Source organism: Pseudogemmobacter humi (assembly GCF_900609055.1).
GTDB lineage: Bacteria > Pseudomonadota > Alphaproteobacteria > Rhodobacterales > Rhodobacteraceae > Pseudogemmobacter > Pseudogemmobacter humi.
Genome location: NZ_UXAW01000120.1, coordinates 1 through 55,172, shown reverse-complemented (window position 1 = coordinate 55,172; position 55,172 = coordinate 1). Strand labels below are relative to the sequence as shown.

General features: G+C 68.2%; 46 protein-coding genes and 2 pseudogenes. 31 read left to right on the top strand and 17 right to left on the bottom strand.

Going from position 1 to position 55,172, the window contains the following annotated elements; genetic code table 11:
• Window positions 1–99: 99 nt before the first annotated feature.
• Window positions 100–696: pseudogene (locus XINFAN_RS22345) on the top strand (Tn3 family transposase); the annotation flags it as partial.
• 66 nt (window positions 697–762) lie between these two features.
• Here XINFAN_RS22345 and XINFAN_RS20135 read toward each other — a convergent pair.
• Window positions 763–1,170, bottom strand: a complete 408-nt coding sequence (locus tag XINFAN_RS20135) for a type II toxin-antitoxin system VapC family toxin (protein WP_124088651.1) — start codon at window positions 1,168–1,170, stop codon at window positions 763–765.
• On the bottom strand, window positions 1,170–1,412 hold the full coding sequence (locus XINFAN_RS20130; RefSeq protein ID WP_124088650.1) for a type II toxin-antitoxin system Phd/YefM family antitoxin: 243 nt from the start codon (window positions 1,410–1,412) through the stop codon (window positions 1,170–1,172). Before XINFAN_RS20130 ends, XINFAN_RS20135 begins: the two co-directional genes overlap by 1 nt.
• 216 nt (window positions 1,413–1,628) lie before the next feature.
• Between XINFAN_RS20130 and repA the strand changes: the two genes are divergently transcribed.
• The 5 genes from repA to XINFAN_RS20105 all read left to right on the top strand — a co-directional run bounded on the left by repA (window position 1,629) and on the right by XINFAN_RS20105 (window position 6,575).
• Window positions 1,629–2,813 carry a plasmid partitioning protein RepA gene (gene repA, locus XINFAN_RS20125; protein ID WP_124088649.1) on the top strand — a complete coding sequence of 395 codons (1,185 nt, stop codon included), beginning with the start codon at window positions 1,629–1,631 and terminating at the stop codon, window positions 2,811–2,813.
• Entirely contained in the window at window positions 2,813–3,733 is a 921-nt protein-coding gene (gene repB / locus XINFAN_RS20120; protein ID WP_124088648.1) for a plasmid partitioning protein RepB, read from the top strand. Before repA ends, repB begins: the two co-directional genes overlap by 1 nt.
• A 172-nt stretch (window positions 3,734–3,905) precedes the next feature.
• Window positions 3,906–5,087: a plasmid replication protein RepC gene (gene repC, locus XINFAN_RS20115; RefSeq protein ID WP_124088647.1), complete on the top strand. Its 1,182-nt coding sequence runs from the start codon at window positions 3,906–3,908 to the stop codon at window positions 5,085–5,087.
• Between the two features lie 55 nt (window positions 5,088–5,142).
• Window positions 5,143–5,793, top strand: coding sequence for a TetR/AcrR family transcriptional regulator (locus XINFAN_RS20110; RefSeq protein WP_124088646.1), 651 nt, complete (start codon window positions 5,143–5,145; stop codon window positions 5,791–5,793).
• Window positions 5,790–6,575: a pyrroline-5-carboxylate reductase family protein gene (locus tag XINFAN_RS20105; RefSeq protein ID WP_124088645.1), complete on the top strand. Its 786-nt coding sequence runs from the start codon at window positions 5,790–5,792 to the stop codon at window positions 6,573–6,575. Before XINFAN_RS20110 ends, XINFAN_RS20105 begins: the two co-directional genes overlap by 4 nt.
• 61 nt (window positions 6,576–6,636) lie before the next feature.
• Here XINFAN_RS20105 and hpbA read toward each other — a convergent pair whose 3' ends face one another.
• From hpbA to XINFAN_RS20075, 6 genes are all read right to left on the bottom strand, one after another.
• The gene (gene hpbA / locus XINFAN_RS20100) at window positions 6,637–8,673 is read right to left on the bottom strand and encodes an N-methyl-L-proline N-demethylase HpbA (protein ID WP_124088644.1); all 2,037 of its coding nucleotides are present in this window, start codon (window positions 8,671–8,673) and stop codon (window positions 6,637–6,639) included.
• Window positions 8,674–9,020: 347 nt separating this feature from the next.
• Window positions 9,021–10,835: a response regulator gene (locus tag XINFAN_RS20095; protein ID WP_124088643.1), complete on the bottom strand. Its 1,815-nt coding sequence runs from the start codon at window positions 10,833–10,835 to the stop codon at window positions 9,021–9,023.
• Window positions 10,835–11,695, bottom strand: a complete 861-nt coding sequence (locus XINFAN_RS20090; RefSeq protein WP_124088642.1) for a CheR family methyltransferase — start codon at window positions 11,693–11,695, stop codon at window positions 10,835–10,837. The genes XINFAN_RS20095 and XINFAN_RS20090 overlap by 1 nt, the downstream gene beginning before the upstream one ends.
• On the bottom strand, window positions 11,692–14,715 hold the full coding sequence (locus XINFAN_RS20085; RefSeq protein WP_124088641.1) for a response regulator: 3,024 nt from the start codon (window positions 14,713–14,715) through the stop codon (window positions 11,692–11,694). Before XINFAN_RS20085 ends, XINFAN_RS20090 begins: the two co-directional genes overlap by 4 nt.
• A 200-nt stretch (window positions 14,716–14,915) precedes the next feature.
• Window positions 14,916–16,493 carry an FAD/NAD(P)-binding protein gene (locus tag XINFAN_RS20080; protein ID WP_124088640.1) on the bottom strand — a complete coding sequence of 526 codons (1,578 nt, stop codon included), beginning with the start codon at window positions 16,491–16,493 and terminating at the stop codon, window positions 14,916–14,918.
• Window positions 16,483–17,235 carry a Crp/Fnr family transcriptional regulator gene (locus tag XINFAN_RS20075; protein ID WP_124088639.1) on the bottom strand — a complete coding sequence of 251 codons (753 nt, stop codon included), beginning with the start codon at window positions 17,233–17,235 and terminating at the stop codon, window positions 16,483–16,485. Before XINFAN_RS20075 ends, XINFAN_RS20080 begins: the two co-directional genes overlap by 11 nt.
• A gap of 217 nt (window positions 17,236–17,452) precedes the next feature.
• Between XINFAN_RS20075 and XINFAN_RS20070 the strand changes: the two genes are divergently transcribed.
• Window positions 17,453–18,340: a GAF domain-containing protein gene (locus tag XINFAN_RS20070; protein WP_124088638.1), complete on the top strand. Its 888-nt coding sequence runs from the start codon at window positions 17,453–17,455 to the stop codon at window positions 18,338–18,340.
• A gap of 260 nt (window positions 18,341–18,600) precedes the next feature.
• Here XINFAN_RS20070 and XINFAN_RS20065 read toward each other — a convergent pair whose 3' ends face one another.
• The 3 genes from XINFAN_RS20065 to XINFAN_RS20055 are packed head-to-tail and all read right to left on the bottom strand — an operon-like array spanning window position 18,601 to window position 20,871.
• Window positions 18,601–20,076: a sensor histidine kinase gene (locus XINFAN_RS20065; RefSeq protein WP_124088637.1), complete on the bottom strand. Its 1,476-nt coding sequence runs from the start codon at window positions 20,074–20,076 to the stop codon at window positions 18,601–18,603.
• A gap of 4 nt (window positions 20,077–20,080) precedes the next feature.
• Complete coding sequence (locus XINFAN_RS20060; protein ID WP_124088636.1) at window positions 20,081–20,665, bottom strand: sigma-70 family RNA polymerase sigma factor; 585 nt, start codon at window positions 20,663–20,665, stop codon at window positions 20,081–20,083.
• Window positions 20,662–20,871 carry a hypothetical protein gene (locus XINFAN_RS20055; protein ID WP_124088635.1) on the bottom strand — a complete coding sequence of 70 codons (210 nt, stop codon included), beginning with the start codon at window positions 20,869–20,871 and terminating at the stop codon, window positions 20,662–20,664. Before XINFAN_RS20055 ends, XINFAN_RS20060 begins: the two co-directional genes overlap by 4 nt.
• Window positions 20,872–21,126: 255 nt before the next feature.
• Here XINFAN_RS20055 and XINFAN_RS20050 point away from each other — a divergent pair, with 255 nt between their 5' ends.
• The 4 genes from XINFAN_RS20050 (at window position 21,127) to XINFAN_RS20035 (ending at window position 27,078) form a co-directional block, all read left to right on the top strand.
• Window positions 21,127–21,915, top strand: a complete 789-nt coding sequence (locus XINFAN_RS20050) for a response regulator (protein WP_233352422.1) — start codon at window positions 21,127–21,129, stop codon at window positions 21,913–21,915.
• 275 nt (window positions 21,916–22,190) lie between these two features.
• Window positions 22,191–22,364, top strand: coding sequence for a DUF1328 domain-containing protein (locus tag XINFAN_RS20045; RefSeq protein WP_124088633.1), 174 nt, complete (start codon window positions 22,191–22,193; stop codon window positions 22,362–22,364).
• Window positions 22,365–22,550: 186 nt separating this feature from the next.
• The gene (locus XINFAN_RS20040; protein ID WP_124088632.1) at window positions 22,551–25,187 is read left to right on the top strand and encodes an ATP-binding protein; all 2,637 of its coding nucleotides are present in this window, start codon (window positions 22,551–22,553) and stop codon (window positions 25,185–25,187) included.
• Between the two features lie 211 nt (window positions 25,188–25,398).
• The gene (locus tag XINFAN_RS20035) at window positions 25,399–27,078 is read left to right on the top strand and encodes a Na/Pi cotransporter family protein (RefSeq protein ID WP_233352420.1); all 1,680 of its coding nucleotides are present in this window, start codon (window positions 25,399–25,401) and stop codon (window positions 27,076–27,078) included.
• Here the strand turns inward: XINFAN_RS20035 and XINFAN_RS20030 are convergent.
• Window positions 27,069–28,022: a sugar-binding transcriptional regulator gene (locus XINFAN_RS20030; RefSeq protein WP_199286480.1), complete on the bottom strand. Its 954-nt coding sequence runs from the start codon at window positions 28,020–28,022 to the stop codon at window positions 27,069–27,071. The genes XINFAN_RS20035 and XINFAN_RS20030 overlap by 10 nt on opposite strands.
• A 176-nt stretch (window positions 28,023–28,198) precedes the next feature.
• On the opposite strand from XINFAN_RS20030, the gene XINFAN_RS20025 reads away from it, so the two are divergent.
• From XINFAN_RS20025 to XINFAN_RS19975, 11 genes are all read left to right on the top strand, one after another.
• Entirely contained in the window at window positions 28,199–29,182 is a 984-nt protein-coding gene (locus tag XINFAN_RS20025) for an ABC transporter substrate-binding protein (protein WP_124088630.1), read from the top strand.
• A gap of 36 nt (window positions 29,183–29,218) precedes the next feature.
• The gene (locus tag XINFAN_RS20020) at window positions 29,219–30,883 is read left to right on the top strand and encodes an ABC transporter permease (RefSeq protein ID WP_124088629.1); all 1,665 of its coding nucleotides are present in this window, start codon (window positions 29,219–29,221) and stop codon (window positions 30,881–30,883) included.
• Window positions 30,871–31,938 carry an ABC transporter ATP-binding protein gene (locus XINFAN_RS20015; RefSeq protein ID WP_124088628.1) on the top strand — a complete coding sequence of 356 codons (1,068 nt, stop codon included), beginning with the start codon at window positions 30,871–30,873 and terminating at the stop codon, window positions 31,936–31,938. Before XINFAN_RS20020 ends, XINFAN_RS20015 begins: the two co-directional genes overlap by 13 nt.
• Window positions 31,935–33,086 (top strand): MBL fold metallo-hydrolase, encoded by a 1,152-nt coding sequence (locus tag XINFAN_RS20010; RefSeq protein ID WP_199286479.1) that lies wholly within the window; start codon window positions 31,935–31,937, stop codon window positions 33,084–33,086. The genes XINFAN_RS20015 and XINFAN_RS20010 overlap by 4 nt, the downstream gene beginning before the upstream one ends.
• Window positions 33,087–33,096: 10 nt before the next feature.
• Complete coding sequence (locus tag XINFAN_RS20005; protein WP_124088627.1) at window positions 33,097–33,843, top strand: 5'/3'-nucleotidase SurE; 747 nt, start codon at window positions 33,097–33,099, stop codon at window positions 33,841–33,843.
• Between the two features lie 170 nt (window positions 33,844–34,013).
• Window positions 34,014–35,333, top strand: coding sequence for an NAD(P)H-dependent oxidoreductase (locus XINFAN_RS20000; RefSeq protein WP_124088626.1), 1,320 nt, complete (start codon window positions 34,014–34,016; stop codon window positions 35,331–35,333).
• 1 nt (window position 35,334) lies between these two features.
• Window positions 35,335–36,333: a thiamine pyrophosphate-dependent dehydrogenase E1 component subunit alpha gene (locus XINFAN_RS19995; protein WP_124088625.1), complete on the top strand. Its 999-nt coding sequence runs from the start codon at window positions 35,335–35,337 to the stop codon at window positions 36,331–36,333.
• 1 nt (window position 36,334) lies between these two features.
• Entirely contained in the window at window positions 36,335–37,327 is a 993-nt protein-coding gene (locus tag XINFAN_RS19990) for an alpha-ketoacid dehydrogenase subunit beta (RefSeq protein WP_124088624.1), read from the top strand.
• 2 nt (window positions 37,328–37,329) lie between these two features.
• Entirely contained in the window at window positions 37,330–38,637 is a 1,308-nt protein-coding gene (locus tag XINFAN_RS19985) for an acetoin dehydrogenase dihydrolipoyllysine-residue acetyltransferase subunit (RefSeq protein WP_124088623.1), read from the top strand.
• 17 nt (window positions 38,638–38,654) lie between these two features.
• Window positions 38,655–39,620, top strand: coding sequence for a sugar-binding transcriptional regulator (locus XINFAN_RS19980; RefSeq protein WP_124088622.1), 966 nt, complete (start codon window positions 38,655–38,657; stop codon window positions 39,618–39,620).
• Between the two features lie 96 nt (window positions 39,621–39,716).
• A complete protein-coding gene (locus XINFAN_RS19975; protein ID WP_124088621.1) occupies window positions 39,717–40,376 on the top strand; it encodes a hypothetical protein in 660 nt (219 codons plus the stop codon).
• Here the strand turns inward: XINFAN_RS19975 and XINFAN_RS19970 are convergent.
• Window positions 40,373–41,935, bottom strand: coding sequence for a glycerol-3-phosphate dehydrogenase/oxidase (locus tag XINFAN_RS19970; RefSeq protein ID WP_124088620.1), 1,563 nt, complete (start codon window positions 41,933–41,935; stop codon window positions 40,373–40,375). The two genes, XINFAN_RS19975 and XINFAN_RS19970, sit on opposite strands and share 4 nt — an antisense overlap.
• Window positions 41,928–42,959, bottom strand: a complete 1,032-nt coding sequence (locus tag XINFAN_RS19965; protein ID WP_124088619.1) for a zinc-dependent dehydrogenase — start codon at window positions 42,957–42,959, stop codon at window positions 41,928–41,930. The genes XINFAN_RS19970 and XINFAN_RS19965 overlap by 8 nt, the downstream gene beginning before the upstream one ends.
• Window positions 42,960–43,180: 221 nt before the next feature.
• Here XINFAN_RS19965 and XINFAN_RS19960 point away from each other — a divergent pair, with 221 nt between their 5' ends.
• From XINFAN_RS19960 to XINFAN_RS19940, 5 genes are all read left to right on the top strand, one after another.
• Complete coding sequence (locus XINFAN_RS19960) at window positions 43,181–44,128, top strand: carbohydrate kinase family protein (protein ID WP_124088618.1); 948 nt, start codon at window positions 43,181–43,183, stop codon at window positions 44,126–44,128.
• An 89-nt stretch (window positions 44,129–44,217) separates the two neighbouring features.
• The gene (locus XINFAN_RS19955) at window positions 44,218–45,174 is read left to right on the top strand and encodes a substrate-binding domain-containing protein (protein ID WP_233352418.1); all 957 of its coding nucleotides are present in this window, start codon (window positions 44,218–44,220) and stop codon (window positions 45,172–45,174) included.
• A gap of 64 nt (window positions 45,175–45,238) precedes the next feature.
• Complete coding sequence (locus XINFAN_RS19950; protein ID WP_124088617.1) at window positions 45,239–46,741, top strand: sugar ABC transporter ATP-binding protein; 1,503 nt, start codon at window positions 45,239–45,241, stop codon at window positions 46,739–46,741.
• Window positions 46,742–46,771: 30 nt separating this feature from the next.
• Window positions 46,772–47,737: an ABC transporter permease gene (locus XINFAN_RS19945; RefSeq protein ID WP_124088616.1), complete on the top strand. Its 966-nt coding sequence runs from the start codon at window positions 46,772–46,774 to the stop codon at window positions 47,735–47,737.
• Window positions 47,738–47,825: 88 nt separating this feature from the next.
• Window positions 47,826–48,755 (top strand): sugar-binding transcriptional regulator, encoded by a 930-nt coding sequence (locus XINFAN_RS19940; protein WP_233352416.1) that lies wholly within the window; start codon window positions 47,826–47,828, stop codon window positions 48,753–48,755.
• Between the two features lie 8 nt (window positions 48,756–48,763).
• Here XINFAN_RS19940 and XINFAN_RS19935 read toward each other — a convergent pair whose 3' ends face one another.
• Window positions 48,764–49,480, bottom strand: a complete 717-nt coding sequence (locus tag XINFAN_RS19935; protein WP_124088614.1) for a DUF421 domain-containing protein — start codon at window positions 49,478–49,480, stop codon at window positions 48,764–48,766.
• A 77-nt stretch (window positions 49,481–49,557) separates the two neighbouring features.
• A complete protein-coding gene (locus XINFAN_RS19930; protein WP_124088613.1) occupies window positions 49,558–49,854 on the bottom strand; it encodes a PRC-barrel domain-containing protein in 297 nt (98 codons plus the stop codon).
• 184 nt (window positions 49,855–50,038) lie between these two features.
• On the opposite strand from XINFAN_RS19930, the gene XINFAN_RS19925 reads away from it, so the two are divergent.
• Both XINFAN_RS19925 and XINFAN_RS19920 read left to right on the top strand, forming a co-directional pair.
• A complete protein-coding gene (locus tag XINFAN_RS19925; protein WP_124088612.1) occupies window positions 50,039–51,028 on the top strand; it encodes a DNA topoisomerase IB in 990 nt (329 codons plus the stop codon).
• Window positions 51,025–51,537: an MgtC/SapB family protein gene (locus tag XINFAN_RS19920; RefSeq protein ID WP_124088611.1), complete on the top strand. Its 513-nt coding sequence runs from the start codon at window positions 51,025–51,027 to the stop codon at window positions 51,535–51,537. The genes XINFAN_RS19925 and XINFAN_RS19920 overlap by 4 nt, the downstream gene beginning before the upstream one ends.
• Here XINFAN_RS19920 and XINFAN_RS19915 read toward each other — a convergent pair.
• Entirely contained in the window at window positions 51,446–52,024 is a 579-nt protein-coding gene (locus tag XINFAN_RS19915) for a cytochrome b (RefSeq protein ID WP_160144682.1), read from the bottom strand. The two genes, XINFAN_RS19920 and XINFAN_RS19915, sit on opposite strands and share 92 nt — an antisense overlap.
• 63 nt (window positions 52,025–52,087) lie before the next feature.
• Here XINFAN_RS19915 and coxB point away from each other — a divergent pair, with 63 nt between their 5' ends.
• The gene (coxB, locus tag XINFAN_RS19910) at window positions 52,088–53,056 is read left to right on the top strand and encodes a cytochrome c oxidase subunit II (RefSeq protein WP_233352415.1); all 969 of its coding nucleotides are present in this window, start codon (window positions 52,088–52,090) and stop codon (window positions 53,054–53,056) included.
• Window positions 53,050–55,172, top strand: a pseudogene (locus tag XINFAN_RS19905) (cytochrome c oxidase subunit I); the annotation flags it as partial. The gene coxB and the pseudogene XINFAN_RS19905, both read left to right, overlap by 7 nt.

Sequence of the window (55,172 nt, the reverse complement as noted above, 5' to 3'; positions counted from 1 at the left end):
AATCTCCGGCATGACCGCTCTCCTGTGTGGAGCCTCGCAGGCCCTCCCTGGCAAACAGATGCCGTCGGGCGGCGGTAACATCATAAATGCCCTGGTGCGGCCACCAATCCCGGCTTCTCGAAGATGACACTCGCCTGCCCCGGCGTCACACATCGCCAGCTAAGATGGCACGTCAGAGAGGAAACCTTCACGCAGGCGCCTGCCCGTTTGGTCGAAGCCCGGCACTCTGCCCCATTCGCCAGCGTCTTCGGCGCGCACATGATATCATCTTCTGACGGGCAACATATCCATCGCGGCGATGGCCACAGCGAGCGAGGCCGTCCGGCACCACAAGGCAGAGTGGTCTCGCCCAGGCATTACGCCAGATGGGCCGGATCGAGCGGACCCTGCTCACGCTGGACTGGATCAACGATGAGGAGCTGAGGAAAACGACAACGGCAGAGCTGAACAAAGGGGAAAGCCGCGACAATCTTGTGCGGGCGGTCAATCTGCACCGCCATCCTCCGCTGGAACACGATCTATACCGGCCGCGTCGTTGAGGCCTTGCACGGCGCCGGGCAGCATGTGCCCGATCACCAGCTGTCGAGCCTGTCGCCGCTCTCCTCGGAGCAGGTGAATCTCACCGGGGATTGCATCCGGGAGGACAAGTCGGCGCTCGACGATTCCGGCTTCCGACCCCTGCCGTTCTTAATCTGATCCGCCCGCGGTATATCTGTGCCCCTTTAATGTTCAGGGGCCTGAGAGTGCCAGCCGGATGCGCCCTCAGGCCCGGAACGGATTTTCCAGCCGTGCTCCGGTGGGGCGAAAGTCATCCTCGTTGCCGGTGACCACCACCGCGTCATGGGCCAGCGCCGTCGCCGCGATCATCAGATCGGCGCCGCTGTTGCCGATATCCTGCGACAGCCGCCCCCAGATCCGCGCATCGTCGGCACCGAAGGGCAGGATGCGGTCGGAAAACAGCCGCACCGTGCGGTCGACCCAGGCCCGCAGATCGGCGGCGAAGACCGGATTGATCCGCTCCTGCGCGCGGATGCCGCGTTCGATCTCGCCCAGCGTGATCACCGACAGGAACAGCTCCGCCTCGTTCCGTGCCCGCAGCCAGGCCGCCACCTGCGGCGCGCGGTCCGGACGGCGCACGGCCGAGATCACGTTGGTGTCGAGGATATACATCAGAAGCTGACGTTGCGCGGCTTCGCGCCCAGGCGGGGGAAATCGCCGCCGGGAAAGGCCAGCATGTGATCGGTGAAACTCTCGCGTTCCGAGGCGGCGCGGGCCAGCAACCGGCGGTATTCCTCAACTGACATCACCACGACCGCGGGCTTGCCGCGCCGGCTTACCTCCTGCGGGCGCCCGGCCAAAGCCGCCGCGACCACGGCCGAGAACCGATTCTTCGCATCTTGCAGGGTCCACATTCTCGCGCCCTCAACTGGCCAGATAACTGGACAGAATATGGGTCCCCTGCCCTTTCCGGTCAAGCCTGCCGCTTTTTGGCTTGTGCCAGACCCCCGGCAGGCCACCAGATGTTGAAGAAAACGCTTGCCCGAATCCGGGGGCCAGGGCAGTTATATACGCTAAAGAGAGAATAAGACGGTCCAAAGCGTAACAAGCAAGGGGCCCGGGGCAGACAGATGACCAAGGACAGAATCGACCGCCTGGTGGGGGATCATGCCGCACGCTTGTCCGAGCGGTTGCAGGCGCATCGCGAACAGCTCTTTCCCCCCAATGCGCGCCGCGTGCTGCGCAAGTTCACCAGCGGCGAGGTGGCCGATCTTCTGGGCGTGAAAGATGCCTATCTGCGCAAGCTCAGTCTCGAAGGCCGCGGCCCGCAACCCGAAACCCGCACCGGCGGGCGGCGCTTCTACACGCCCGAGGATATCCTCGCCCTGCGCCGGATGCTGGAGAAAGGCGCCAAGACCCCTGGCACCTATCTGCCGGGGCGGCGCGCGGGCGATCATCTCCAGGTCATCACCGTGATCAATTTCAAGGGCGGCTCCGGCAAGACCACCACCGCCGCGCATCTGGCGCAGAAACTGGCGCTCGACGGCTACCGGGTGCTGGGCATCGACCTTGATCCGCAGGCCTCGTTCAGCGCGCTGCACGGTTTCCAGCCCGAGTTCGACCTGCCCGATGGCGGCACGCTTTACGACGCGATCCGCTACGACAATCCGGTGCCGCTGCGCGAGGTGATCCAGCAGACCTATTTCACCAACCTGGATATCATCCCCGGCAATCTCGATCTGATGGAGTTCGAGCACGACACGCCGCGCGTTCTGGCCGCGCGGACGGGTGAGATGTTCTTCACGCGGGTCAGCGAAAGGCTGGCCGAGGTGGAAGCCGGTTACGACGTGGTGGTGATCGACTGCCCGCCGCAGCTCGGCTTCCTGACCATGAGCGCGCTTTCCGCCGCTACGGCCGTCCTGGTGACGGTTCACCCGCAGATGCTGGACGTGATGTCGATGTGCCAGTTCCTCTTGATGACCTCGAATCTGCTCGGCGTGGTGGCCGATGCCGGCGGCGATATGTCCTACGACTGGATGCGCTACCTGGTGACGCGCTACGAGCCCGGCGACGGGCCGCAGAACCAGATGGTCAGCTTCATGCGCTCGATGTTCGGCGAGCATGTGCTGAACCATACCGCGCTGAAATCCACCGCGATCTCGGATGCCGGGATCACCAAACAGACGCTCTATGAGGTCGACCGCGGGGCCTTCACCCGCCAGACCTATGAGCGCGCGCTGGAAAGCCTGAACGCGGTGAACGGCGAGATCGAGGGCCTGATCCAGCAGGCCTGGGGACGGGAGGCGAGACGCTGATGGCACGCAAGGACCTGTTGAAAGGGCTGCTTTCCGCCGGTGCAGAGCCTGATCCGGCCCGCCCCCCTGCCCCGCCGCCCAGAATGACCAAGGGCGCGATCGGCGCCGTGGGCCAGTCGATCGCCGATCTGAAAAGCCGCTCGGTGATCGAGATCGCCACCGATCTGATCGACAACGGCGGGCTTGAGGACCGGCTGGACGAAGATGCCGAGGGCCTGGCGGAACTGGCCGAGTCGATGCGCGTCTATGGCCAGCAGGTGCCGGTGCTTCTGCGCCACGCCCCCGGGGCCGAGGGGCGCTATGAGGTGGTCTATGGCCGCCGCCGGGTGGCGGCGCTGAAGCTTGCCGGCCTGCCGGTCAAGGCGATGCTGCGCGATCTGACCGACCGCGATCTGATGATCGCCCAGGGCCAGGAAAACGCGCTGCGCAAGGATCTGTCCTTCATCGAAAAGGCGAATTTCGCCCGCCAGATGCGCGACAACGGCTTTGAGCGCGCGGTGATCTGCGATGCGCTGGCCGTCGACAAGACGGTGATCAGCCGGATGCTGACCGTGGCCGATGCGATCCCCCTGCCCTTGCTGCATGCCATCGGCGCCGCGCCCTCGGTCGGCCGCGACCGGTGGCTGGAACTGGTCGAACGTCTGCCCGACCGCGACCCCGAGGCGGTGCTGGCGGCGGTCGAGGGCGACAGTTCGGATGCAAGGTTCGAGACGCTTTTCCGCAAACTCGCGCCGCGCCGGCCCCGCCCGGCGGCGCCCGAGCCGCTGGTGGGGGCGCAGGCCACACGGCTTGGCGAGGTCAGCCGCAAGGGCGACCGGCTGGTGCTGACGCTGGCGGGGAAACCGGCAGAGGGCTTCGGCGACTGGCTGGTGGCGCAGATGGCAGAGCTGCACGCGCGCTGGCTGGAGCGGAAGGATTAAGAAACGGCAACCAGGACAGGAGGCACAGGCAAGGCAAAACAAAAGCCCCCCGGAACGATGAACATTCCGAAGGGCCGTTGGTCGATCTGGTAACTCGAATCTAGCGGCTTTCGTTGACTACTGTCAACTCGTCGATTCGGCGGGATGTCGTTTTGTATCCCCGTGAAACAGGATGCAGCATATTTCCACGACGCCCTTCGGGCGGCGGCCGGTAACGGCCGGGCTTCTGGCAGCGCAAGCGCTGGCCGGAGAGGCCTGCGATTGTCCGCCCGCCGATAAATGGCAGATCCTGCGCGATCTCGGCGCCGCGCGCGCGGCTTTCGCGGTCAGCGACCGGGATCTTGCCGTGCTCTCTGCGCTGATCTCGTTCCACCGTGAGGACCAGATCGGCGGCGACAGCACCATCGTCTTCCCCTCGAACGCGGCGCTGTCGGCGCGCGCGCATGGCATGGCGGAAAGCACTCTGCGCCGGCATATCGCGGCCCTGGTCGCCGCCGGGCTGATCCTGCGCCACGACAGCCCCAACGGCAAACGCTACGCGGTGCGCGGTTTCGGCGGGGTGGACCGGGCCTTCGGCTTCGATCTTTCCCCCCTCGCCCGCCGCGCCGAAGAGATCGCGGCGGCGGCGCAGGCTGCGCTGATGGCGGCGGAACGGCTGCGGCGCCAGCGCGAGAGCATCGTCCTGCGGCTGCGCGATTGCGAGAAGCTGGTGGCCTACGGCATCGAGACCCAGCCCGGCCCCTGGGATGCGCTCTCGGATGCCGTTGTGCTGACCAAACGGGCGCTGCGGCGGCGGCTGGATCCGGCGGCTCTGGAGCATCTCGACGGGTTGGTCTCTGAGATGCTGGAACGTGTGCAGAAGGCTCTGACACCGCAGAAAACAGAGAATATGAACGGCAATGTCGCCGAAACTGAGCGGCACAAACAATATTCAACCATAAACACTCCTGATCCTGAACTTCGCCGAAAACCGGCAAAGGCGGAAGTCGTGGAGACAATCCCGGATGTCACCGCTGCCGATCCGAAGCTGCCGCTGCATCTGGTGCTGCGCGCCTGCCCCGAGATCCGTTCTTATGCGCCGCACGGCATTCAGGACTGGCGCGATCTGATTGCCGCGGCGGCGTTCGTGCGCGGCATGATGGGGATCAGCCCCGACGCCTGGGAGGAGGCCCAGCACCACATGACCCCTGCCGTCGCAGCCATCACAGTTACCTGCATCCTGCAAAGTTTCGAGCGGATCGCGAAACCCGGCGGCTATCTGCGGGCTTTGTCGCGCAAGGCGTCCGAGGGGGCCTTCTCGCCCGGGCCGATGGTCATGGCCCTCTTGCGGGCCGAGAACACCCATGCGGCCTGAGTTGACAGCCGTCAACCGGCTTGCCAGCGCCGGACAGGAAAGGTAGCCAATCCCTATGGCAGAGCGGAAAAATCCCGAGGAACCCACCGGCTGGCGCGGCTCGCCCGAAAGCTGGCTGGAGGCCGGTTACGAGGCGCTGATCGAGGGCGGGATCGACGCGGTGCGCATCCTGCCGCTGGCCAACCGGCTGAAACTGGCGCGCACCAGCTTTTACTGGCATTTCCGCAGCCGCGAGGATCTGCTCGCCGCCCTGCTCTCCCGCTGGGACCAGCGCACCACCGCGCCGCTGATCCTGGCCACCGGCGCTTATGCCGAGACCGAGGCCGAGGCGCTGCTGAACGTGATCGGTTGCTTCCTCTCGCGCGATCAGTTCGACGACCGGCTGGAATTCGCTGTGCGAAGCTGGGCCTTGCAGGATGCGGGCGTCATGGCCCGGGTGCAGGAGGCCGACCGGACCCGGCTGGCGGCCCTGGCGGCCCTGCTGGAGAAATGGGGCCACGCCACGCAGGATGCCGAGGTGCGGGCGCGGACGATCTACCTCGTGCAGATCGGCTATATCTCGATGCAGGCGCAGGAGAGTCTGGCGGAACGGATGGCGCGGATTCCGCATTACGTCGAGATCTACAGCGGGCGAGCCCGGCCCGGCCCGCGTGAGATGGCGCGGTTCCATGCCCGCCACGGATACGAGCCGGAGGGACAGTCATGAAGATCGGAATCATCGGCGCCACCGGCTGGCTTGGATCGGCGCTTGGCCGGGGGCTTCTGGACAAAGGCACCGCGCCCGGGGATCTGGTGCTGCTCAACCGCAGCGGCCCGCGTGCGGACTACCACGGGCGGCGCGTGACCTGGGCCGCGGATGCCGCCGCGCTGGCGGCGCAGGCCGATGTGATCGTGGTCTCGGTGCGGCCCGGGGACTGGCCGGCGCTGGCTCTGCACAGCCCGGGGCGGCTGGTGATTTCCTTCATGGCCGGGGTGGATTGCTCCGGGCTGGCCGCCTGCGGCGGGCGGATCGTGCGGGCGATGCCCAATGCGGCGGCGGAGATTGCTGCGTCCTATTCGCCCTGGTTCGCCGCGCCCGGGGTGACGGATCACGACCGCCAGACCGTGACGCGGATCCTGTCCGCGATCGGCACCTCGGATGAGCTGACGCAGGAGGGGCAGCTTGACCTGATGACCGCGCTTCCGGGCTCTGGCGCGGCCTATCCGGCGCTGATGGCCGAGGCGATGCTGGCGGTCGCCCGCGCCCATGGCCTGCCCGAGCCGGTCGCTCTGCGCGCGGTCGAGGCCGCGGTCTGCGGCGGCGCGAGGATGCTGGAGGGGCAGGTGGGCCGGGCGGGGGAACTGCTTGCGGCCTATCACGATTATCGTGGCACAACGGATGCCGGGCTGAACGCGGCCGAGGCGGCGGGGTTCCGTGACGCGATCCGGCTGGCGCTGGAGGCCGCGACCGATAAGGCGCGGGCGATGGCCCGGCCGCCCCTGGCGTAACGGCGCGGGGCGGCGCCTCCGCAGGCAGGGGATCAGCGCCTGCCTGCGGGGATGTGTCCTGTCAGAGGTCTTTCACCAGCCTGAGCGCGTCGTAGATCGCGGCATGGGTGTTGCGCGCGGCCACTGCATCGCCGATGCGGAACAGCCGGAACGCCCCTTCGGGATTGCGGCTCACCTTCTGCAAGCCGCCGGTCGCCAGCGCCTCGTAATCCACCTCGCCGAGGTTCGAGGACTGCGGTTTCAGCTCGAAATACAGATCGTCCAGCGGGCGGGTGCCGTGGTTGACCACCACCTGATCGACCAGCCGCTCGCGCCGCACGTCGCCGTAATCGCTGCCGAGAACCGCGCGCAGGCGGTTGCCCTCACGCGTGACCGACAACAGCCGCCAGGTCACGGTGAAGGTGGTGTCGCGCTTTTGCAGGTTGCGCATATAGGGCACCAGGTTCATCGCCATCACCTCGGGCGAGAAGCTGCGGTCCGGCGTGACGATCTCGACCGCGGCGCCGGTGGCCGAGATCAGATCGGCGGCCTGGAGCGCGGCATGATCGCCCGCATCGTCGAAGATCAGCACGCTTGCGCCGGGCTTCACATCGCCCGAGAGGATATCCCAGGCCGAGCAGACCAGATCGTTGCCGGCTGTCAACACCTCGGTATGCGGCAACCCGCCGGTGGCGACGATCACCTCGTCGGGGCGGGTCTCCCGCACGGTTTCCGCATCGGCGAAAGTGTTGAAGCGGAAGGTGACGCCGAGGCGTTCGCATTGCGCCATCCGCCAGGCGATGACCGAGATCATCTCGCGGCGGCGCTCGTCCTGGGCGGTCAGGCGGATCTGGCCGCCGGGCTGGTCGGCGGCCTCAAGCACGGTGACCTCATGGCCGCGTTCGGCGCCGACGCGGGCGGCCTCCATCCCTGCGGGACCGGCGCCGATGATGGTGATCCGGCGGCGGGCGGGGGCCTTGGGGATGTCATGCGGCATGGTCTCTTCGCGGCCCGAGGCGGCGTTGTGCAGGCAGAAGGCCATGCCGCCCTGGTAGATCCGGTCGAGACAGTAATTGGCGCCGACGCAGGGGCGGATGTCGTCCTCGCGCCCCTCGATGATTTTGCGCACCAGATGCGGGTCGGCCAGATGGGCGCGGGTCATGCCCACCATGTCGAGCTTACCGCTTGCGATGGCGTGGCGGGCGGTCGGCACGTCGGGGATGCGCGCGGCGTGGAAGGTGGGAAAGCCGGTGGCGGCGCGGATCTCACCGGCGAAATCCAGATGCGGCGCGCTCGGCATGCCCTGGATCGGGATCAGATCGGTCAGGCCGGGATCGGTGTCGATATGGCCCTTCACCACGTTGAGGAAATCGACCAGCCCCGAATCGCGCAGCTTCTTCGAGACTTCGATTCCCTCGTCGCGGCCCATGCCGCCGGGCATGTCCTGGTCGCCGGTGTAGCGCAGGCCGGTGATGAAATCGGGCCCGCAGCGTTCCCGGATCGCGCGCAGCACGTCGAAGGTGAAGCGCAGGCGGTTGTCGAGACTGCCGCCGTAAGGCGCGTCGAGGTCGTTGGTCAGCGGCGACCAGAATTGTTCCAGCAGGTGGCCATAGGCTTCCAGCTCGATCCCGTCGACGCCCGCGGTCTTCATCCGCTCGGCCGCATCGGCGAAGTCCTGGATGATGCGGGTCAGATCCCAGTCTTCCATCCGCTTGGGAAAGGCGCGGTGCGCGGCCTCGCGCTCGTGGCTGGGGGCGACGACGGGCAGCCAGTCGCCCTTGTCCCAGCGGGTGCGGCGGCCCAGATGGGTGAGCTGGATCATCACCGCCGCGCCGTGGTCGTGGCACTCATCCACCATCTGCTTCATCCAGCCGACCACCTCGTCCTTCCAGGCGAGGATGTTGTTGAACACCGGCGGGCTGTCGCGCGCGACCGAGGCCGAGCCCGCCGTCATCGTCAGCGCGACGCCCGCTTTCGCCCGCTCCACGTGATAGGCGCGGTAACGGCCCTTGGGCATCCCGTCCTCGGGATAGGCCGGTTCGTGGCTGGTGATGAGGATGCGGTTGCGCAGGGTCAGGTGCTTCAGCTGATAGGGCTGGAGAAGCGGATCGTTGGACATGAGGCTGCCTCTGGGAACAGGGTGACGCGCGCAGTTTTCGCAAAATGTGCACTCATGTCAAGTTATGGATCATCAGTGTTTCGCACCCGGCCGGGGAAACGAAAACGGGGCCTCGTGATGAGGCCCCGTGATCGGTGACAAGGGTGGAAAGGGCGTCAGAACACGCTGACGGCGTAAGACATGGCCAGCGCGGCGATGACGAGCGAGGCGGCCGAACAAAAGGCGTAGAACCTGACAATATTCATCGTGATCCTCCGTCTGCATTGAGGACCCAACCGGCGGGGCGGGGGATGGTTCCCGCCCGGCGCGAAAGCGTGCAGATTTTCCCGCCGGACGGGCGCGGTGGCTCAGGTTCCGGCCACCTGCCGCGCGCGGATCCGGCAGATCACGTCGAGCAGCGCGCCGGGATCGACCGGCTTCGTCAGCACCGGCGTATCGGCGAAGGCGCGCGGCAGATGTTCCTTGCCGTAGCCCGAGACGAAGCAGAACGGGATCTTGCGCCGCGCCAGGGTCTCGGCCACGCGGTCGACCGGCTGGCCCGCCAGATTGCCGTCGAGCAGCGCCACGTCGATCTGGCCGGCATCGGCGGCGGCGATGGCCTCGTCCACGGTCTGCGCCAGCCGGACCAGCGCGGCGCCGGCGTCCTCCAGTTCGCAGGTGACATCCATGGCGACCAGCGGCTCGTCCTCGACCAGCAGCACCCGGCAGCCGGTGATCACCCCGGCGGGGCCTGCGCCTTTGCCGGGCAGGGCGGCCGGGCCGCTGCCGGCGGGGGCGGCGCAGCTAAAGCCGTTGCGGATGCGTATGGTCCAGACCGCGCCTTCGGGGCGCCAGTCGACGCTGGCGTCGTGATCGCCGGTGCCCGCCTCGATCAGGGTCGAGCCGAAGCCGGGCGCGGCGGGGAGCGTGACCGGCGGGCCGCCGATCTCATGCCAGACAAGGGTGAGTTCGCCGTTCTCCACCGCGCTGTGAAGGCGGATCCGGCCCTCGGGGACCGAGAGCGCGCCGTATTTGGCCGCATTGGTGACGAGTTCGTGCAGCACCAGCGCCATGCGCAGGGTGTTCTCGGGCGAAAGGCCGATCTGCGGCCCCGAGCGGTGCAGGCTGTCGGGGTCGAGCGTCCCGGCGCGGATCAGATCGTCCAGCAGCTCGTCCAGCGAGGCCGAGGACCAGGTGACATCCGACAGGATCGAATGCGCCCGCGCCAGCGCCTGGAGCCGCCCCGAGAACCGCGCGCCGAAATCGTCCAGATCGCCGGAATGGCGCAGGGTCTGGCGCGCGATGGCCTGGACATTGGCGAGGGTGTTCTTGATGCGGTGGTTCAGCTCTCCCACCAGCAGCGAGCGCACCTCTTCGGCGCGGTGCCGCTCGGTCACGTCGAGGAGTTGCAGCGACAGCGAGGCCCGCCCGCTGCCGGGATCGGTCAGGACCGAGCCGTAAAGCTCGGCATGGATCTGGCCCGCGGGGGTTTCGGCGACCACTTCGGCGGTATGGCGGGCCAGGCTGTCGGCCCCGGCGATCCAGTTCGTCAGCATCGCCAGCGTCTTGTCGGTGAACAGCCCGGCATGCGCAAGCGGCTGGCCGATCATCGCGGCGGGCGGGATGCCGAGGATGCGCTCGGCCCCCATCGACCAGCCGTGCACGGTCAGATCGTCGTCGCATTCCACCAGCGCCAGCGGTGAATTGTCGGCATGCGCGCGCAGCGAGGCCAGCGCCAGATCGCGGGTGCGGGCGGCCTCGCGCAACTCATCGCGCTGGCGTTCCAAATCCTTGGCCTGGCGGCCCAGACGGAAGAACACATCGGCCTTGGATTGCAGGATCACGGGGTCGATCGGCTTGAAGATGTAATCGACGCCGCCCGCCTCATAGCCGCGGAAGCGCCGCGCCTCGCTGAGTTCGGCGGCGGTGACGAAGATGATCGGGATGCCGCGGGTGCGCTCGGTGCCGCGCATCAGTTCGGCCAGTTCGTAGCCGTTCATCCCGGGCATCTGCACGTCGACGAAGGCAAGCTGGAAATCCTGCGACAGCATCAGTTCCAGCGCCTCGGCCCCCGAGCGGGCCTTGTGGATCTCAAGCCCGTCGCGGACGAGCAGGGCTTCGAGCGCGATCAGGTTCTCGGCGACATCATCGACCAGAAGGAAACGGATCGGCCTGTCAGGCATCAATAGACCTCCGGGGTGCGGCGCCAGATGCGCTGGCTTTCGTTGAACGGAGAGAAGGCCGCGGTGCGGCTGGAAAAGCGCAACGTCTCATGCGCGCCGAGGCCGAGGAAGCCGCCGCGCGCCAGAGCATCGGCGAACAGGCCGAAAACGCGGTCCTGGAGTGCCGCGTCGAAATAGATCAGCACGTTGCGGCATGAGATCAGATGCACCTCGGAGAACACCTGATCGGTGGCGAGATCGTGTTCGGTGAACACCACCCGGCGGCGCAATTCGCGGTGGAAGGCCGCGCCGCCATAGGCCGCGGTGTAATAATCGGACAGCGAGGATCTGCCGCCCGCGCGCTGGTAGTTTTCCGAAAATCCGGGCAGGCGGGCGATGTCGTAGACGCCTGCGCCCGCGCGGGAAAGGGCGCGGCGGTTGATCTCGGTGGCGTAGAACAGGGTGCGCTCCAGCAGCCCCTCTTCGGAAAACAGGATCGCCAGCGAGTAAAGCTCTTCGCCATTGGCGCAGCCCGCCACCCAGACCTTGAGCGAGGGAAAGGTGCGCAGATGCGGGATCACCTGCTCGCGCAGCGCCCGGTAATAGTCGGGATCGCGGAACAGGTCGCTGACCTGGACGGTCATGCAGTCGATCACCTCATGCAGCACGGCGGTGTCGCGCAACAGGCGGCCCTGGAGTTCCGACAGCGTGGCGCAGCCGAGGCGCTCGCGCGCGACCCCGGCCCGGCGGTGCAGCGAGGCGCGCGAATACGAGCGGAAATCGTAATGCCAGCGCCGTTTCAGCGCCTCGAGGAACAGGTCGAGCTCGATCCCCGCCGCGAGGGCGTCAGCGGAAAGGGCAGGGGCGGGCAGCGCGTTCATTTCGGCATCCAGACCCGCGCCAGCGACAGGAGTTTGTCGACATCGAGCGGCTTCGACAGATAGTCGTTGGCCCCGGCCGCCAGGCATTGCGCGTGATCGTCGGCCATCGCCTTGGCGGTCAGCATGATGATGGGCAGCGTTTTCCAGCGCGGATCGCGGCGGATCTCGCGGGTGGCGGTGAGGCCGTCCATCTCGGGCATCATCACATCCATCAGCACGAGGTCCACCTTCGGCGCGGTTCCTTCGGCGACGCGCGCCAGCGCATCCAGCGCCTCGCGGCCGTTGCGGGCGATCTGGACCTCGGCGCCATGCGGCTCGAAAATGCCGGAAAGCGCGTAGATGTTGCGGATATCGTCCTCGACCACCAGGATCCGCCGCCCCTCAAGCTGGGCGTCGCGGTTGAGCGAGGCGGCCAGCATCTCGCGCTGGCGCGGCGGCAGGTCGGAGACCACCTGGTGCAGGAACAGGGTCACTTCGTCGATCAGCCGTTCGGGCGATTTGGCGCCCTTGATGATGATCGAGCGCGAATGGCGGCGCAGGCGCTGTTCCTCGGCCTCGGACAAAGCGCGGGCGGTGTAGACGATCACCGGCGGGAAAGAGGCGGTCTCGTCCTCGCTCAGCTTTTCCAGGAGGTCGAAACCCGAGGCGTCGGGCAGGGTCATGTCCAGCACGATGCAGTCGAAGGTGGTGGCGCGGCAGGCCTCCAGCGCCTCGGCGGCGGTGGCGGCGCCTTGCGTCTCGACCTCGTCGCTGCGCAGCAATTCGCGCAGCCCTTCCAGTTGCGCGGGATCGTCCTCGACGATCAGCACGCGGCGCAGGTGGTGCTCAAGCTGCCGGCCGAGGGCTTCCAGCGCCTGGACCAGCGCCTCGCGTTCCACGGGTTTCAGCAGGTAGCTGACCGCGCCCTGTTCCAGCGCGGCGCGGATATGATCGTTGGCCGAGACGACATGGACCGGGATGTGCCGGGTCTCGGCATCGCGTTTCAGCCGGTCGAGCACGGTCATGCCGGAATGGTCGGGCAGGCCGATGTCAAGGATGATGCCGCGGATCCGGTGATCATGCGCGGCGCGGATCGCATCGTCGGCGGTGCCCACGACGATGGCGCCGAAATCCATCTCATGCGCCAGATCGAACAGAAGGCGGGCGAAGGCGGGGTCGTCCTCGACGATCAGCAGAAGACGTTCGGTGCGGTCGGGCAGGTCGCGGTCGTCGGTAAAGCCGGGAAGCCGGCCAAGCGGCATGTCCTGCGGCATCTGTGGCGGCAGGGCCGCGCTTGCGCCCGGGGCCTGGTCGGGCAGGTGCAGGGTGAAGGTGCTGCCCTGGCCCGGGCGGCTGTCGAGCGTGATCTTCCCGCCCAGAAGCTCTGCCAGATCGCGCGAGATCGACAGCCCCAGCCCGGTGCCGCCGTAGCGACGCGAGATGGTGCCGTCGGCCTGGCGGAACGGCTCGAACACGGCTTTCTGATCGGATTCCGAGATGCCGATGCCGGTGTCCTTCACCGAAATCGCCACGCCGGTGCCGTCGGGTTTCACGCCGAGGGTGACGCCGCCCTTGTCGGTGAATTTCAGCGCATTCGACAGGAAATTGCGCAGGATCTGCCCGACGCGGGCCGGATCGGTGACGATCCGGGCGATGTCGGGCGCCAGGTCCAGGGTGAAATCCAGCCCCTTCTGCCGGGCCTGGGCCTCGAAGCTGGTTTTGAGCTGCCCGGCCAGCGCGGCGGGCGAGACGGATTCGGGATTCACCTCGACCTTGCCGGCCTCGATCTTCGAGAGATCCAGAATGTCGTTGATCAGCGCCAGCAGATCCTTGCCCGAGGCTTCGATGGTTTCCGCCCAGCGAAGCTGTTCCTCGCTCAGGGTCCGGCCGCGGTTCTCGGCCAGGAGCCGCGCCATGATCAGAAGCGCGTTCAGCGGCGTGCGCAGCTCATGCGACATATTGGCGACGAATTCCGATTTGTAGCGGCTTTCGCGGGCCAGAACCTGGGCCTGATCGGACAACTGACGGCGCGAGCGGGCGATGGCGTCGCGCTGCTCTTCCAGCCGGGCGTTCTGCTCCTCCAGCACGGCCTGCTGTTCGCGCAGCCGGGCCTCGCTGATCTGGAGGGCGCTGGTTTGCTCTTCGAGTTCCTCGTTGCTGGCGGCGAGTTCCTCGGTATGGCTGCGCAATTCCTCGGCCTGGCGGCGGGTTTCCTCGATCAGGTCATGCAGTTCGGTGCGATAGGCGGCCGAGCGCAGTTCGGCGCCCAGCATGACGGAGACCTGTTCCAGCAGATCGCGGGCGCGGTCCGAGAGCGGATGGTCGAGGCCGAATTCCAGCACGCCGTTGACCACCGGCCCGACTTTGGCCGGCACGATCACCGAATGCACCGTGCGCCCGCGGAGCAGGCCCGATCGCCAGCCGAGCGCGTGTTCGGGATCCGCGGTCAGGCCGATCACCCGGCCCTCGTTCAGCGCGCGGCGCAGGTGGCCCTGATCGCCGTCGCCGCGGGTGTCGGCATCGAGACCCCAGGCGGCGATGCGCTTCAGATGCGGCCCCTGGGCCACCCAGGCGGCGGCGGCGCGGGCGTCGAGCACATCGGCCAGCGTGGCGAGCGCGCGCTCGCCGATGGTGGCGGCGTCGGGATCGCCCTGCAAGGCCTGGGCAAGGCGCACCTCGGCGCGCTGCTCCCAGTCGAGGGCGGTCAGCCGCAGCCGGTAGCGGATCATCGCCACGCCCAGACCGGCCAGGATCAGCATGACCACGGCGGCGATCGAGCGGTTCAGGATGGCGATCTGCGGGCGCACGCCGTCGGGGCTGAGGAACACGCCGATGGCCATGGCGATGATGGCGGTCGCGGCGACCAGAACCGGCAGCCAGGGCAGCCGCGACATAAAGGCCAGCACCAGCGGCAACAGATAGGCCAGCCAGACATTGGTGCCGAGCGGCACCAGCCCGTCCACGACGAAAGTGGCGGCGATGATCGCGGCGACGGCAAGGAAAAGCGTCACTTCATAAGGGGCAGAGCGTGGTTTTGCCATGATCAGACTTCCCCGCAGCCGGCAAAGGAGCGGGTACGCACAATGTCTTCAGCGCGCGGGTTGCGGGAACCGGACGCGGCCCTGATCGTTATCTGCACGTATCCCCCGGGATGTGATCAAATTCTCACCGAACGCGCGGCGGCGCATTTGGTTCCGCAGGGGGCGGAGCTTTCGTAATTTTTTCTGCGGCGGCGGCGGGGTCAGTCCGGATCCAGCACCGCCCTGGCGTGGCGCCGCGTGGTCTCGCCGAAACAATCATGCAGCGAATCCGGTGCGATCACGCTGCCGAGCGCCATCCGCCCCAGAAGGGTGAGGCCGGGGACGGCGCCGTCCCTGCCGAGGACGCGGCCTGCCGCATCGGTGCGCAGGGCGCCGGTGGCGGGGCAGGGGGTCAGGTGGCCTGCGTCGCGCAGGCCGGCCAGCAGCGGGTCGCGCAGGGTGTCAAGCTTCGGTGCCGGCAGAACGGCGTCGATCATCACGCTTGCGGTGTGTTGCGTCCCGCCTTCGGTGATGCGCCAGCCGCCCGGAACGGTTTCCACTTCGGGATCGTCGGCGGCGCAGAGGGTGACGATCCCGGCCCGGAGCAGCGCGTCCAGCTCGCGGGCAATGCAGACCGGCGGTCCGTAGGAGATGCGCTTCATCCCCTCGTCGAAATCGTTCAGCGCGCGGATGGTTTCGGGGCGGGCCGAGGGGTCGAAGCCCTCGCGCAACCCGCTTTGCCATTTGCGCCAGATCTGGCCGAGCGTGTAGCCGGGATCGGGGGCGCCGCCCTCTGCCATGGCGATGCCGTGGCGCAGCACCTCGGCCGCGGGGCGGGTTTCCTGGCTGCCGGGGCTGTCGCGCTCGGCTTCCAGCCAGGCGCGCAGGCCCTCGCCGGTGCCGAGGATGCGGCGGGCGGGGACAATCAGCGCCGCGCAGATCCGCTCCATCGCCGGGCCGGGGGAGTCGGTCATCGCCTGGGCCAGCGCCTGGCGGAAGGCTGCGGTTTCTGCGCGAAGCGGGTCGAAACGGCGGTCGATGGCGGCGGTTTCGGGCTTGGGCCAGGGCGGCAGACCGTCGCGCGAGAAGGGCAGGATCCGCGCGGGCTCGCGCCCCGAGGGCAGGTAGCGCCCGGCTTTGAGCCGCCCGCCCGCGCCCAGTGTCAGCAGCCGCAGCACATCGAGCGTGGACAGGCCGAGGCCGCGGATCGCCACGGTCCTGCCCGTCCATGCCCTGGCGGATTGCAGCAGCGCATTGGCGGGATAGGCGGGCGCCAGCGTGGCGCCACTGGCCCCGGCATGGCGCTGCCAGGCGGCAAGCTGGTCGTCGGGCGCGGTCTGGGGCTGGCCTGGGATCAGCGCGACATGGGCGTAATCCGTGGCGCCCGCCGTGCTGCTCAGCCGCCAGCCCCGGCCCGCGCGTTCCAGCCCGGTCACCCGCGCCGGGATCAGTTGCACCGAGACGCCCGGCGGCGGATGCGCGATCAGCGCGGCCAGCCGGGCGGCGAGCCAGGCGCCGATCTCGCTGCGCGGCGGAAAGCTGTCGGGATCGCGCCGGTCGGCGGGCAGCCAGTCGCGGAACGCCGCCCCCGGCAGGTCGAGATTGCGCAAGGGCGTGTTCAGCAGGCAGAGCGGGCTTTGCGCCGGATCGAAGTTCGGCCCCGCCCCGCCCGGCTGTTGCGGGTCGTAAAGGTCGAGCGAGAGCGGACGGCCGCGCGCCCCGGCCGCCAGGGCCTCGGCCGCGCCGAGCGCGCGCGGACCGGCGCCGGTCAAAGCGATGTGCAGCGGATCACCGGCCATGCGGGCCGCCGGGGCTGTGGGGATAGATGCCGCCCATCACCGCCTCGTAATGCCGGGCGATGAAGCCGGAGCAGCCGCAGGCGGCGGCGCGCAGGCCATCGGGATCGCTCAGGATGAACAACCCGCGCCGGGTGGCGATCAGGCCGCTTGCGCGCAGCTCTCCGACCACGCGGGTGATGAAGGTGCGCCCGACGCCCAGGATGCGGGCAAGCTGTTCCTGCGTCATCGGCACATGGTCGCCGCCGTAGCTTTCGGCGCTGGCCAGCAGCCAGCGGGCGACGCGCTGGCGGATGGTGTGGCTGGCGTTGCAGGCCGAGTTCTGGAACAACTGCGCCACCAGGCAATCGGAATAGCGCGCGAACCAGTGCCGCAGCGCCAGCGATTCGGTCTTGGCGCGTTCAAGCTGCGAAATGCGGATCGACAGGAACAGGCCGGGGCTGCGCACCTCGGCGCTGGCATAGGCGGGAACCCGTCCGTTCGAGACGATGCCGCCGATCGCGCCCTCGGAACCGATGGTGCCGACATCGACGGCGGTGCAGTCGGAATCGGTCCAGACCTGGAAGCCGGCGCTGGCCGTGCCGCAGGGAAACCAGGTCTGGCTCACCTCGTCTCCGGCCTTTTGCAGCATGTCGCCCGGGCCCGGCTCATGCGCGATCAGATGGCGCGCGAGGCGCTGCCAGTCCTCGTCGCTCAGCCGGGAGAGCAGGCGGTTGGCCTGCCGGTTCAGCGCGGATGCGGCCATGGCGGCTTCCTTTCGGCGATTCCCGTTATAGTTGCGTGGTGATTATGTCTGGTTGTAGACAGAAGACTGCCGGAGCTTATGTTACCCGTGAACACAACCGTCCGGGCAGGCGCGGCTGTGACCCGCCGCCCGACGCAGAGGAGCATGGTGATGAGGCGGAAGATTTCGGTGCGTTTCCCCCGCAGGACGGGCCTGCCCGGAGGCCGGGAGGCGGCCCATGGCTGAGGATGCGGGCGGTCCTGCCGGGGCGATCCTGCCGCATGGGGCGATGCTGGTCTGCGACCCGGTTTCACTGGAGCTCCGCTGCGTCTCGCAAAACTTTCGCGGAATAACGCGGTTCGGCGGGGATTTGTTCCCCGGCCTCGCGCTGGCGGATATCCTGGGCGCGGCGGCGGTCCACGATCTGCGCAACGCGGCGGCGCGCGCGGGCGGCGGGCCCGAGCGCCAGGGCATGATCGCCGGGCTGCGGCTGCCCTGCGCCATGGGGGCGTTCGATGCGGCGATCCACACGCATGCCGGGGCGATGATCGTCGAGCTGGAACCGGCAGAGCCGGGCGGCCAGAGCGCGGAACAGACGCTGGATCTGTTGCGGCATATGGTGCTGCGGCTGGCGCAGGTGAGCGATCCGGCGCGGCTGTTCACCATGGCCGCGCGGCTGATGCAGGCGATGCTGGGTTTCGACCGGGTAACGGTCAGCCGGTTCGCAGCGGAGGGGCCCGAGGTGCTGGCCAGCGCGCAGCTTTCCGGCGCGGCGGGGCCTTCGGCGGCGGGGCTGCCGGGCGCGGTCTGCCCCGGCCCGCCGCTGCGGCTGATCCCCGATACCGGCGCGGCGCCGGTGCGGCTGGAGCCCGCGCAGGGGCCGCCCCCGGATCTGGCCCATGCCTGGCTGCGGGTCGCTGCGCCCGGCCCGCTGGCCGACCTGCGCGCGCAGGGAATCGGCGCGGTGCTGACGCTTGCGGTGATGTGCGGGAACGAGCCCTGGGGGACGATTGCCTGCCATAATGCCGCGCCGAAAACGGTGCCGCTGGCGTTGCGGATCGCGGCGGAACTGTTCGGCCAGTATTTCGCGTTGCAGATCGCGGCGGCCGGGCGCGGGTTGCGGTGACGCGGTCTACCGAAACCGCAGGGCGCAGATCTTCTGCGCTCCGGTATCGGGTTGCGCCGGCGCGGCGGGGCAGGGCGGTCCGGCCTGCGCCAGCAAGGTAAAGCCCGCCACCGCGGTTTGTTCCCCGGATGCGGGCGGCAGAGCGGCGGCGGCGGCAAGAATGACAATGAACAAAGGGATCTTCATCGGCCTTCCTCCGGCTGGTTCGAAGGCATAACCGGGGTAACGGGGATTTGTTCCGCCGGCCCGGGCAGGGCGCGTCAGCCCGGCAGCGCCGGTTGCGGCGTGCCCGTGCCAGTGCCGGTCGCGAAGCTGAGGCGCAGGCGGCGGGCCGGGCCGCGCGGATCCTGCGCGGATGCGGTTTCCAGACTGCCGCCGAGCTGACCGGCGAAGGCGCGGATCAGATCGTCGCGGATCCGGTCGCGCATCGGCAGGCCGCCGCCGCCGTTTTCGGGATCGGCGGTGGCGACTTCCAGCAGGCCGGTGCCGGGGGCGGGCTCGCTCAGCCGCACGTCGATCCAGGGCAGGGGGTCGTTGCGGCTCTCCATCCGGCGGATCGGGTCGCTGACCGCCTCGGTCAGCAGAAAGGCCAGCGGCACCATCCGGTCGGCCGGGATCGCCAGCGGCGCGATGCGCAGCGTCAGGCCGGGCTCGCGCCCCGGGCTGCGGCGCGCGGCGACCAGCTGGCGGAGGATCTGCTCCAGCACCTGATCGGCGCGCAGATCCGACAGCCGCTCGGCCCCGTGCAGCTGATAGTGGATGATCGCAAGGCACAGCACCCGGTCCTGCACGTCGCGCAGCACCCGGCGCGCGGCCGGATCGTCGATCTGCCGCAGTTGCAGGTTGATGATCGACGAGATCAACTGAAGGTTGTTCCTGACCCGGTGATGCACCTCGCGCAGCAGGGCGGATTTCTCCGACAGGGCGGATTCCAGCTCCTGCTCGTCGCGGGCGATGATGCGGGCCATGTTCTGGAAGGTGGTGTTGAGCTGGCGCAGCTCGGTCGGGGCGTCGTGGTTCAGTTCCTGCCAGGGCTCGGGGTGGCCAAGGGCGAAGCGGCGCATCTGGCGGTTGAGATTGCGCAGATGGCGCAGGAGCAGATAGTCGAGCGACATGAAGATCACGCCGAGGCTGGCCAGCCACATCAGCGCCGGGAAGGCCAGCGGCATATAGCTGGACGGGGCCAGCGGCGCGGGCGGCGCGCTGCCGGGCCAGCCCGCGATGGCGAAGACCTGGCCGGGTACCACGATGCTGGCGACAAAGACCAACGGGCTGTCGCCGCCGCCATGGTCCGGGGCGCCGAGAATGGCCCCGTCGGGCGCGGCGCGGGCGATCAGGTCGAGGACGGTCGCGGGCGGCAAGGCAGCGCCGGGATCGGCCCCGCCGATCCGTTCGCCCTGGCGGTTGAACAGCGCGGCGCCGTCCTCCAGCAGGGACGCCCCCGGCTCCGCGGCGAGCATGGCGCAGATTTCGTCGCCGCTCGCCTCCCCGGCCCGGGCGGCGAGCGACGAGATCTGCTGCCAGGCGGCGCTCAGCGGTTCGGCCTCGGCGCGCAAAGCGTTGGTGGTCATGCCGGTCAGCAGGCGGTTGGCGATGCGGTCGCGGCCGATCATTCCGGATGACAGGGACACCGCGATGGTGCCCAGGGGCAGAAGCGCCAGCGTCATCAGAAGCACAAGGCGGGTCGTCAGACGGCTGAACGGGCCGTTGCGAGACAGGATCCTGCGGCCCGGCATCGGATCAGCCGGACCGGCCCGGCTGGCCGGCCATCACCGCCAGCGTGGCGCGGTCGGTCAACTCAATGGACTCGCCCGCCTTCATCCCAAGCAGCGCCGCCAGCGCGCGCCGCCCGCGGTTGGCGCGGCTTTTGATCGTGCCGGTGGCGCAGCCGCAGGTCTCGGCCGCCTCTTCGATGGAAAACCCCATGGCGCCGACCAGCCAGAGCACCTCGCGCTGCTCGACCGGCAGTTTCGCCAGCGCGGCCTCGACCTCGCGCAGCACCAGATTGCCCTCCTGCGCGGGTTTGGTGGCCAGCCGGCCCGCCAGCACGTCATCGACATCGGCCACTTCGCGCGCCCGTTTGCGCTGAATGGTGCGCAGGCTGTTGCGCAGGATGGTGAACAGCCAGGACCGCAGTTTGGTGCCCTGTTCAAACAGATGGAACTTGGACCAGGCCTTGAGCAGGGTCTCCTGCACCAGATCGTCGGCCAGCACCGGATCGCGGGTGATCCCGAGCGCGAAGGCCCGGAGCGCGGGCAGATGCACGATGATCTCCTCGCGCGGGTCGCGATCAGGCGGCGGAGCGGCGGGTTGCGCGGCCGTCACGACGGTTTCCCCCCGTTGCGCAGCCTGTCGACCAGAAGCTGAAGCGATTCAGACAGGTCGTCCTTCAGGCATTCCTTGTAGAGCAGCCGCAGATTCTCGTCGATCTGCTGTTGCAGGACCGGATCGACCACGGGCTCGCGGGGGGTCGGGGCGTCGTTCTTCCCGGAGGTCTTGCCGGTGCTTTTTGCAGGGTTCTTGTCTGGCATCGCTGTTATCTGTTCGTCCACTCGTTCCGTCCGGCGTGAAGGCTGCTTGGCGTGACCTTGCGTCAGGTCCGTTCCTCTGCGGAAGGCGGGCCCGTGCTGCATTTTGTTGTGGAACCTAATCCCGGCGAATGGGTTTGGTTCCCTGCCAAAGTGCAGGAACCGAGGAAGAAGGCGGCAATGAGCCAGACAGATCCGAACGACCCCCCGGCGGGTGCGCCTCAGGCCCCCCGCGAGACGCCGGTGGTGGAAAACAGCATGGCCGTCCGCGTTGCGGCGGAACTTCCCTATCTGAGACGATATGCCCGCGCGCTGACCGGCAGCCAGGACAGCGGCGACCGTTATGCGGCGGCGACGATCGAGGCGCTGCTCGCCGACCGCTCGTTGCTTGATCCCGGGGTGTCGCCGCGGATCGTGCTGTTTCGCACCTTTCACAGCGTCTGGCAAAGCTCGGGCCGGGCGGTGGCGGATCCGCCCGCGGCGGGCCCCGAGCGGCGGGCGCAGGCCCGGCTGGCGGGGCTGACCTCGAATACCCGCGAGGCGCTTTTGCTGTTCACCATCGAGGAATTCACCCGCGAGGAGATCGGCCAGATCATGCGGATCCCCGCGAGCGAGGCGGACGAGCTGGTCGCCATCGCCTATCGCGAGACCCAGGCCGGGATTCCGGGCCGGATCATGATCATCGAGGACGAGCCGCTGATCGCGCTGGACATCCGCAGCATCGTTGAGGAAATGGGCCATGAGGTGACCGGGATCGCCGCGACCCGCGACGACGCGGTCCGGCTGGGGCGCGAGACCGGGCCGGATCTGATCCTTGCCGACATCCAGCTTGCCGACAATTCCTCGGGGATCGACGCGGTGCGCATGCTGCTGCCGGATCTGGGCGAGGTGCCGGTGATCTTCATCACCGCCTTCCCCGAGCGGCTGCTGACCGGGGAAAAGCCCGAGCCCGCCTTCCTGATCACCAAACCCTTCACCGAGGAGCGCGTCAGATCGGCGGTCAGCCAGGCGATGTTCTTCGCCTCGACCGAGACGCTGATGGGCTGAGGCGTTCCGGCTCTGGCCGGCCGGGGAACGGGGGGCTGTCTGCCCCCCGCGCCCGCGGCCATGCCGCGGGCTCCCCCCGAGGATATTTTCAGACAGAAAATGAAGGGGCGGAAGGAGCGCCGTGGCGAGGGCGCGTCTTCCCGGCATGGCGGGGACTGGCCGGTGCGTGGGATACGGAGGGCGCGCCGGAGGGGGGATGCCGTTTGCCGGAACCTTTGCACCGGCGGCGGGTTTGGTTTTCAGACTGAAGTAACTGACGCAGAAAGGAAAACCCCATGCCTGGCTGGGCCCTTACATTCCTGATCGTTGCGCTGATCGCGGCGTCGCTTGGCTTTACCGGCGTCGCGGGAACGGCATCTTCCATCGCGCAGGTGCTGTTCTTCGTCTTCATCGCCCTCTTCGTGGTGGCGATCCTGTCGCGTGCGATCCGCAGCCGTCCGCCGGTCTGACCACCGGCGGTATGCACCCGCCGTCCCCGGGTGCAGGAAGCCATCGCCCCTGAGGGCGGTGGCTTTTCCTTTCGCGGGGCGGGGCAGGCCGCGCCGGATGCCATTGTGGTTGTGGACAGGCGGCTTCGCCCGCTTCATGATCGGGCCATTCCCACCAGGATCATCGGAGGTTTGCGGAACACAGCCATGGATCGACAGGTTCCCGTGTCCGGTCTGCCCGACTGCTTTTGCGACACTCCGATGGGGCGCGAGATCGCGGCCTTCGACTGGGATTCGGCCGGCCCCGGGCCGGTCGGCGGCTGGCCCCGTTCGCTGCGCAGCCTTGTCGCCATGATGCTGGCCTGCCCCACGCCGATGTTCCTGGCCTGGGGGCCGCGGCTTCTGTGTCTGTTCAACGATGCCTATCGCCCGATCCTTGGCTGGCGCGCGGATCACGCGCTCGGCCGGCCGTTCCGCGAGGTCTGGGAGAGCATCTGGCCCGACATCTCGCCGCTGGTCGAGGGCGCGCTGGCGGGGCGGCCGCAGAAGGTGGAGGACATGCGGCTGGACATCAGCCGCGAGGGCGTGCCGGAAGAAAGCTACTGGACCTTCACCTATTCCCCCGCTTACGGCGACGATGGCCGGATCGCGGGGATGTTCTGCGTCACCGGCGAGACCACATCGAGCGTGATGGCCGAACGCGCCCGCAGACGGGCCGACGAGCGGCTGGACCTGGCCTTGTCGTCAGGCAACAGCATCGGCATCTGGGACTGGGACGTGCCGGAGGGGCGCATCACCGTCGATAGCCGTTTCGCCTCGCTTTACGGGGTGGATCCGGCGCTGGCGGCGACAGGGGCGCCGGAAAGCGCCTTCTTCGCCCGTATCCATCCCGAGGATCTGGCCCGGGTCGAGGCGGAGGCCCGCCGCGCGATCGAGGATCTTACCCCGTTCTCGTCGGAATACCGGCTGCTCGGGCCGGACGGCTCGGTCCGCTGGGTCTCGGCGCAGGGGCGCTGCATCGCCGGGCCGGACGGGCGCTGCCACCGCTTTCCCGGCGTCAGCTACGACATCACCGATCTGAAAGAGGCCGAACTGCGGCTGCGCGGTGCCATGGAAGAGCGCGAATTCGTGCTGGAGCAGATCGCGCGCCAGCGCCTGCTGACCGACCCGGAAGAGATCCTGCGCATCTCCTCGGAGGCGATCGGCAAGAGGCTGGGGGTCAACCGCGTCGGTTTCTACCGGGTGCTGGGCGCGCGCACCGTCCGCCATGACGGGTGCTGGACCGATGGCGTGCTGGCGCCGCTGACCGGCGGGCAGGCGACCGGCCATTACGGCCCCTTCGCCGAGGCCGAGCGGCGGCGCGGCCAGACCATGGTGTTCGGCGACAGTCTGCGCGACGCCGGGGGGCAGTTGCGGCCCTATGCCGACGAGGGCGTGCTGGCCGGGATCTGCGTGCCGCTGATGACCGACGGGGCCTGGGCGGCGGGGATCTATCTGCATCAGGCCTCGGTCCGCTCGTGGAAGCCCGCCGAGATCGCGCTGGCGAAAGAGGTGGTCTTGCAGACCTGGCTTGCCATCGAACGGGCCGAGGCGCTGATCAGCCTGAACCGCCGGATCGCGGATCAGGAGACTGAGATCGCGCAGCGCGAGGCGGTGCTGCGCGAGGAATTCGCAAGGCGCGAGGCGGCCGAGAGCCAGTTGCGCCAGTTGCAGAAGATGGAGGCCGTCGGCCAGTTGACCGGCGGAATCGCGCATGATTTCAATAATATGCTGGCGGTGGTGATCAGCGGGCTGAACATGGCGCAGCGCCGGCTGGCCAAGGGCGAGGCCGGGGCCGCCGAATTCATCGACGGCGCGCTGGAAGGGGCGAAACGCGCCGCCGCGCTGACGCATCGCCTGCTGGCCTTCGCGCGCCAGCAGCCGCTGCAACCCGGGGTGGTCGATGCCAATGCGCTGGTCGGCGGGCTGGCCGATATGCTCTCGCGTTCGCTGGGTGAGCGGGTGCGGCTGGAACGGGTGCTGGCGCCCGATCTGCGCCGCGCGCGGGTCGATCCGAACCAGCTGGAGAATGCCATCGTCAATCTGGCGGTGAATGCGCGCGACGCCATGCCCGAGGGCGGCAGCGTCACGATTCAAACCGCCAATGCGATGATCGGCGCGGCCGAGGCGCGCGCGACCGGGATCGACGCCGGGCAATATGTGCGGATCTCGGTCAGCGACACCGGGGCGGGGATGACGCCCGAGGTGCTGGCCAAGGCGTTCGATCCGTTCTTCACCACCAAGGCCGTGGGCAAGGGGACGGGCCTCGGGCTGAGCCAGGTTTACGGCTTCATCCGCCAGTCGGGCGGCCATATCCGCATTGCCTCGCAACCCGGCGAGGGCACGCGGGCCGAGCTTTACCTGCCGGTCCATGAGGGGGACGAGACGCCCGGGGCCGAGCCGCGCCGCTCTGACGGGGCCGCGCCGGAGGGGCGCGCCGATGAGGTGATCCTCGTGGTCGAGGATGAGGAACGGGTGCGCAATTTCACCGCCGAGGCGCTGCGCGAGCTTGGCTACAGTGTGCTGTCCGCCGCCTCGGGGGCAGAGGCGCTGGATATTCTGGGCAGCGGCGCGCCGGTCAGCCTGCTCTTCACCGATATCGTGATGCCGCAGATGAGCGGACCGCAACTCGCTGAGCGCGCCTGCGCGCTGCGCCCGGATCTGCGGGTGGTGTTCACCAGCGGCTTCAGCCGCAACGCCAGGGTGACGGGCGGCGGCACCTGTGCCGGGCACGGGTTCCTGGCGAAACCCTTCAGCTTCGATCAGCTGGCGGCGGCGATCCGGGCGGCGCTGGACGGGGGCTGAGGCGGCCCGCCCGCCGGCATGAGCCTGAAACAGGGTTTGCGCCGGTGCCCGGCGTGGCCGCGCTGTCACATCGCCCGCGCGGGCAGGGGGAAAACCGCGGGGGCGTTAACCCTGCGTTTGAAGACGTGTCATATAACTGTTACATCTGATCTTCCTTTCGCGCTGTCCGGCGGTGCGAAAGGGCGGCAGGAAAGGATGCGCCTTGGGCTCTGTGATGGTCATGCTGAATCTGGGCGGTGCGGTGGCGCTGCTCTTGTTCGGGCTGGCCCTCGTGAAGGACGGGATGACGCTGGCCTTCGGGCCGCGGCTGCGCAAGGGGCTGCATGCCGGAACCCGCGGCCCGGTGCGCGCCTTCGTCGCCGGGCTGGTGGCGACGGTGCTGTTGCAAAGCTCGACCGCGACCGCGCTGATGATCGCCTCTTTCGTCGAGCGTCAGCTTGTGGCGGGCACGGCGGGGCAGATCGTGCTTCTGGGCGCGAATATCGGCACTGCGATCACCGCCTGGCTGGTGGCAAGCGGCACGGCCTGGGTCTCGCCTCTGCTGATCCTCGCCGGTTACGTGCTGCGGCGCAGCCGCGACACCAACACCCGCAAAGGCGGCGGCAATGCGCTGATCGGCATCGGGCTGATGCTGTTGTCGCTGCATCACCTGACGGCCGCGACCGAGCCCCTGCGCGAATCCCCGGCGCTGCTCAGTTTCATCGCGCTTCTGGGCAATGCGCTGCCGGTGGCGCTGATTTTGGCCGCCGTGCTGGCGATGATCTCGTCCTCGTCGCTCGCGGTGGTGGTGCTGATCCTTACGCTGTCGCAATCGGCGCTGCTGTCGGTGCCGCTGACCTTCGCTCTGGTGCTGGGCGCCAATATCGGCGGCGCGGTCACGCCGGTGCTGGCGACCCTGCGCGCGCCCGCGGCCACCCGGCGGGTGATGTTCGGCAACCTCGGCGTGCGGGTGATCGGGGCGCTGGCGGTGATGCCCTTCGCCGAGCCGCTCGCGGCCTGGCTCGTTTCGCTGAAACTGTCGCCCGCGATGCTGCCGGTGGACATTCACCTCGGCTATAATCTGGTGCTGGGGCTGATCGTCTGGCCGCTCTCGGGGCTCTTGTCGCGCGCGATGGAGCGGCTGATCCCCGACGATCCGGCCCGCGACTTCGGCCCCGAATTCATCGCCGAGCATGAGCTGAAGACCCCGCTTATGGCGCTGTCCTCGGCCACGCGCGAGGTGCTGCGGATCGGCGATCTGATCGAGGCGATGCTGATGCGCACCATCACCGCTTTCGAGACCGGCACCCGCACGCCGCTGGCCGAAATCCCCGATCTGGAGGCGCGGGTCGACAAGCTGCAACAGGCGGTGAAACTGTATCTGTCGCGGCTGAACCGCTCGCAACTGAGCGAGGCCGAGGCGTCCGGCTCGATGAATCTGATGGATTACGCGATCAACCTGGAACATGTCGGCGATATCATCGAGAAGGGCCTTGCCGAAGAGGTGTTCAAGAAGATCGACAGCGGGCTGGTGTTCTCGCCCGACGGCGAGGCCGAGCTGCGCGAACTGTTCGACATCACGCTGCACAATCTGCGCATCGCGCAGACGGTGGTGGTCAGCCACGACATCAACCTCGCCCGCCAGCTGATGGAAATCAAAGAGCGGGTCCGCACGGTCGAGAAGCGATCGGCCGAGAACCATCTGTTGCGGCTGCAACAGGGGCGGCGAGAGAGCATGCAGACCTCATCGCTGCATCTCGACATTCTGCGCGATCTGAAACGGATCAACGCGCATCTGGTGACGGTGGCGCATCCGATCTTGGACGATCTGGGCCTCTTGCGCGAAAGCCGTCTGCGCGAGCCGGATGCAGCGCCCTCGCGGGTGCCCTCCGCGCCGCCGGTTCAGGGCTGACCGTCCAGCAAAGCGGCGGCGCAACCCTCGTCGGTGATCAGCACCGAGACCGGCACCGCCCGGATCGCGGCGCGGATCGCGGGCAGGCGCTGCGCCCCGGCGGCGGCCAGGATGATGTGGGGGATGCGGGCCACGGCGTTCAGATCCAGCGACATCACGCAGCGGTTGATCGGATGATCGACCTCGCGCCCCCCGGCGTCGATAAAGCGGCACAGCATATTCGCCACCGCCCCGGCCTCGCGCAGCGAGTCGAAATGTTCGGGCGGAATCAGCCCGTGGCGGAACACCGTGGCCTGCGGCGAATGGCTGCCCACCGTCAGCACCGCCAGATCGGCGGCCAGCGCGCGCGCGCGGGTTTCGCGCAGGGGCTGCTGCTGCCAGAGCCGCGCGGCCAGCGATTCGTCATCGACCAGCACCGGGGCGGGGATCTGGTGGCTCGACACGCCGAACACCTCACCAAGCCGCATCGCGACCGAGGAGGGGTTGATCCAGCCCGAATGCGCCAGCGCGCCGACAAGGCCGACCACCGCCCCCGGCCCGGGCGGCCGCGGCTCCAGATGGCGCAGGCTGTGAAACAGCGTATGGCCGCTGCCGACCGCCAGCGTCATCCCGGGTGCCACGCTCTGGTCCAGCACATCGGCCAGGGCATGGGCGAGGCCCTTTTCCAGCCCCTCGGCCGAATCCGAGGCCGGAAACACCACCGCGGAATCGAAGCCGAAGGCGCGCTCCAGCCGCCGTTCCAGCGCGACATGGCCGGCGGCGGTCTGGTTGATGCGGATGGTGATCAGCCCTTCGGTCAGGCATTCGGCCAGAAGCCGCATCACCTTGACGCGGCTCAGGCTCATCTGCGCGGCGATCTGTTCCTGGGTCAGACCCTCGACATGGTAAAGCCAGGCCGCCTTGACCTTCTGGTCCGAGGAAATCAGCGGGGCGCGAAGGGTCATGCGGGGCCTCCGGGTCATGATCATCTATCATGATGATGTTACAAAAGAACGCAATAAGATCATTTGTTGTTGACGGAGATCATATGAACACCGCAGACTGCCAGCCGTGTTCCAGGCCGTGGACGACGGGGATACTCTGCGGACGACACAAACCGGCGACCATGGGAGGAGCCATCATGAACAAGCAGATCACCCGCCTTGCGGGCGGAACGGCGCTGGCGCTTTCGCTGATGGCGGGGGCCGCGCTTGCGGGCGAGATCACGCTCTACACCTCGCAGCCCGAGGCCGATGCGACAAAGACGGTCGAGCGGTTCCAGGCCGCTTACCCGGACGTGACCGTGCAGGTCTACCGCTCGGGCACTTCGGACATCCTGTCGAAAATGGCGGCGGAATTCGCCGCCGGGGCGCCGCAGGCCGATGTGTTGCTGATCGCCGATGCGGTGTCGATGGAGCTTTTGAAAGGCCAGGACCGGCTGCTGCCCTATGCCGAGGCGGATGTCAGCGGGCTGGCGGCAGACGCCTGGGATCCCGACCACAGCTATTTCGGCTCGAAGCTGATCACCACCGGGATCGCTTATCACAGCGATGCGTCGTTCCGGCCGCAGACCTGGGCCGATCTGACCAACCCGGAAATCAAGGGTCAGGTGGTGATGCCGAGCCCGCTTTATTCCGGCGCGGCGGCGTTCCTGCTGTCGACTTTCGTCGCCGATCCGACCAAGGGCTGGGATTATTTCGAGGCGCTGAAGGCCAATGAGCTGATCGCGGTGCGCGGCAACGGCGCGGTGCTGAAGTCTATCGCCTCGGGCGAGAAGCCCTATGGCATCCTTGTCGATTTCATGGCGCTGAACGCGAAGGCCGGGGGCTCGCCCATCGAATTCGTGTTCCCCGACGAGGGCGTGGTGGCGGTGACCGAGCCGGTGGCGATCATGAAATCCTCGGACAATGTCGAGGATGCGAAGAAGTTCATCGACTTCATCCTGTCCGAGGACGGCCAGAAGCTGGCGCTGGAACAGGGCTATCTGCCGGCCAATCCGGCGGTGGGCAAACCCGCCTGGCTGCCCGAGGGCGCCGAGGTGAAGATCATGCCCGCCGATATCTCCGCCGTCGTGACCGCGACCGAAGCCGACAAGGCCCGTTTCGCCGAGATGTTCGGGGGCTGACGGGTGCGCGCGCAGGACCACAGCCGGCAGGACCGCATGCTCATCCTGATGGTGGCGGCGGTGGTTCTTCTGTTGTCGGTCCTGCCCATGGCGCGGCTCATGTGGGAACTGGTTGCGCCGCAAAGCGGGACCGCCGCCCAGAGCCTGACGAAGGCGCTGTCGGCCGGGTCGACCTGGACCGCGACGTGGAATTCGCTGCAAACCGGCGTGGCGGGGACGGTGCTCGCCATGGTGCTGGGCACCACGACGGCGCTGATCGTCAGCCTGACCGATGTGCGCGGGCGGGGGGTGTTCGTCTTCCTCTATGTGATCCCGCTTCTGATCGCGCCGCAGGTGACGGCTTTGGCCTGGCTGCAACTGTTCGGCCCGGCCAGCCCGTTTCTCAAGCTGATCGGCATGGCACCGCCTTTGGGCAGCCGCAATCCGCTGTATTCGCCGGGCGGGATCATCCTGCTTCTGGGCGTGCAATACGGGCCGATGGCCTTCCTGATGGTGCGGGCCGCCCTGCGCCGGTTGCCGCGCGAACTGGTCGAGGCCGCGCTGTCGGGCGGCGCCTCGCGGTTCACCGTTTTGCGCACCATCATCCTGCCGCTGATCACGCCTGCGCTGATCGGGGCGGCGGCGCTGGTCTTCGTCTCTTGCGTGGGGAATTTCGGGATACCCGCCTTCCTCGGCATTCCGGCGAATTACCTGGTGCTGCCGACGCTGATCTATCAGAAGCTGGCGGGCGCGGGCCCGGCGGTGCTGACCGAGGTGACGATCCTTTCCATCGTGATCAGCCTGATCGCCATGGCCGGGATCGTGGCGCAGGACTTCCTGTCGCGCCGCCGCGATTACCGCATCACCACCACCTCGCTGCCGCCCGAGCCGTTCGGGCTTGGCCGCTGGCGGATCCTGGTCGAGGCCGGGCTGGCGGCGCTGATCCTTGCGGTTCTGGTGCTGCCGCTGACCGGGCTGACGCTGACCTCGATGATTACCGCGATCGGGCGCAAGGTGGTGCTGTCCGAGCTGACGCTGGCGAATTACGGCTTCATCCTGACGGAACATGCCGCCACGCCGCGGGCCTTCGTGAACAGTTTCGGCCTGTCGCTGGCCGCCGCGCTGGTGGCGGTGATGATCGCGGTGCCCCTTGGCTATATGATCGCCTGGCAGCGGAACCGCTGGACCCGGGCGCTGAACCTGTCGATTGAATTGCCCTATGCGCTGCCGGGCGTGGTGCTGGCCATCGCCTCGCTTCTGCTGTTCCTGAAACCGATCCCGGTGCTGGGCATCCAGATCTACAACACGATCTGGATCATCCTCTTCGCCTATTGCGCCCGGTTCCTGGTGCTGGCCCTGCGCCCGACCATCGTCGGTTATCAGCAGATCGACCGCGCGCTGGAAGAGGCCGCCCAGGTCGCCGGTGCCGGGCTGATGACCCGGCTGCGCACCATCATCTTCCCGCTGGTCGCGCCCGCGACGCTGGCGGGGGGCTGTCTGATCTTCCTGACCGCGCTCAGCGAACTGACGGTCTCGGCGCTTCTGTGGTCCTCGGGCTCCGAGACCATCGGCGTGGTGATCTTTTCCTTTGAACAGGGCGGCGATTCCGCCTTTGCCTCGGCGGTGTCGGTGATGACCGTGATCGCGACCGTGGCGCTGATGCTGGCGACGAATCTCTTCGCGCGCCGCCTTCCGAACGGAGTCCTCCCATGGCGGGATTGAAAATCGACGGTGTGACCCGGCGCTTCGGCGAGTTCGAGGCGCTGAAACAGGTGACGCTGGAGATCGGCAACGGCGAATTCGTCGCGGTGCTGGGGCCTTCGGGCTGCGGCAAGACCACGCTTTTGCGCGCCATCGCCGGGTTCGAGAAGATCAGCGAAGGCTCGATCACCGTGGGCGGGGCCGAGGTTTCCGGCCCGGGCCGCCATGTGCCGCCCGAGGCGAGGAATGTCGGCATCGTGTTCCAGAACTACGCGCTCTGGCCGCATATGAGCGTGGCGGAAAACGTCGGCTATGCGCTGAAAGTGGCGAAAGTGCCCCGGGCCGAGCGCGGGCGCCGGGTGCAGGAGGCGCTGGATCTGGTCGATCTGGGCGCCATGGGCGAGCGGCGCCCGGCCAATCTCTCGGGCGGGCAGCGTCAGCGGGTGGCGCTGGCGCGCTGCCTGGTGGCGACGCCCTCGCTTGTGCTGTTCGATGAGCCTTTGGCCAATCTCGACGTGCATCTGCGCGCCGCGATGGAGGCGGAATTCGCCGATTTCCACAAGCGCACCGGCACCACCATCGTCTATATCACCCACGACCAGGCCGAGGCGGTGGCGCTGGCCGACCGGATCGCGGTGATGGACCACGGGCGGCTGATCCAGTTCGCCACGCCGCAAGAGCTTTATGCCCGCCCCGCGAATGCCATGGTCGCGCATTTCATCGCCAATGGAATCGTGCTGCCCGCGACCGTTCTGGGCGAGGAGCAGGCGGGGAAGGTCCTGGTCGATGTGCTGGGCGAGCAGGTGGTGATGGATTGCCCGCCCGGCACCGGGCCGCGCCCTGCCGGGGTCTGCCTGCGCCCGGCCGATCTGCGGCTGGCCGACAGCGGCGGGATCGGGGTCGCGGTGAAGCGCGCGGTCTATCGCGGCGGCGGCTTTCGGATCGAGGGGCACCCGGTGTTGCGCCCCGATCTGGAGATCGGCTTCGATCTGCCCGACCCGGCGCGGCTGGCGGCCGGAGAGGTCGCCCGCCTCGCGATCACTGGCGGTTGGGTTCTGCCCGCGGGGCAGGAATGATCCGGCTCTCGCTTTACGGCGGCTTCGGCGAGAAGGGCCGCACCTGTCTGGGGCTGGAGACCCCGGGCGCGCGGGTGCTGTTCGACGCCGGAATCAAGGTCGGCGGCGCCGACGATTACCACCCGGCGATCCCGGTTGAGGACATTCCGCGGCTGGATGCGGTGTTCATCTCTCACGCGCATGAGGATCATGTCGGGGCGTTGAGCTGGCTGATCGCGCGCGGCTTCGGGGGGCTCGTGTTCATGACGCATGAGACCTGGGCCGATACGCCCGGGATGCAGCGGCTTTACGCCCGGCCCGAGGATCTGGAGCGGTTCCACCTGCCCGAGGACCGGCGGCGGCTGTTTCGCCCCGGCGAGCGGCTGATCTGCGGCGATCTGGCGGTGGAGACCGGGCGCTCGGGCCATGTGCCGGGCGGCGCCTGGTTTCTGGCTGAGACGCAGGGCCGGCGGATCGGCTACTCAGGCGATGTGGTGCCGCATTCGCCGGTGCTGGTGATGGACCCGATCCCGGCCTGCGATCTGGTTCTGCTCGATGCCTCTTATGGTGACGACGACCAGGGCGCCGCGCTGCGCACCGCCGCGATCCGGGCCTGGCTGGCCGGGGCTTCGGAGGGCTGCCTGCTGCCCTTGCCGATGGCGGGGAAACCGCTGGAGATCCTCGCGCTGCTCGACGGCGATCTGGCGATCCATGAGACGATGATCGCGCCGATCCGGGCGCAACTGGAAAGCGCGGCGGCCCTGCGCCCGGCGGCGGTTACGCGGATCCGCGCCGCGCTCGACCGCGCGCGGGCCTGGTGGGACGGCGATCCGCTGCCGCGCTGTCCGCTGTTGATCTGGGACGGGATGGGCGCGACCGGGCCGTCAGTCGAGGCGCTGGCGCGGGCCGATGCGGCGGGCCTGCCGATCCTGCTGACCGGCCATATCCCGCCCGGCACCCCGGCGCGGCGGTTGCATGACGCGGGCCGCGCCGCCTGGATCCGCCTGCCGACCCATCCGGTTGCCTCGGAAAACCATGAGATCCACGCCGGGACCGGCGCGGGCCTTGTCCTTGGTCATTCCTGCGAACCGGCAGGGCTGGAGGGGCTGCGCGCACGGATCCCGGCGCTGGATGTCACCGCCCGCACCGGGCAGCAGCTTATCCTCTGAAAGGAACCCCATGCGCATTCTGGTCTGTAATGACGACGGCATCGGCGCGCCGGGGCTGGTGTTCCTCGAATCCGTCGCCCGGCTGATCAGCGGGGATGTCTGGGTGGTCGCGCCCGAGGCCAAACGCACCGCGGGATCGGGGGCGATCACCGTCGCCCGGCCCCTGACCATCACCCGCCACGACGAGCGGCATTTCGCCACCTCGGGCACGCCGGCGGATTCGGTTGTGGTGGCGATGACCTGGCTGTTCGCGGGCGGCCAGCGCCCCGATCTGGTGCTGTCGGGCGTGAACGACGGGCGCAACGTGGCCGAGGATCTGACCTATTCCGGCACGCTCGGCATCGCGCGCGAGGCGTCGTTCTGGGGCATCCCCGCCATCGGCTTCAGCCGGGTGAAAGAGCCGGTGATCGGCGGTGAGGACGCGCCCTGGCTTGCCGCTTTCATCCGCGAAATCTGGCAGGACCGCGCGGACTGGCTGCCGGAAGGGCATTACCTCTCGGTCAACCTGCCCGAACGCCTGCCCGCCCCGATCACCGAGCCGCGGGTGGGCCGCGACAAGATCGGCAGCCTCGCCGAAGAGGTTTCGCGCGACGGCGCGCGGGTCGAGATCATCGTGCCGCGCGGGCGGCCGAAAACCACCAGCCCGGGCGACGAGAATGAGGCCATCGACTCGGGCAAGGTGACGGTCAACCGGCTGTGCTGGTGCGCCGATGTGCCGCTTGGGCCGGGCCTGCTCTCGCGCCTGCCGCAGGGCTGAGCGATTCCCCGGATCTGTAAGGGCAGAGGCTATGAACAGATGTTCATGGCGCGGGCGGCGCATATTCTCCCGATTTTCCGAAGATCCGCGCCATCTCTCTGGAACTTATGATTGACACAAAGATCAAAAGTTCATAGACCGGAAGCAGGTTCTGCCGAGGGAGAAACGCCATGCCGACCAATGTCGCCCTGACCGGGCTTGCGAAGGATCTCGCCCGCCGCGCCGAGGGCGGTCAGCCGATCCGCATCGGCCTTGTCGGCGCGGGTGAGATGGGGACGGATATCGTCAGCCGCGTCGCCCATATGCCGGGGATCGAGATCGGTGCGATCAGCGAGCTGAAAGCCGGGGCGGCGGCGAAATCGGTGGAAATCGCTTACGGCAACGCCGACCGCGTGCAGGAGATCGGCAGCGCCGACCAGGCCAATGCGGCGATGGAGGGCGGCAAGATCGCCGTCACCGACAATGTGGACGCGCTGCTCGAAGCCGGGCTGATCGACGTGGTGGTCGATGCGACCGGGGTTCCCGCCGTGGGCGCGGAAATCGGCCTGCGCGCGATGGAGCGCGGCAAGCATCTGGTGATGATGAACGTCGAGGCCGACGTGACCATCGGCGCTTACCTGCGCGCCGAGGCCGACCGGCTGGGCGTGGTCTACAGCCTCGGCGCCGGGGACGAGCCCTCGTCCTGCATGGAACTGATCGAATTCGTCTCGGCCATGGGGCATCGGATCGTCTCGGCCGGCAAGGGCAAGAACAACCCGCTCAACATCGACGCGACGCCCGACGGTTATACCGAAGAGGCGATCCGCCGGCATATGAACCCGCGGATGCTGGTGGAATTCGTCGACGGCTCGAAAACCATGGTCGAGATGGCGGCCATCGCCAATGCGACCGGCCTGATCCCCGACAAGCCCGGGATGCACGGCCCCGCCTGTTCGCGCGAAGAGCTGAACAAGGTGCTGGTGCCGCAATCGGCGGGGGGTCTGCTGTCCTCGAACGAGGGGCGGGTGGATTACACCATCGGCAAGGGCGTGGCGCCGGGCGTCTTCGTCGTGGCCGAGATGGACCATCCCCGCATCCGCGAGCGGATGGAGGATCTGAAGATGGGGCAGGGGCCTTATTTCACCTTCTTCCGCCCCTATCACCTGACCTCGCTTGAAGTGCCGCTGACCTGCGCCCGCGTCGTGCTTTACGGCAAGGCCGATATGGTGCCGATGGCGCGCCCGGTGGCCGAGGTCTGCGCGCTGGCGAAGCGCGATCTGGCGGTGGGCGAGACGCTCGACCAGATCGGCGAATATTGCTACCGCGCCTGGATCATGGAGGCGGGCGAGGCCCGCGCCGCCAAAGGGATTCCCTGCGGGTTGCTGGCCGGGGCGAAAGTCACCGCGCCGATCCGCAAGGGCGAACTGATCACCACCCTGAACACCGAAGTGCCCGCGAACAGCCGCATCGCCGCGCTGCGCGCGCGCCAGGACAAGATGCTGGGGCTCTGACATGGCCGACCCTGACAACCGCCCCTTCGCGATCCGCCAATACGCGCCTGACCAACTGCGCGAGGCCCTGCGGCGCATGTATCTGATCCGCCGCTTCGAGGAAGGCGCGGAACAAAGCTACATGCGCGGGCTGATCCACGGCACGATGCACCTTTCCATCGGGCAGGAGGCCAGCGCCATGGCGTCCTGCATCGAGCTCTCCGACCAGGACAAGATCACCTCGACCCACCGCGGCCACGGCCATTGCATCGCCAAGGGCGCCGATGTCGGCCGGATGTTCGCCGAGTTCTTCGGGAAGGAGACCGGCTATTGCCACGGCCGCGGCGGCTCGATGCATATCGCGGACGTGAAGACCGGCAACCTCGGCGCGAACGGCATCGTCGGCGGCGGTATCCCGATTGCCGTGGGCGCGGCTTTGTCGGCGAAAAAGCTGGGGCGGCCGGATGTGACCATCTGCTTCTTCGGCGACGGCGCGAACAACGAGGGCGCCTTCCACGAGGCGCTGAACATGGCGGCGATCTGGAAGCTGCCGGTGATCTTCATCTGCGAGAACAACAAATACGGCATGTCCACCCCCGCCGCCTATGCCACGGCGGTGCCGAACATCGCGGACCGGGCCGCCGCCTATGCCATGCCCGGCGTCACGGTGGACGGCAACGATTTCTCGGCGGTGGCCGAGGCGGTGCACAATGCCATCGCCCGCGCCCGGGCCGGCGAGGGGCCGAGCCTGATCGAGAACCTGACCTACCGCTGGCGCGGCCATTCCAAATCCGACCGCAACCGCTATCGCACCAAAGAGGAAATCGAGGACTGGATCGCGAAGGATCCGATCCTGCGCTTCCGCGCCGAGCTGATCACCCACGGGATCCTGGACGAGGCGGAAGCCGGGGCCATCGAGGCCGCCGCCGCCGAAGCGGTGGAACAGGGTATCGAGTTTGCGAAGCAAAGCCCCGCCCCTTCGGTGACCGATGTCACCCGCTACGTTTACGCCGAGGCCTGAAATGACCACCCGCGAGATCAGCTATTCCGAAGCCATCCGCGAGGCGATGGCCATCGCGCTCGACAGCGATCCGGCGGTGATCCTGATGGGCGAGGACATCGGCACCTATGGCGGCGCGTTCCAGGTCACGCTGGACCTGATCGACCGCTACGGGCCGGAACGGGTGATGGACACGCCGATTTCCGAACTCGGCGGCGCCGGGGTCGCCGTGGGTGCCGCGCTGACCGGGCTGAAGCCGATCTTCGAGTTCCAGTTCTCGGACTTCGCCGCGCTCGCCATGGAGCAGATCGTCAACCAGGCCGCCAAGCTGCGCTACATGCTGGGCGGCGAGGCCAGTGTGCCGGTGGTGTTCCGCATGCCCGCGGGCTCGGGCACCGGGGCGGCGGCGCAGCACAGCCAGAGCCTGGAGGCCTGGTTCGGCCATGTGCCGGGGCTGAAGGTCGTGCAGCCCTCGACCCCCGAGGATGCCAAGGGTCTTTTGCTGGCCGCGCTGGCCGACCCCGATCCGGTGCTGATCTTCGAGCACAAGCTGCTTTACAAGATGAAGGGCCCGGTGCCCGAGGGGGCCTATACCACCCCGATCGGCAAGGCCCGCATCGCCCGGGCCGGGCGCGACGTGACCATCGTCGCCGGTGCGATCATGCTGCACCGCGCGCTTGAGGCGGCGGAGAAACTGGCGGCGGAAGGGATCGACGCCGAGGTGATCGACCTGCGCTCGATCCGGCCCATCGACCATGAGACGATCCTCGCCTCGGTGCGCAGGACCGGGCGGCTGATGGTGGTCTATGAGGGCGTGAAAAGCTACGGCGTCGGTGCCGAGATCAGCGCCATGGTCGCCGAAAGCGATGCGTTCGACTATCTTGAGGCGCCGATCCTGCGGCTTGGCGGCGCCGAGGCGCCGATCCCCTACAACCCCGATCTGGAACGCGTGGCGGTGCCGCAGACCGACGGGATCGAGGCGGCGGCGCGCTCGCTGGTGCGGGGCGAGGTCTGACCATGCCGGTCGAAGTGATCCTGCCCAAGGTCGATATGGACATGAGCCATGGCACGCTCTCGGCCTGGCATGTGGCCGAGGGAGAGCTCGTGCGCCAGGGTGCGGCCCTGTTCGACATCGAGACCGACAAGGCCGCGATGGAGGTGGAATCCCCCGCCACGGGCTATCTGCACCATGTCACCGCGAAGGAAGGCGACCGCATCGCCGTGGGCGCGGTGATCGGCTGGCTTTATGCCGAGGGCGAAGAGGTCGGCCCGGCTCCGGCGGCGGCCGCCCCGGCCCCGGCAGAGGAACCCGCCGCGAAACCAGCGGAAACCGTCTCTGCCCCGGCGGAAATCGCGGCTCCGGTTGCGCAAACCGACAAGATCCGCGCCACTCCGGCGGCGCGCAAGGCGGCGCGCGAAGGGGGCATTGCGCTCGCCTCGCTCACCGGCTCGGGCCCGCGCGGGCGGATCCAGGGCAGCGACGTTGCGCAGGCGCTGGCGGTGTATCGCCAGCCCGCCGCGTCTGTGGCCGAATGGAGCCCGCAGCCTGGCCCGCTGGCGGTCTCGACCCGTGGGGGCGAGGGCGTGCCCCTCGTCATGATCCACGGTTTCACCGCCGACAGTCAAAGCTGGATGCCTTTGGAAAAGGCCATGGGCCGCGCGCGCCCGCTGATCCGCATCGACCTGCCCGGCCACGGCAAAAGCCCGCGCCGCCGGATCGCCAGCTTCGCCGATCTCGCCCGGATGCTGGTCGAGGCTTTCGACGACGCCACCCGCGCCCATGACCAGGTGCATCTGCTGGGCCATTCGCTCGGCGGCGCGCTGGCGCTGGCCATCGCCGACATCCGCGCGCGGAAACTGACCAGCCTGTCGCTGATCGCGCCCGCGGGCCTCGGCCCCGAGGTGGATGCCGAAGCGCTGACCGGCATCATCCGCGCCAGCCGGGCGGAAAGCCTTGCGCCCTGGCTGCGCCGCCTGACCGCCTCGCCCGACACGATCACCGATGATTACGCCCGCGCCGCCATGGCCACCCGGCGCGACCCGGAGTTGCGCGCGGCCCAGGCCGATATGGCGCAAAGCCTGTTCGCCGACAGCACCCAGTGCTTCGATCTGCGCCCGGCGCTGGCGCGGCTGGAGACCCCCGCGGCGATCCTCTGGGGGCGCGAGGACCGGATTCTGCCCGCCCGCCACGCCCTTGCGGCAGGCTCAGAATGCGCTATTCATCGCGTCGAAGGGGCGGGCCATATCCCGCAATACGAGTGCCCCGAGCCCGTGGCCCGTATCCTTGCGCGCCATCTGGCGGGGGCCGAAGCCACCGCAGGGTGAAACCGGAGAGACGCCATATGCAGTCAGCGCAACAGGCGAGCGTGCCGCAATCCGACGCCGACCGCCTGCGCGCCCGTGCCGTCTGGCTGTATTACGCCGAGGGCTGCACCCAGAGCGAGATCGCCGGGCAGTTGGGCATCAACCGGGTGATGGTGGTGCGGCTGCTGGCCGATGCGCGCCGCAGGAACGAGGTGCGGATCACCATCGCCGCGCCGCTTGGCGATCTGGCGGGGATGGAGCGCGCGCTGGAAACCCGCTACGGCATCGGCCGGGTGATCCTTGCGCCCTTTGCCGATCCGGCGGGCGATCCGACAAAGGTGATCGCGGCGGCGGCGGGGAATTTCATCTCCTCGGGGATGAAATCGGGGATGACGGTGGGCGTGGGCTGGGGCCGCACGCTCTATAATGCGCTGCCCTTCATCACCGGCGCCACCTTGCAGGATTTCCGCGTGGTCTCGCTTCTGGGCGGGATCGCAGCGGCGCGGCGGTTCAACCCTGCCGAATTCGCCTGGCAATTCGCCGAACTGTTCCAGGGCGAGGGCTTCCTGATCCCCGCCCCGGCGGTGGTGGACAGCCCCGAGACCAAACACGCGCTCCTGGAACGCTGCGGCCTTGCCGCGATCTTCGAGATGGCGGGGCAGCTTGACATGGCGCTGGTGTCCTGTGGCGGGATCTCGCAGATCACCACCAGCTACCGCACCGGCCATATCACCGAATCCGACCGCCGCTCGCTGGTGGAGACCGGCGCCGTGGGCGACGTGCTTTACAATTTCATCGACGCCCAGGGCCGCCCGGTCGAGCATGAGGTGAACGCGCGGGCGATCTCGGTCCAGCTTGATCAGCTTCGCCGCACGCCCGAGCGGGTGCTGATCTCGGGCGGGCGCGAGAAGCATGTCGCGCTTCGCGCCGCGATCCTGACGCTTTCGCCCACCGTGCTGATCAGCGACGAGCAGTCGGCGAAGGCGCTGCTCGCCGAGGGCTGACTTCCAGGCTATACTCGCCGCAGACCGCAGCAAGGAGCATCTCCCCTGGCCCTTCCCCCGCCGCCGCTTCCACATCCCGTCCCCCTGCGCGAGGCTTTGCGCGGGCTGCGTCATGCGCTTCGCAGCGGGCGCGAGACGCTGGCGGGCACCGCGCCGCTGGACGTTCTGCCGCGCGAGGCGGCTTTGGCGCTGAAGACCGGCGATCAGATCGCGCGGCGGCTCGATCACGTCGCCTCGCAGGTCTTGCGGCGGTTTCTGGGCGCGGGGGCGCCGGATCAGGCCAGCCTTCAGGATTTCGCCGACCGCGGCGCGGCGGCGGCCAGCGATTTCGCGGGGTTCTGCTATGTCGGCCTGTCGCTGATCCTTGACCGGCTTGGCGTGACCCATGCCTTCATCAGCGAGGCGGCGGCGCAGCAGGCCTGGCTCAGGGTGATCCCTCGCCACGAGGTCTGGGAGATGCCGAGGCTGAGCGCGGCTTTGTATCTGGACCTGCGTGAGCAGCGGGTCTTGCGCGATCTGGAGCCCGCCTCCGCCGCCGGGCTGGAGCCGGGCGAGGTTCTGCCGGTCGCCGTTTTCACCCTGCTTCTGTGGCTGCAATCCGAGCCCGACCAGGTGGCCGGAACCGGCGAGAGCCTCGGCGAAAGCCGCGCTCTGGATCGCGCCCGCAGCATCGCAACTGATGTCGCCCGGGCGGATTCGGTGACGAACGAGGCGCGGCTGGCGGATCTGTTCGCGACCTTCCGCCGCCGCCGCTAGGCGGTTTCCCTAAGGATCGCCTCCACCGCCGCCCGCACTTCCGCCGTGTCCTGGCCGGTCAGCGCGATCAGGGTGCGGCGGCGCAGCACGTCGTCCAGGGTCTGCACCCGCTCATGCCGGCAGATGTGGCGGATTTCTTCCACGCTGTAGTCCGGGCAGCCGGGCAGCGGGGTCTCAGGGCCGCTCAGCCCGGCCAGATACGCCCTGACCGCGGTGCCGTAGCGGCCAAGCAGCACCCGGACCCGTTCGACCGGCAGGCCCGGCCGGGAAAGGCTCTGCGCCAGCGCCTCGCGGCCCTTGTCGTCGGGCGGCAGATCCTTGCCGCCGCCGATCTGCATCCCGGCGGTCGAGACCCGGCGGGGGCGGCCGAGGATCGCCAGCACCTCGTCGGTGGCCTGTTCGGCGAAGCCGCGGAAGGTGGTCCATTTGCCGCCGATCAGGCACAGCACCGGCGTGTCGCTCCCGGGCAGCGCCAGCCGGGCGATGGAATGGTCGCGGGTGACGAGGCCGATGTCCTGGCCATCGGCGCGGGGCAGTGGGCGGGTGCCGCAGAAACGCTGCACCACCTGCTCGGGGCGGATCGGCAGATCGGGGAACACCTCGGCCACGGCGGCGCGCAGGTAGTCTTCTTCCTCCTGCGTGCAGCGGGCCTGATCGGGGTCGGGCGTCGGCAGATCGGTCGAGCCGACCAGAACCTTGCCCTCGAACGGGTAGAGCAGGTTGACCCGCCCGTCCGCCGTGCCGAAATAGACCATCCGGCCCGCCAGCGCCGCGTAAAGCGCCGGGTGATCCACCACCAGATGCGAGCCTCGGCTGCCGCCCATCAGCCGGGTCTCAAGGCCGATCTGGCGGTTCACCGCGTCGATCCAGGCGCCGCCCGCGTTGATGACGACCTGCGCCCGCGCCGCATGTTCGCCCGTCCGGTCGCGCCAGCGGATCACGCCGTCCCCGGCGCCGAGGATTTCCGCATGGGTGACGGAGCGGCTTTCCGGGCTCATGGCCTCGCCGTCCAGCGCCAGCTCCAGCCCCAGCCGTTCGGCATGGCTGATCCGGCCCTCGTAATAGACCCCGGCGCCGGTGATCGCGGGCGCAAGCTGCGGCATCTCGCGCGCCAGCCCCCGGCGGTTCAGCATCCGGTGCGTCGGCATCTTGCGCAGCTTGCGGCCGTAGATGTCGTAAAGCGTCAGCCCGAGCGCGGTGATCAGCGAGCCACGGTCGTTCAGCTTTGCCCTGATGCGGAAGAACCGCGCGACCGAGCCGAGGATGCCGCCAAAGGCAGAGCGCACCGGCACCAGGCATTCCAGCGGATGCACCAGATGGCCCGCGGTCGCCAGCAGCATGTTGCGCTCGTAAAGCGATTCCCGGACCAGGCGGAACTCGCCGGTTTCCAGGTATTTCAGCCCGCCGTGCATCAGCCGCGACGAGGCGGCCGAGGCCCCGGCGCAGTAATCCTCGCGGTCGATCATCAGGCAGCGGACGCCTTGCGCGCAGAGGTCGCGGAAGGTGCCGCAGCCGTTGATCCCGGCGCCGAGGATGACGACCTCGTAGTCCTCAGTCATTGATCAGCGCCACTTTCATCGCACCGCCGCCTTCGGCCATCTCGAACGCGCCGAGGCAATCCTCCAGCCCGTAACGGTGGCTGACCATGCTGGCGACCTCGATCCGGCCATCGGCGATCAGGTTGAGCGAATCGCCGTAATTGGCGCGGGTCAGGCCGAAGGCGCCGGTCAGGGTGATCTCATCGTAATGCACCGCGTTGATGTCGAGCTGGCCGATCTCGCCCTTCGAGAAACCGGCGAACAGGCTGACCCGGCCGCGTTTGCGCACGAGGCCCACGGCCTCTCGCGCCAGCGCCGGGATGCCGATGGCGCAGATCGCCACATCGGCGCCGAGGCCGCGGGTCTCGGCCAGCACGGCAGCGCGCAGGTCGGTGGCGGTCGGGTCGATGGCGACATCGGCCCCGGCGTCCAGCGCCATCTTGCGGCGGCCGGCGTTGGGCTCGCTGACGATGATGCGGCCAGCGCCGCGCAGCTTCGCCAGTTTGATGTGCAGCGTGCCGATCGGGCCCGAGCCGAGGATCACCACCGTGTCGCCAAGCGTGAGCCCCACCTTGTCCTGGCCGTTCAGCACGCAGGCCATCGGCTCGACCAGGGCGGCCTCTTCATGGCTGACGTGATCGGGCAGGAGATGCGCGTTGCCCATGGCCAGCGCGCGGGCGGGAATGCGGATATATTCGGCGAAACCGCCGTCGATCTCATAGCCGATGGCGATCAGGTCGGGGCAGAGATTCTCCATCCCGCGCTGGCAGTAGTGGCAGCCGCCGCAGGGGATGGGGGGGCAGACGCTGACGCGCTGGCCGGGCTGGAACAGCCCGCCGCCCTCGATCACGTCGCCCGAGAATTCATGGCCGATGACCGAAGGATAGCGCACGCCTGCGGTCTTGCGCCCGCGCCAGATACGGATGTCGGTGCCGCAGATCGTTGCCGCGCGGACCCGCAGAATCAGATCGCCGGGTTCCGCCGCGGGATCGGCGACTTCCCCTGTCACAAGCGCGTTCGGTGCTGTCAGAATCGCCGCCTTCACGGTGCCCTCCATGAACAATGTTTGCGGCAAGATGTAACTTGATCGCACAAGTTCACGCAAGACTATTGTTTTGTTCGTGAGAAATTCGCCGGTTTCGCCTTATTATGCGGCGAACCGCTGCGATAAAGATGTAGTCCGCGGAACTATTGCGCAAACAAATATATTGACGAATACAGCTTTGTCCGAAATGATCGACCACGAAGCGAAGGGGGAGGACGCAGGTGCGCTACGATTACGCATCCGCCGGGTTCTATACGTTCGACTGTCTGGGCTGGCCGTTCAGCGCGGTTCCGGACGGCGGCGGCACGAATTTCATCCGGGACATCACGCTGGCGGTTTCGGGCGCGGCGGGAACGGCGGTGATCGCGGCGGCGAAGCTGGGGCTGAGCACGCTGGCCATCGGCGGTTACGGCCGCGACATGACCGGCGACTGGTCGGTGGCCTGGCTGGAGAAGTTCGGGGTGAACACCTCGGCCTTGCAGCGGTTCGATGACGTTCCGACCTCAAGCTCGATCGTGCTGACCCGGGAAGACGGCTCGCGTCCGGCGCTGCATCTGAAAGGCGCGACCGGCGCCTTCGTGGTGCCGCCCGAAGAGTTCGACCGCGTGACCGATGCGCGGGTGTTCCACCTGGGCGGCGTGGGGCTGATGGATGCGATGGACGGCGCGCGCAACGCGGCGCTGATGAAACACGCCAAATCGCGCGGCGCGGTGACCACGGTGGATGTCTTCGCCGGATCGGCCGACGACATGCCCGATGTGGCGGCGGTGCTGCCCTTTACCGATTACTTCATCCCCTCGGTCGAGGAAGCGCGCGCGCTGACGGGCCTCGAAGATCTGGACGCGATGGCCGAGGTGTTCTTCGGCCTCGGCGCCGGGGCCTGCGTGTTCACGCTTGGCGGCGAGGGCGCCTGGTATCGCGACCGCTCGGGGCTGAGCTTCCGCATCCCGGCCTTTGCCATCGACGTGATCTGCACCTGCGGCTGCGGCGACGTGTTCAACGCCGGTTTCGCCGCGGGTGTCCTGAAAGGCATGAGCCCGCAGGATTCGGTGCGCCTTGCCCAGGCCTGTTCGGCGCTGAACGCCACCGGCCTTGGCAGCCAGGCGGGGATCGTCTCGCTGGAGGCGACGCTGGATTTCATGCGCAAGACCCCGGTTCGGGAGGGCTGACCCCCGGCGGGCAGGGAAGGAAAGACGGCAAGGCCCCACGAAACGGGCGGCCGGAAACGACAAGCGTTGACAACAGGAGGAGAGATTCCATGACCAGGATGAAAGCAGGGCTGAGCGGGCTGGCGCTTGCGGCCGGGATGGCCGCGCTGGCGGCGCCGGTGCTGGCGCAGTCGCAGGCCGATATGATCACGCCGATCGACAAGGAGCTGACCTTCGTCTTCATCCCCAAGGTCATCCATCCCTGGTATGACGTGGTGGCCGAGGGCAGCCATTTCGCCGCAGCCGAGCTGGAAAAGCGCGGCGTCAAGGTCAACGTGATCTGGGACCAGCCGCCCCAGGCCGATGTGGTCGATCAGAACCAGCGGATCGAGGCCAATATCGGCCGCCGTCCCGACGGGCTCTCGGTCGCCTGTCTTGACCAGGCCACCAATGTGCAGATGCTGAAAGAGGCCAAAGCGGCCGGGATCAACACCTTCACCTTCAACTCGTTCTGTTCCGGGGAATTCCCCTTCGTCGGCCAGAAGGACAGCTATCAGGACGGCTATGACCTCGGCGCGAAACTGGTCGAGGTGCTGAACGGCGAGGGCGAGGTCGGCATCCTTTCCGGCAGCCTGACCGCGACCGATCACGTCGAGCGGATCCTCGGCTTCAAGGATGCGATCAAGGATCATCCGGGCATCAAGGTGGTGTTCGAGCAGCCCGACAACGACGTGCTGGAAGAGGCCGTCGCCCTGACCGAGAACGCCATGCTGGCGCATCCGAACATCAAGGGCTTCTTCGGCTCGAACGCCTCGAACCCGATCGGCGCGGCGCGCGCGGTCAAGAACGCCGGCAAATCGGGCGAGATCGCCATCGTCGGCATGGACGACCTGCCCGAGGCGGTGGACTTCGTCTGCGACGGCACCATCACCGCGCTGAAAGCGCAGCGTCAGTGGGACATCGGCTACTGGTCGGTGATCTACATGGTCGCCGCGAACGAGGGCCATACCTTCCCGATGGACCACAACACCGGCTCGCGCTTCATCACCAAAGACGACTGCAAGTGATCCTGCGGGGGCCGGGCGATTGTGCCCGGCCCTTTCCCCCTATCCGAGAGTGACAGAGCCCCCGATGCCCGATCCGATCTTTGAGGCCAGGAACATCTCGAAACGGTTCGGCCCGGTGCGGGCGCTGAACGAGGTTTCGATCGCCATCGGCGCGGGCGAGCTGCATTCGATCATCGGCGAGAACGGCGCGGGCAAGTCGACGCTGATGAACATCTTCTGCGGCAGGCTGCGCCCCGATACCGGCGCCTTGCTGATCGACCGCCAGCCGGTTCATTTCAGCTCGCCCAAACAGGCCGCAGCCGCGGGGATCGCCATCGCGCCGCAGGAGATCAACCTGGTCCCGGCGCTTTCCGTGGCAGAGAACATCATGCTGGGCGCCCAGATCGGCGCCCGTATCTGCGGCGGGGCCGTGATCGACTGGAAGGCCACCCGCGCCGAGGCGATCCGCCATCTGCACGAGGTGGACGACCAGATCGACCCCGCGTCGCGGGTCGGGGATCTGTCCAAGGCGCAGCAGCAGCTTGTGCAGATCGCGCGGGCGGCGGCGACCGATGCGCGGATTCTGATCCTGGATGAACCCACCGCCACGCTGACGCATCGTGAGACCGCGCGGCTGTTCGACTATATCCGCTCGTTCAAGGCGCGCGGACATTCGATCTTCTACATCTCGCACCGGCTGGACGAGGTGAAGGCGCTCTCGGATCGCATCACCGTGCTGCGCGACGGCGCGCTTGCCGGCACGCTGGACCCGGCCACCGCGACACGCGAGGAAATGGTCACGCTGATGGCCGGACGCCCGCCCTCGGCCATGCGCCAGGAGCCGCGCCGTATCCCCGGGGACGCGCCGGTGGTGCTGAAAGTGACCGGCCTGACCCGCCCGGGCGAGTTCCAGGACCTGTCCTTCAGCCTGCGCAAGGGCGAGATCCTGGGCGTCTCGGGCCTGATCGGCTCGGGCCGCACCGAAATGGCGAAATGCCTGTTCGGGCTGACCCGGGCAACGGCGGGCGAGATCGAATATTTCGGGCAAAAGACCCGTTTCACCTCGCCCTTGCAGGCGATCCAGGCCGGGCTGATCTATCTGCCCGAAGAGCGCAAGCAGGAAGGCATCTTCCCGCTTCTGTCGATCGTCGAGAACGCCGCCATGCCCAGCATGGCCCGTTTCCGGGGGCTTCTGGCCATGCGCAACCGCGAGATGCTGGCCGAGGTGATGGACTATATCGCGCTGTTGAAGACTAGGATCGGCAGCCCGCGCGATGCGATCACCACATTGTCGGGCGGCAACCAGCAGAAGGTGATCATCGCCCGCTGGCTGATGCGCGACGCCAAAGTGCTGATCATGGACGAGCCGACCCGCGGCATCGACGTGAATGCGAAATTCGAGATCCAGGCGGTGCTGCGCCGCCTGACGGAAGAGCGCGGCCTCTCCATCATCCTGATCTCTTCCGAGATGGAAGAGGTGCTCGACGTGGCCGACCGCATCCTGGTGATGCACGAGGGCCGCGCGCGCGGGATCGTGGACGCGGCCGGGGAAAGCCAGGAATCCCTGCTGAAACTGGCGATGACCTGAAATATGGCGACCTGACGAATGGGCGATAAAATGAACACTTCCCGAGCCTCCCTCTTCTCGCTGCAACGCTTCTGGCGGTGGGAGGCCAGCGGCATCCTCGTCGCCCTGGTTGCGCTGGCGCTGCTGCTTTCCATCGCCACCGACAATTTCATGTCGAGCTACAACATCTCGGCGGTGGCGCGGCAGGCGGCTTTTGTAGGCCTGGTGGCGCTTGGCCAGACTTTGGTGCTGATGGTCGGCGGGATCGACCTGTCGGTGGGGGCGGCGGCGGGGCTTTCGGCCATTGTCGGCTCTATCGCGCTGACGCAATGGGGCATCCATCCCTGGCTGATCGTGCCCTTCACCATGGGGTTCGGCCTGCTGATCGGCGCGATCAACGGCGCTTTCGTCGCCGGGCTGCGGCTGAACCCGTTCATCGTGACGCTGGCCACATGGGAGATCTTCGCCGGTCTGACGCTGGTGATCACCGGCGGCTATCCGATCCGGCCCCTGGGCGAGGCGTTCGGCGTGTTCGGCAAGGGCGAGATCTTCGGCGTGCCGGTGCCGGTGGTGATCTTCCTTGTGGCCGGCGCGATCCTGATCTGGGTGCTGGGCCAGACCCGCTTCGGCCGCAACATCTTTGCGCTCGGCGGCAACCGCGATGCGGCGGTGCTGGCGGGGATCCGGGTTCGCTGGGTGGAATTCGCGGCCTTCGCGCTGGCGGGGATGTTCGCGGCGCTGGCCGGGATCCTTTACGCCAGCCGGATGGATGCGGGCCAGCCCTCGGTCGGCGAAGGCTGGCTGATGGGGGCGATCACCGCGGCGATCCTCGGCGGCACCAGCCTGCGGGGCGGCCAGGGCTCGATCGTCGGCACCATCCTCGGCGCGCTTTTGCTGGCGGTGCTGGCGAACGGCACGGTGCTGCTCAATGTCTCGGGCTTCTGGCAGCGGGTGATCGTGGGCGCGGTGGTTCTGGTCGCGGTGCTGGTCGATCTCTTGCGCCGCAGAAGCAACTGAGAGGCTGGACAGGGGAAAGGCTGCAATGGCATTGCTGTCCCCTGTCAGAGCAAGAAGGTCGTCAGCCAAAGTGCAGCCCGCAGCCGATGTGAACGAAGACCTGAGAACCCGGATCGCCTGGCTCTATTACATGGAGGGGCTGACCCAGGACGAGGTGGCCGCCAAGGTGGGGATCAGCCGCTCGCGGGTGCTGCGCATCCTGTCGGCCGCGCGCCAGGACGGCACGGTGCAGATCCGCGTCACGACGAAACTGTCGCATTGCGTGGAACTGGAGCGCGCGCTTGAGGAACGCTGGGGCCTGACCCAGGCCATCGTGGTGCCGAACCCGCAGGACGAGGCGCAGCTGCGCAACCTGATCGGGGCCGAGGTCGGGCATTACCTGTCGCAGAACCTGGCCGCGAACATGACCGTGGGTCTGGGCTGGGGCAAGACGCTTTCGGCCGCGGTCCCGGCCATCGTGCCGAGGAACCCCGACGGGGTGCGGGTGGTCTCGCTCTTGGGCGGGCTGACGCGGGTGAATGCGCATAACCCTTCGGAATTCGCCTGGCGGGTGGCGGCGCGGCTTGGCGCCGAGTGCCATATGATGGCCGGTCCGGTCTTTGCGCCCGATGCGCGGACCCGTGACGCTCTGGCCGCGCATATCGGCATCCGCGACATCTTCAGCGCGGCGCGCTCGCTCGATATGGCGGTGATCTCGGTCGGGGATCTGACGCCGCATTCGGTGTTCCGCGAATACGGGCTGCTGAGCGCGGACGAGCTGGCCTCGCTGGAGGCCGCGGGGGCGATCGGCGATGTTTTGTGCCATTTCATCGACGCCGCGGGCGAGGTGGTCGAACACCAGGTGAACCGCCGGGTGCTGGCGGTGCATCCCGCCGATCTGAGGGGCGCGCGAAACCTGGTGCTGGCCTCGGGCGGCTGGCAGAAACACGCGGTGATCCGCGCCTCGCTGACCAGTCTGCGCCCGCATGTGCTGATCGTGGACGAACTGGTGGCCGACCGGCTGATCCGCGAGCGCTGATCCGCCGCTCATCGGTCCTGACGGACCTCTTCGCTCAGCGATGACGCCCGTGAGGGCGGAAGAGCGGCGGCCAGCCGGTCGGTGCAGCCGCAATGCGGGCAGGGGGCTCGCGCATCGGTCAGGAAACCGCAATCGGCGCAGCAGGCGCGCGCGTCCGGCGGCAGCGGCTTTGCCTCGCGCAGAACGGGCGGCGGCACCAGCGGCAGCCCCGACACGGGGGCGTCGGCGCAAAACACCGAGACCGCGCCCGAGGTCTCCATCCAGGCCGTTTCGACCTGGCCGAGGTTGCGGATACCCTTCAGCCGCAGCATCTCATGCGCCTCGGATGGCGCGATCCGGGCCGCTTTCAGCGCGGTGGTCAGGATGCGGCCCCGCTCCACCAGCTGAACGGGTGTTCCGTCCACCACCGTTTTGAACCCGTGCCATTTGTGGATGCCGCAGTCGATCAGCTTGTCCATCGCGATCACAAGGAACACCACGAGGAAGGCATGCAGCAAGGGCACGTCGGGGTAGAGCATCCCGTCGCCCACCGCCGAGCCGAGCGCGATCACCAGCAGGAACTCGACCAGCGAGAGCTGCGAGATGCTGCGCCCGCCGATCCAGCGCAGCATCGTGGTGGTCCAGAGAAAGATCGCCAGCACCCGGAGGGTGATTTCCAGCAGGAACAGCGGCGGGGCGTCGCCGATCAGCAGACGCAGCCAGTCGAAGGGGATCACGGGTTCCATATCCGGCCCTGACGGAGAGCGAAAAGCGGAACGCGCCGGCGAAACCGGCGCGTCCCTGAAGCCTCACACAGGCGGCGTCAGTGGCGGTGCTCGGGCAGTTCCTTGAGCTGTTCCTTTGTCCAGGACGTGACGCCATGGACATTGCCGTCCTCGTCGCGCATCAGGTTCAGCTGATCCACGCTGAGGAGCACCGGCTTCGAGCCGATGCCGAGAAAGCCGCCCACGTCGATCACCACATCGGTGACGGCGCCGACGCCATGCACATGCGAGATGGTGCCGATCTTGCGGTCGTCGGCGCCGTAGACCGGCGCGTCGGTCAGGATCGCCTCGTTCAGTTCCTGACGGTCGAGCGGGATATGTCTGCTGTGATCCATGCTATCCTCCGGGGTTGCGACGCGGAGCCTGTGAACGGGTTCCGCGGTTCCAGTCCTCAAACCCGGCGGCCCGGCGGCGGTTCCTGCACCGCCCGGTATCGGCGGCGGCCCGCCGAAGCGGCGGCGGGCGGAACCGCGCGGCGGGGATCGGGATTTCTTCGCATGTGGGTGGCGCGAGGGGGCTATGACGCAGGGGCTGGTCTATGTGTCCGACAGCGACCCCGGCATCACCCGGCGCCGCGCGGGCAAGGGGTTTTGCTACTTTTCCCCCGGCGGGCAGCGGCTGAGCGGCGCGCTCTGCGCGCGCGCCGTGGCGCTGGCGGTGCCCCCGGCCTGGGAACAGGTCTGGATCTGCCCGCGCGAGGATGGCCATATCCAGGCCACCGGCCGCGACGCGCGGGGAAGGAAGCAATACCTCTACCACCCGCTGTGGCAGGCGAGCCGGGCCGAAACCAAATATGCCGGGCTGACCGATTTCGCCCGCGCCTTGCCCGCCCTGCGCCGCCGTCTGGACCGCGATCTGCGCCAGGAGGCGGGGAACCGCGATTTCACCCTCGCCGCGCTGGTGATGCTGCTGGACCGGGCCTGGCTGCGGATCGGCAACCCGGAATATACGGCGCAGAACGGCTCTTTCGGCGCGGTGACGCTGCGGCGGCGGCATCTGCGGCTTGACGAAGACTCGGTCCGGCTGGATTTCCGCGCCAAGGGCGGGCGGCGGGTGCGCCAGGTGCTGCGCGACCGCAAGCTGCACCGTATCCTGCATCAGATCGGCGATCTGCCGGGGCGCAACCTCTTCACCTGGCTGGACGAGGACGGGCGGCCCTGTCCGCTCGGGACCGGGGATGTGAACGGATATCTCGCCGAGGCCATGGGCGAGGGCGTCACCGCCAGGACATTCCGCACCTGGGGCGGCACGCTGGCGGCTTTCGGGCGCGCCGCCGAAGAGCCGCTGACCATTCGCGCCATGGCCGGGGCGGCGGCTCTTCGGCTGCACAATACCCCGGCGATCTGCCGGTCCTCTTACATACATCCGGCGGTGCTGGATCTGGCCGCGCTGGATGCGCCCGCGCGCCAGGACCGGCTGTCGGGCCTGAACCCGCCCGACACCCCCGGCCTGCGCGCGCCCGAGCGCAGGCTGCTCAGCTTTCTGGACACAACGGAGACCCGCCGATGATCGACCCCCTTTACGAGGCGCTGATTGCCGATTTCCGCGATCCGTTCCAGGCCGTGCGCGGCGAGACGGCGCTGATCCGGCTGCTGTTCGCGGCGCTGCTCGGCGCGGTGATCGGCATCGAGCGCGAGATCCACGCCCATGCCGCCGGGCTGCGCACCCATATCATGGTGGCGATGGCGGCCTGTCTGTTCACGCTGATCTCGGTCGAGATCATCGCCACCGAAGTGCCCGGCGCGATGCAGCTGCAAAGCGACCCGCTGCGCCTGATCGAGGCGGTGACGGCGGGGGTGGCCTTCCTGGCCGCCGGGTCGATCATCACCTCGGGCGGCAGGATCACCGGGCTGACCACCGGGGCGGGGATGTGGATGGCGGGGGCGATCGGGCTGGCCTGCGGCACCGGGCGGCTGCCGCTTGCCATCATGGCGACGGTGCTGGCGGTGCTGGTGCTGTGGCTGTTGCGCCACGTTTCGCAATGGCTGGCGCGCGGGAGGCGCGAGCCGAAGGAGTAAGCATCCGCCGGATCGCCCGGTTGCCGATCAGGTAATGCTCGACCAGCGCGCCCGCGATATGGGCGAGGATCAGCCCGATCAGCGCAAAGCGCGTGGCATCATGCAAGAGGCCCGCCGCCTCGCTGCGCCAGAACCAGGCGGCGGCGCCCGAAAGGGTCATCATCAGCAGCAGCGCGTAAAGCCCGCGATGCGCCCATTCCGCCACGACCTGCATCACCCGCGGCGCGGGCGGCGGCGGTGGCGCGCCATGGATCAGCCGCAACGCGATGCGGATCAGCATCAGCCCGAGCACCGCGAGCCCCGCGATCAGGTGGAAGGCCGCGCCGGGCGGCAGCGGCGTGGCGCCGGTCAGCCGCGCCCCGAAAGCCGCGCGGATATCCTCGTTCACCACCAGCTGCGCCAGCACCAGAGCCGCGATCAGCCAGTGCAGGATGATCTGTCCCCGCGCATAGCCCGCCGGGGCGGCTTTATGTTCATTCGTGATCATAAGCGGAACCCTTTCCCTTCCAATCGGTTCGGCCAGCAAAGGTTCCGTCACGGGGGAGAGGCATTGGCGCGCAGGAGAGGGGCAGGCTGGCGGATGCCCGCGCTCGGGCTGATGACGCTGGCCGCCTGCAAGGCAGAGCAGAGCGCGCTGCATCCCGCCAGCCAGGACGCGCGCGATGTCGCCACCCTGTTCTGGGTGATGACGGCGGGCGGCGCGGTGATCTGGCTGATCATGATGGGGATCGTGGTCTATGCGGTTCTGGGCCGCCGCCGCCCCGTCAGCGAGCGCTTCGCCGACCGCTTCATCCTGACCGGCGGGGTGATTTTTCCCACCGTGGTTCTGGCGGCGCTGCTGGTGTTCGGGCTGCGGCTGCTGCCCGGGGCCTGGCACCCGGGCGCGCCTGATCTGCGCATCCATGTCACCGGCGAGCAGTTCTGGTGGCGGGTGGTCTACGAGGGCCCCGACGGTGCGCGGGTCGAGACCGCCAACCAGGTCCGCCTGCCGAAAGGCCAGGAGGTGGAGTTCCATCTGAGCGCGCAGGACGTGATCCATTCCTTCTGGATCCCGCCTTTGGGGGGCAAGCTCGACATGATCCCGGGCCGCACCAATATCCTGCGGCTGACGGCGGACCGCACCGGCACCTTCCGCGGGATCTGCGCCGAATTCTGCGGCATGTCGCATGCGCTGATGGCGTTCGAGGCGGTGGTCGAGGAACCCGATGCCTTCGCCGCCTGGCTCGCGGCCGAGGCCGCGCCGGCGAGGGGCGACGCCACGGCGTTCACCCGCGCCGGCTGCGGCGCCTGTCATGGGGTGCGCGGGCTGGTGGAAGAGGGCGCGGTGGGGCCGGATCTGACCCATCTGGCGCGGCGCACCACGCTGGCGGCAGGCACGCTGCCGATGACGCGCGCGGCGCTGGCGGCCTGGCTCGCGAACCCCGCGGCGATCAAACCCGATGCCAGAATGCCCGCCTACGGCGATCTGCCCGAGGCGGAGCGCGAGGCGATCCTCGATTTTCTGATGGGGCTGAAATGAAACGGGCCGGGGCGGAGAAACTGGAACAGGTCTGGGCGCGCCCGAAGGGCTGGCGGATGCTTTCCGACGTGAACAATTCCACGGTGGGGCTGTGGTATACCGGCGCCGCCTTCGCCTTCATGCTGTTCGCGGGGGCGCTGGCGCTGATCATGCGGCTGCAACTGGCAGTGCCGGAAAACGACCTGGTTTCCGCCGACACCTACAACCAGATGTTCACCCTGCATGGCACGGTGATGATGTTCCTGTTCGCCGTGCCGATCTTCGAGGCGGTGGCGATCCTGATCCTGCCCGGCATGCTGGGCGCGCGGGATCTGCCGTTCCCGCGGCTCTCGGCCTTCGGGTTCTGGTGCTATCTGATCGGCGGCATCTTCGTCTGCGGCTCGATCTTCTTCAATGTGGCGCCGGATGCGGGCTGGTTCATGTATCCGCCGCTTGCCACCAAACAGGGCGGGATCGGCGCCGACATCTGGCTCCTGGGCCTCTCATTCATCGAGATCGCCAGCATCGCCGCGGCGGTCGAGCTGATCGTGGGCGTGCTGAAATGCCGGGCGCCGGGCATGCACATCAACCTGACGCCGCTTTACGCCTGGTATGTGCTGATCGTCGGCGCGATGATCCTGTTCGCCTTTCCGCCGCTGATCGCCGGGGACATCCTGTTCGAGCTGGAGCGGATGCTGGACTGGCCGTTCTTCGATGCCACCCGCGGCGGCGATCCCCTCTTGTGGCAGCACCTGTTCTGGATCTTCGGCCACCCCGAGGTCTATATCATCTTCCTGCCCTCGATTGCGCTGCTGGCGATGATCGTGCCCACGTTTTCGCAAAGACCGATCGCGGGCTATTCCTGGGTGGTGCTGTCGGCTATCGGGACCGGGTTCCTGTCCTTCGGCCTCTGGGTGCATCACATGTTCGCCACCGGCCTGCCCTCGGTCTCGCTGGGCATTTTCTCGGCGGCGTCCGAGGCGGTGGCGATCCCGACCGGGATCCAGCTTTTCGCGCTGATCGCCACGGTGATGCTGGGCCGGGTGGTGAAATCGGTGCCGATGCTGTTCTGCCTCGGCGCGCTGGCGAGCTTCATCATCGGCGGGCTCACCGGCGTGATGATCGCGGTGGTGCCCTTCGATCTGCAAGCCCATGACAGCTATTTCATCGTGGCGCATCTGCATTACACGCTGATCGGCGGGATGCTGTTTCCGGTGATGGCGGGGGTGCATTACTATTACCCGCTGGCGCGTGGCCGGATGCTGTCGCGCCGGCTTGGGATCTGGTCGTTCTGGCTGACCTTCGCGGGGTTCAACACCGCCTTCCTGCCGATGCATCTGACCGGGCTTCTGGGGATGCCGCGCCGGGTGTTCACCTATGGCGCCGACCGGGGCTGGGACATGCTGAACATGGTTTCGACCATTGGCGCCTTCGTCTTCGCCGCCGGGTTCCTCGTCTTCGTGTGGAACTGTCTGCGGCCGCAGGAAAAGCCGCCGCTCAATCCCTGGAAGGCGGGCACGCTGGAATGGGCGACGAAGCTGCCGGGCCAGCCCTGGGGGTGGCGCGCGATTCCGCAGATCGAAAGCCGCTATCCGCTCTGGGACGACCCCGGGCTGCACGAGAAGATCGAGGCGGGCGAGGGCTATCTTGCCGATGCCGAAGAGGGGCGGCGCGAGACGCTGGTGACATCGGTTCTGGATGCGCAGCCGGTGCAGGTCCTGCGGGTGGGAACGCCGGGCTGGCTGCCGATGATCGCGGCCTTCGGCCTTGGCACGGTGTTCATCTGCGCCACGTTCAAACTGTGGCTGCCGGCGGGCCTCGGCGGGGCGGTGTTTCTGGTGGCCCTGTTCCGCTGGCTCTGGACCGGCACGGCGGAGATCCCCGAGAAACCCGCGAAGGACATCGGCGACGGGCGGCTGGTGCCGATCTATGTCTCGGGGCCGGGATCGACCGGCTGGTGGGCGATGTTCATCACCATGACCGGCGATCTGACCGCCTGGCTGGGGCTGATGTTCGGCTATTTCTTCTTCTGGACCATTCATGAGGATTTCCCGCCGGTGGGGATGGAGGGGCCCGGCTGGCTCTGGCCGCTGGCGGCGGCGCTGCTGGTGCTGGCGGCCTGGGGTGCGACTTTGGC

Coding starts and splice junctions, on each gene's coding strand:
- XINFAN_RS19945 (WP_124088616.1), top strand. CDS start 46,772: ATGAACACTTCCCGAGCCTCCCTCTTCTCGCTGCAACGCTTCTGGCGG.
- XINFAN_RS20090 (WP_124088642.1), bottom strand. CDS start 11,695: ATGAACGCGCTGCCCGCCCCTGCCCTTTCCGCTGACGCCCTCGCGGCG.
- XINFAN_RS20135 (WP_124088651.1), bottom strand. CDS start 1,170: ATGTATATCCTCGACACCAACGTGATCTCGGCCGTGCGCCGTCCGGAC.
- XINFAN_RS20130 (WP_124088650.1), bottom strand. CDS start 1,412: ATGTGGACCCTGCAAGATGCGAAGAATCGGTTCTCGGCCGTGGTCGCG.
- XINFAN_RS20095 (WP_124088643.1), bottom strand. CDS start 10,835: ATGCCTGACAGGCCGATCCGTTTCCTTCTGGTCGATGATGTCGCCGAG.
- XINFAN_RS19930 (WP_124088613.1), bottom strand. CDS start 49,854: ATGGATCACAGCAGACATATCCCGCTCGACCGTCAGGAACTGAACGAG.
- XINFAN_RS20110 (WP_124088646.1), top strand. CDS start 5,143: ATGGCAGAGCGGAAAAATCCCGAGGAACCCACCGGCTGGCGCGGCTCG.
- repB (WP_124088648.1), top strand. CDS start 2,813: ATGGCACGCAAGGACCTGTTGAAAGGGCTGCTTTCCGCCGGTGCAGAG.
- hpbA (WP_124088644.1), bottom strand. CDS start 8,673: ATGTCCAACGATCCGCTTCTCCAGCCCTATCAGCTGAAGCACCTGACC.
- XINFAN_RS19985 (WP_124088623.1), top strand. CDS start 37,330: ATGCCGGTCGAAGTGATCCTGCCCAAGGTCGATATGGACATGAGCCAT.
- XINFAN_RS20040 (WP_124088632.1), top strand. CDS start 22,551: ATGGATCGACAGGTTCCCGTGTCCGGTCTGCCCGACTGCTTTTGCGAC.
- XINFAN_RS20080 (WP_124088640.1), bottom strand. CDS start 16,493: ATGGCCGGTGATCCGCTGCACATCGCTTTGACCGGCGCCGGTCCGCGC.
- XINFAN_RS20045 (WP_124088633.1), top strand. CDS start 22,191: ATGCCTGGCTGGGCCCTTACATTCCTGATCGTTGCGCTGATCGCGGCG.
- XINFAN_RS20065 (WP_124088637.1), bottom strand. CDS start 20,076: ATGCCGGGCCGCAGGATCCTGTCTCGCAACGGCCCGTTCAGCCGTCTG.
- XINFAN_RS19920 (WP_124088611.1), top strand. CDS start 51,025: ATGATCGACCCCCTTTACGAGGCGCTGATTGCCGATTTCCGCGATCCG.
- XINFAN_RS19950 (WP_124088617.1), top strand. CDS start 45,239: ATGCCCGATCCGATCTTTGAGGCCAGGAACATCTCGAAACGGTTCGGC.
- XINFAN_RS19980 (WP_124088622.1), top strand. CDS start 38,655: ATGCAGTCAGCGCAACAGGCGAGCGTGCCGCAATCCGACGCCGACCGC.
- XINFAN_RS20050 (WP_233352422.1), top strand. CDS start 21,127: ATGGCCGTCCGCGTTGCGGCGGAACTTCCCTATCTGAGACGATATGCC.
- XINFAN_RS20010 (WP_199286479.1), top strand. CDS start 31,935: ATGATCCGGCTCTCGCTTTACGGCGGCTTCGGCGAGAAGGGCCGCACC.
- XINFAN_RS20015 (WP_124088628.1), top strand. CDS start 30,871: ATGGCGGGATTGAAAATCGACGGTGTGACCCGGCGCTTCGGCGAGTTC.
- XINFAN_RS19915 (WP_160144682.1), bottom strand. CDS start 52,024: ATGATCACGAATGAACATAAAGCCGCCCCGGCGGGCTATGCGCGGGGA.
- repC (WP_124088647.1), top strand. CDS start 3,906: ATGCAGCATATTTCCACGACGCCCTTCGGGCGGCGGCCGGTAACGGCC.
- XINFAN_RS20105 (WP_124088645.1), top strand. CDS start 5,790: ATGAAGATCGGAATCATCGGCGCCACCGGCTGGCTTGGATCGGCGCTT.
- XINFAN_RS19970 (WP_124088620.1), bottom strand. CDS start 41,935: ATGACTGAGGACTACGAGGTCGTCATCCTCGGCGCCGGGATCAACGGC.
- XINFAN_RS20000 (WP_124088626.1), top strand. CDS start 34,014: ATGCCGACCAATGTCGCCCTGACCGGGCTTGCGAAGGATCTCGCCCGC.
- XINFAN_RS20005 (WP_124088627.1), top strand. CDS start 33,097: ATGCGCATTCTGGTCTGTAATGACGACGGCATCGGCGCGCCGGGGCTG.
- XINFAN_RS20085 (WP_124088641.1), bottom strand. CDS start 14,715: ATGGCAAAACCACGCTCTGCCCCTTATGAAGTGACGCTTTTCCTTGCC.
- XINFAN_RS20075 (WP_124088639.1), bottom strand. CDS start 17,235: ATGGCCGCATCCGCGCTGAACCGGCAGGCCAACCGCCTGCTCTCCCGG.
- XINFAN_RS20030 (WP_199286480.1), bottom strand. CDS start 28,022: ATGACCCTTCGCGCCCCGCTGATTTCCTCGGACCAGAAGGTCAAGGCG.
- XINFAN_RS19935 (WP_124088614.1), bottom strand. CDS start 49,480: ATGGAACCCGTGATCCCCTTCGACTGGCTGCGTCTGCTGATCGGCGAC.
- XINFAN_RS19925 (WP_124088612.1), top strand. CDS start 50,039: ATGACGCAGGGGCTGGTCTATGTGTCCGACAGCGACCCCGGCATCACC.
- XINFAN_RS20025 (WP_124088630.1), top strand. CDS start 28,199: ATGAACAAGCAGATCACCCGCCTTGCGGGCGGAACGGCGCTGGCGCTT.
- repA (WP_124088649.1), top strand. CDS start 1,629: ATGACCAAGGACAGAATCGACCGCCTGGTGGGGGATCATGCCGCACGC.
- XINFAN_RS19995 (WP_124088625.1), top strand. CDS start 35,335: ATGGCCGACCCTGACAACCGCCCCTTCGCGATCCGCCAATACGCGCCT.
- XINFAN_RS20055 (WP_124088635.1), bottom strand. CDS start 20,871: ATGCCAGACAAGAACCCTGCAAAAAGCACCGGCAAGACCTCCGGGAAG.
- XINFAN_RS20070 (WP_124088638.1), top strand. CDS start 17,453: ATGGCTGAGGATGCGGGCGGTCCTGCCGGGGCGATCCTGCCGCATGGG.
- XINFAN_RS19990 (WP_124088624.1), top strand. CDS start 36,335: ATGACCACCCGCGAGATCAGCTATTCCGAAGCCATCCGCGAGGCGATG.
- XINFAN_RS20020 (WP_124088629.1), top strand. CDS start 29,219: ATGCTCATCCTGATGGTGGCGGCGGTGGTTCTTCTGTTGTCGGTCCTG.
- XINFAN_RS19955 (WP_233352418.1), top strand. CDS start 44,218: ATGACCAGGATGAAAGCAGGGCTGAGCGGGCTGGCGCTTGCGGCCGGG.